The organism is Bradyrhizobium sp. USDA 326 (genome assembly GCF_049739485.1).
GTDB lineage: Bacteria > Pseudomonadota > Alphaproteobacteria > Rhizobiales > Xanthobacteraceae > Bradyrhizobium.
In genome coordinates, this window is the sequence record NZ_JBMGQA010000001.1 from 3,471,669 (window position 1) to 3,529,339 (window position 57,671).

Genomic DNA, 57,671 nt, shown 5'->3' on the forward strand with positions numbered 1-57,671 from the left:
ATGGCCTGGATATTGCATCTTTGACGAAATCGATGCGCTTCGCTGGCGCACGACCCTCGTGCGCATGTTGCTGCGACTCCTGATGGCTAACGTCGTGTGACGGGGAGCCTACCCATCAAATCTGTCAGCTGCCATGTGGAACCGGTTTCGAAGATCCATTTAGAAAGACTCTCATACGGCATTGGCGCAACCGCAATAAGCATATGGCCAGGTACGATCGTCTGCCGAATTTTGTCTCAGATGAAGGACGCGCATACGTAGCGAATTCTGCGAAATGCCTTCAGGTTCTGACATTTTGATATTCCCGTGAGATGGCCGGTGTTTTCACGCGCGCTCCAATGATGCGGGGTCGGGAATCAGATGCGTTGCTACGGTGCACAAGCCAGAAGCTCATAATTGCTCCCTCGCGATAAGCGGCTTCAGGATTGGGCGCGGGGGGCAGGAGTGGTCGGCACAACGCTTCAGTTTCTCCCATGTAAGACAGCTCAACCTACCAAATCTGGCAGGTGCCTTGCGGGACGTCTCGACGATAGAAGGCAGGGCGCCCTCGGGGCAGCCGCCCCAAGGGTGCGAGGCGGCAGCGTTGCAGTACCGCGACGCTGGCGAGCGAAGTTAGTGGCGCACGTGATAGGGACAGCGCTTTCCAAGGGCCTCTCCGACGAGCGCCGAGTCACACGTCATTTAACTCCGCTGGCAGCGCGGAGTTGGTAGTTTCAGAGCTTTGAACAGCGCGGACGCCCGGCCCGCGCTGCCTCCCCTCTAATTCTAGACCTTCTGGGCCTCGGAATACTTCGACACACTAACGGGTGAGCCATGCCCGATCCTGCTCGTCGATTGCAGTTAGCCAGAACCTTGAGATGCTTTGTAGGCATACGATGAAGACCGCCCGATTGCCGCGTGCGCGCGGGCCCGGCGAGCTCTATGATGGCGTTGCGTGAAGGTCAGGCGGCCTGTTGACCGGCGGGGTTGCCGGCTTGGCCCAGCTTCCATTCCCAGGGCAGCAGTTCGTGCAGACGCGATGTGGGAAGGTCGGCGATACGGGCTAGGACGTCGGCGAGCCAGGCCTTGGGATCGACCTCGTTGAGGCGACAGGTCGTGATCATCGTCAGCATGATGGCGGCACGGTCGGCGCCGCGCTGGCTGCCGGCGAAGGTCCAGTTCCGCCGTCCCAAGGCGATGCCTCTCAATGCGCGCTCGGCACAATTATTGGTCAAGCAGATCCTACCATCGTCGAGGAAGCGGGCGAAGTCGCCCCAGCGCCTGAGCATGTAATTCATAGGCTTCAGGACCTCGGAGGAGCGCGAGAGGGTTTCGCGCTCACGCAGCAACCAGACGTGCATGTCCTCGAGAAGCGGCTTGCTCTGTTCCTGGCGCACGGCACGCCGCTCCTCGGCGCCGCGGCCGTTGATGGCGCGCTCGATCTCGAACAATGCATCCAGGCGTCTGACCGCCTCCAGTGCGATCGGAGAGACCGGTTTGCCCTTCTTACCTTGCCGAGCATTTTTCTCGATGTCGGCCAGGTCGAAGAAGCCCCGTCGTGCATGGGCATAGCAAAACGCCGGCGTAATCGGCCGCGCCTTCTTCTGCGGATCGAACAGCGGCTCGAACCCGCTGTAGCAATCGGCTTGCAGGATACCGGCGAAGGCGGCCAGATGCTTCTGGGGATGCTCGCCTCGTCGGTCGCTCGAGGCGTAATAGACCGCAGCCGGCGGCGCGGGCCCGGCGAAGGGCCGGTCATCTCGCACATAAGTCCAGATCCGTCCGGTGGTACACTTGCCCTTCGCCAGGATACGGATGGTGGTGTCATCGCCATGAAGGCGCTCGGCCGCGAGCACATGGCGTTCGATCAAATGGAAGAGCGGCATGACGGCGAAGGTGCCGTGGCCGACCTGGTCGGCCAGGGTCGACAACGACAGGTCGATCCCCTCGGCCTTGAAGCGCGCACTCTGGCGGTTGAGCGGGATATGCATGCCGAACTTGTCGAACAGGATCGTCGCCAGCAATTGTGGGCCAATGAAGCCGCGCGGCGTGGCATGGAACGGCGCGGGCGGCTGGCTGATCTTCTCGCAATCGCGGCAGGTGAACTTCTCCCGTACCGTCTCGATCAACTTGAAGCGGCGTGGGATCTCCTCCAGCGTCTTGGTCACATCCTCGCCGATCTTCGCCAGCCGCGATCCACCGCAGCAGGCGCAGCTCGTTGGAGCCTCCATGACGACGCGCTCGCGTTCGATGTCATCCGGCCATGGCTTGCGCACCGGCCGCTTGCGCGTGAAGGAACGGACGTTCTGCGTCTTTGCTGCTGCAGCCTGCGCGGCAAGCTCATCTTCGCTCGCTGTGGTAACGAGTTCCTCGAGCTCCAGCTCCAACTGCTCGAGCAGCCGTGCCGTGCGCTCGGAGCGCGGCCCGTACAGTTCGCGCTTGAGCTTCTCGATCCGCAGCTCCAGATGCGCGATCAGCGCCTCGTTGTCCGACAGCTCCGCCCGCACACTGGCAGCCACCGCCTCGGCGTGTAGCCGCGCCTCACGCTCGGCCTGCAGCGCCGCCAGGGCACTCGCAAGGTCCGATGGAAGATCGTCCGGCTTCGACATCATGAAGCCAGTGAATCAGATCAAGCCGCAGATTCAAACATAAAACGCTATCCGATCCGCGTTGGACGCTGGGTTTCTTGTGGGTTGCGCCAATCGATCCCTGACAACAGATAGCTCAACTGCGCCGGCGAGATCGTGACTGATTCACCGGCAACCGATGGCCAGATGAACCTTCCTCTCTCAAGTCTTTTGGTAAACAGGCATGCTCCCTGGCCATCGTGCCAGATCATCTTCACAAGATCGCTGCGGCGACCACGGAAGACGAACAGATGACCGTTGAGCGGGTCTTTGTGCAGCACCTCCTGCACCTGGAGTGCCAACGACGGAAAGCCTCTGCGCATATCGGTGTAGCCTGTCGCGAGCCACACTCGCGCGCTGGTCGGAACCGGGATCATCGGCGCACCAGGGCATCGACAACGCGACGCAGCGCGTCTCCATCAACCTCGCCATCGACCCGGATGCGGTGTCCGCTACCCAGATCAATCTCGATGATGCCCTGGCTCCTCCGTCGACGCGCCGGCGCCGTCGTCAACGGCACTTCGGTCAGGTCCCGCGGCGGCACAGACGGTCCGATCTCGACTGGCACGAACGGCGCCATACTCGTCTCACCGCGCTTGCAAAACTCTTTGCGCCACCTGAACAGCTGGCTCACATGAAGGCCGGCCATGCGAGCCACCTCGGAAACAGTGGCTCCGGGCGCGAGCGATGCGGCAACTAGTCGTTCCTTCTCATCTCGCGACCACCGCCGCCGCCGCTCGACGGATGTGATCACCTCTGCCCGCGAAATCGTCATAGCGCTTCTCCTAGGATTACCCCTAGGACCTGCAGCGCTCGCCTCCCTCAAACAAGGCGGCTGTCAACGGAGGCGTACGATGCTTTCGCGATCTGCTGCATAGCGGACGGACACGTTCCTTGGCAAGCGTCAGCATGAGTCGAGGCGGCTGCCCATGCCGGAGCGCCGCTGAGATCGCTTTTGTCACCATGGACGGTTTCTCTGATCTCGATCAGCGACGTCTTTTGCGCCCTCTTAGATCCGATAGGTCATAGCTTCCTTGACCTCGCTTAAGCTGCAGAGGAGGCCCAATGCTGGTGCGCCAAACGCCGCCCATTGCGGTTCGGCAGGCGAGGAATCTTTGCCGCGCGTACTAGATATCGCAGATGAGTCGAGATTTTTGGCGAGAGCGAAGAGGCAAACGCGCAAATCAGATGGTCTACCTGAGCATTGCGCAGCTACAAGGTCCTTTCCGATCGTCCTCGCCGAACAGATCATGGCAGGTCGCTCGACGACGGCGGCAGCACTTCTCTTCCGCGCGTATTTTCGCAGCCGATCCCGCACATTCACGCTTTCCAATGTTGCGAGTTGTTCCGCCGTGTCTCGGCGAAGCAAAATGGTGGCATGCCGTTGACGAACCGGCAGACGCGAATTTCAAAGCTATGCTGAGCACAGATAACATCAACGCTGATCGCCTCGCAGCCTCACAGGTTGAGGCCGCGCGAATTCTCGGGGTCCATCGCGAAGGATCCTGCGGGAATTCGGAGCCACGCGCTGACTGAAAGGCGCGACTGCATTGCGGCACGCATAGCCCGTCATGGCGTTGCTCGTGTGGTTTCATCTTTGGGAACGGGAACCCGTTTGGTCGCTCGCGAGAGAAGGAATTGACCGATGCTTAGTGAAAGAAAAGCATGCAGACGCTTGCGCCTCTCTAAAAAATCAAAGGCTCTGCCTGACATCGAGCTGTTCGCCGCGAACTTCATCGCGCAACTGCGCTCCATAAACAGCAGGAAGCCTGCCGCAGACGCTAGCCCGAGGGACAAACGCCTCGAAGCGAACGCTCGCCGCCGGAAGCCGTGGTTGCCACACCTTGGTCTCTCGCAAAGCAAGGGGCGCGTAGAGGCGCTGGGCAACGAGAAGCTCGCCAGAATGGCGAACAGCGCCGGGAGCTATATCGGCCCGACAAAGGCCGCGGCGTAGTGAGGGAGCTCCAGTGCTTATCCGCAGAGACGCTCTGGATAACGGCGTTACGGAGCGGCCGATACCGCCGAACCCGGCGCGAAGCGTGCTGCCTTCATGCAAGGTGGTTCAACGTGGTGTGCTTGCCCATTTGCGCCGCCGTGCTGTGCATGACTACCAATGCTGGTAGGTCACCCGAGGCCGCTCTCTCGCTAAAGTCCCACTGTACCCTGAGGCGGCGGGCCTCACGGGAAAGCCGGGCGGGTTAGCCTTGTGATCCCCGAGGCTGACTAGCGTTCCGGCGAAGCGGATGCGGCAGATAGCGCATTTATCCACCTCCCCGGTGGACATCGGCGCCGAGTCGCATCCGCGCTGCTTTCTCTCGAACTCGCTAATTGCGTCTAGTTTTCGCGCATTACTGGGAGATAGGCTGATCGAGCTCATTAAGCATTTTGACGAATCGGAGCCCAATCGTCCTCCCCACGCGAACCCAGCGTGGAGCACGAGCCGGTAAGCGGCGCGACGTATTCAAATTCGAGAGCAACTGATGCGCAATCCGAATGGCCAATCCTGCATGGTCGAAGAGCCCACGAGCCAGGGGGCGTGAGGTCATACGGCCGATCAGTCATCAAACGTGCAGTGGATTGGCTGAGTGTCAATCCGGCGCGTAGTCTCAATGCGGGTGCCGCTGATCGCAAGCGCGCCGAATGACTGTTATCTGAGGCGTAAACGGCGATATCGCTGCCAACGGCAAGCGGCCCGCCCACATGGGTCGCCTTTCGTTTTGTAAATTGTGCAGGTCTGTCAGCTTTCGGTAAGCCAGCCCCGATAAAGAATCGTTGGGTTTAACGGGGGCGTGGCGGGGACAGCGCATGAGCTGAAGGACCACCATGTGCCGAGTCACGCTTCCGTTAAGCTCATTGCACTGCGGATGCGGCAGGATAGTGCCTCATGATGCCCCAGGCGCCGAGCGCGCCCGCAATGCTTCCAACTCGCGGGTTAGTTCTCCTTCTGCCGATTTTGCTCGTTCTGCAAGCAATCAGCTTCTTGCGCCGCTTGAAGCTCAGTTTGGAGCAGTTAGCTGGGTGGCAGGGAAAGCGCTCCCCCTGTGTATGCGTCGGGGAAAAGCGCTGATTGAAGTTCTGCTAAGTTCAACTGGCAGTGCGGGCGGGGTAGGGACAGCGTCTGCTCCAGCGCAACCAAGCGGCGCCGAGTCGCGCCCGCACTGCTTCCGATCAATCTTCGCCAACACTCAGGAAGGGAAAGGAGATTGCCTGGCTAAATCCAGTCCGCTGTTGTCTTGATGCAATTGTGTCTGCCGTGTGTGGCGACGACGATGCCGACAGCGTCGTCCGATTCTTCAACGCGGTGCTCCCCGTCGCGGCTTTCAAGGTCTCGGATAATCTTCTCAATGGACTGATTCTATCGCGCTTCGTCTGGACTTACTCTGCCAACATTCTTGCGCCTCTCATGTGCGTTTGGCCTGTCATTGTTTTTTATGCACGGTTTTCTAGGAACGCCCACGTGTCGGGTCATGCTGGTGTCTCCAATTGGTTCAAGGTAAAGACCCAGCTTAAAGAATCGCCGATGAGATGGGACCGATCTATTTTGGTAGGTGCCCTTCGTTGCTTCTCGAAGATATAACTAGGTCGCCCTTGAGAATTTGAGCCTCATGGGAGCAAAGGTGGCCAGCCCCAGTCTTTGTGACCGGGTTGGCCACCAGCGCTTGCGACACCATGCCCATAGGGCAGCTACAGGGCAAAAATGCACATATTCGAGCAGCATATCACGTCCCTGCGGTCGCAAGCGCTTGCGGTGCTTGTAGCCAATCAGGTCCGTGCCGCCGATAAGTCTCTGGGACTATCAGATCGCAAGCTCGCCACATTGAACATGGATGAAGTTCAGGCAATGCTAGCCATACTCGATTGCATAAAACCCGACCTGCGGCCGAAGGAAGCACGGCAGATCGCTGCGCGCATACGCGCGCTTTTAGAGGGGGCGCATGGGTGTCAGCCGGTTCGGGTAGCATGTCTGTGAGACCACTAGTGTGAGCTTTCGGTAAGTGGTCCAACCTCTCGTGAACGAGGAAGCTGAACTTGGCGAAGCTTTAGCCCGCTCGTGGAGGATCGATAGGCACCCATAAGGACGCGGCTCTGACGCCGAAAGATCGGGAAGCCATGGTGCCGAGGGGGGTCGTAGTGGCCTGACAAAGGCCAGCCGCGCTGCAATTCAATAGCTCGGCCAAGACCGTCACCAAGTGGGTCAAGCGTTCCGCAGGGGCAGGCGTCGATGGAGCGTGATCGCTCTACAAGGCTCTTTCAACGCCAAGCTCTGCCTGCCACACGCGCCGAATTCGGAGTGCGACGGCCGCGCCACGCCGATTGCGCGGCTTGACCCGGCCGAGCCGGTGCGGCGCTATGGACGTGAACGTCCCGGTGAGCTGACACGTCGCTATCAAAAAGATGGGCAAGTCCAACCGTGTAGACCATCGATCAATGGTGGTCGGACTCGAAAGAGCAGCCTCCGGGTACGCGGCGAAGAACCTGGCCGGGATTATGTTGACGTCTGAACGAGGATGCCTCCCGAAATACGTTCAGCGAGGCGAAGCGAGTGGCAGGGCTGCGCCGCGGCCCTCCTCAAGGCGGCGACGCCACAAGCATCGGCGTCAAGGTCAGCAGGTCACGACCGACAACGGACCCTGCTACGAACCTCTGCTTCCCGCAAAGCGTGCGAACGCCTGGGCCTCGAGCAAATCGGCACCAAGCTTCATAGGGGCTCTTTAGCGATCGAGATCTGCTGCTGCGCTGGCTTGGAAACACGATCTTAGTCACGCCGCAGTATTGCGTCACCTCGGCGGACCTCAAGGAATTCTACACTGCACATCGTCGATCCAGCCGATGAGCTGCTCTAGACCGGACCGGATAGGTCGCCGACCGCGGCAGCCGGTCGGCGAATCGGCGGAGGCCGACCCACGCCCGCATACCCAACAGACAACCCAAGTAAGTCTCCCGGCGATGATGGCGCAACCAAAGGGATTTTCATCCATCCGCGGGCCATTTTTGAGCCGTCGATTTCTTTTTCTCTTCCGCAAGTTGACAATTTTCCTCCACGCTCCGTAAGGAAGTACCGTGTGTGCGGAAGGCTGAACGTTCTTCAAATGAGAACAGTATACGCTGCTAAGCATTTCTCAGCGTAGGCGCTCGCGTTGCTGTGCTCTCAACGCTGCTGTTGCGCGGATCTGCCAATCCCGTGACCAACTCATTGTTTGCTGTTCTCCTTCTTGGATGAGCAGCAAATTAGTTGAGTTGAAGCGGAAGAGGTTCACTTGCGTTTCGCAGCAACCAGACTACTGATCGCCCGGCATATTCGATCATTTCGAACGGTGTGGGTAGCTATGACTTCCAAATCGTCGGCGAGTTAAGCGGAGTTCAAGCTTTGCCACATTCGCACCGCAAAATCGAACTGAGGTCCAAATGAGCCACGTTTCCGAGCAGCCGATCGATCGCATCACAATTCCCATGCTGCAGCAGTGGAAGCAGGACGCTCGGCGTCTCGTCATGACGACTGCCTACGACGCGGTTGCGGCGCGTATCGCGGATCCGTCCGTCGACATCATTCTCGTCGGCGACAGTGTGGGTAACGTTTGCCTTGGATTCGAAAATACGCTTCCAGTGAGCGTTGCGATGATGAACCATCATCTGGAAGCCGTGGTACGCAGCAAGCCTCGTGCTTTACTTGTCGCCGATATGCCATTTCTTAGCTTCCACGTCAGCGTCGAGGAAACCATACGCAATGCCGGCGGATTCCTGCAGCGAGGCGCAGCTGCGGTGAAACTCGAGGGCGGTGGCAAGAGAATCGAGATGGTACGGGCCCTCGTCGATTGCGAGATTCCTGTGATGGGTCATCTCGGTCTTATGCCCCAGAGCGTCAACGTCATGGGGGGCTTTAAAGTGCAGGGTCGGACAGCGGATGAAGCGTTGCGTTTGCTCGATGACGCTCACCGTCTGCAGGAGGCCGGCTGTTTCGCTTTGGTATTGGAGGGCATTCCGGCCGAGCTTGCTGCTCGAGTAACCAAATCCTTGACAATACCGACGATCGGGATCGGCGCCGGCCCGGACTGTTCAGGCCAGGTACTCGTGTTTCACGACGTGCTGGGCCTCACTGGAGGTCATCGCCCCAAATTCGTTCGCGCCTATGCAGAAGGCTTTCAGCAGTTGCATGATGCGCTTTCGCGCTGGGCCGCGGATGTCCGCGGTGGTGCATTCCCGGGACCGCAAGAGTCCTATAGGCTTCCCGAAGGCGTCGAAGAAGCAATTACCAACTGGGCGCCCTCCAACCCAACTTGATATAGAGCTCCACATGCAAACAATCACGAGGGTCGCTGAACTTCGCCGTACTCTCGCAAAATCCCGCGGTGCCGATCAACGGGTCGGATTGGTGCCGACAATGGGCTATCTCCACGATGGCCACTTGGCGCTGATCGCGGCGAGCCAGGCGCAATGCGACGTCACCGTCGTCAGCATCTTCGTCAACCCCACTCAGTTCGGACCAAACGAGGATCTCAGTAGCTATCCGCGCGACTTTTTACGTGATGAGGGACTGTGCCGTGATGGCGGTGTTGCGATCCTCTTCGCGCCGGATACACAGGAGGTCTATACGAGCCATTTCGAAACCTTCGTTGAACCGGGCGACCTCGCCAAACCTCTGTGCGGAGTCTTCAGGCCTGGACATTTTCGCGGTGTCGCGACCGTCGTATGCAAGTTGTTCAACATGGTGCAGCCCGATGTCGCGTTTTTTGGGCAGAAGGATTTTCAGCAATGCGCAGTCGTGCGTCGCATGGTAATTGATCTCAATCTCCCGATCGAGATGGTCACTGTACGAACCGTTCGCGAACAGGATGGGCTCGCAATGAGCAGTCGCAACCGCTATCTGAGCAAAGAAGAGCGTCAGCGGGCCCTTGCGATCAATCGTGGACTATCCGCGGCGCTCGACGAATTTCGCTCGGGAGAGCGCAACGTAGAAAAGCGATTGCGGTCGCCAAGGGGCATTTAGAGGCGGTTGACAGACTGCAGTATCTTGAACTTGTCGACGGTGACACGCTCAAAACTGCCGATAGTCCACTGCGGCGCCCCGCGGCGCTTTGTGCGGCAGCCTACGTTGGCTCAACGCGGCTGATCGACAACGTCCTACTGGGGTTGCCAACTCGGTAGCGCAATGCGTGGCTAAACGGTTCGCAGCATATTGAGCGGCAAGAAATGCTCAAAGCATCTCCGAAAGGCGCGTCGAGCTGGTAGCGGAGGGCCGACTCCGAGGCGATCTTGTTCAGCGACTTAGCGAAGCGATAGGTAGCAGGTGCGTACGGAATATTGTGGGACCTAAACTTTGTGTCCGGCAACATCACGAGTTTTGCTCTACGGCGATCAGCGATCAATTCGACAAACCTTGGTATAGTGCTTTACAGCCCAGACTATATCACCCATTTACCTTTGTAGAGTTGAGCACCCGTCAGGTCGTCTGTACTTTCGACGTCGAACCTCGATCATTTGGTCTGCGGGTCAGTGCGAAACCTGAGCTGCTGCCTCGCTATAATTCGTTGAGTGCCAATCAGGTGTTGCGACGAGTCTTGAGTCCGGACCTTCGGCCGATTGCACTTAAGAAGACGAGGGGCTTTATAGCAGGTGCCCATCACTGAGATGGGGATCAGCCATCAGAGCGCATTCACTCGAGCGACGAACATGGAAGCGAAGGATAGGGCGTCCGCATCCGCGAGCACGTGAGATCTTAGAGTAGCCGATAGCGCGTCCCTCATACCGGGGGCTCTAGCACAGCCGCAGCATTGGTGATCATTGCCGCTTTATAAGTTGCGGCGAATTTGCATCCCACTCTTGAAACATGAGTCGATATGGCATTTACCGAGCTTTTCATCAAACGTCCGGTATTATCTATCGTCGTCAGTTCCTTGATCTTGCTGATCGGCTTGCGCGCGGCCACCGTACTGCCGATCCGGCAATATCCCAAGCTATCTAATACGGTCGTCAATATTACGACTTCCTATCCTGGCGCTTCGGCCGACATGATCCAGGGGTTCATCACCTCTCCCCTGGAGCAGGCAGTCGCGTCCGCCGAGGGCGTTGACTACATTAGTTCCTCGTCTGTGCTTGGTGCTTCGACCATCAAAGTCTACATCAAGCTCAATTTCGATCCCAACGAAGCGCTCACGGAGGTGCTCTCCAAGGTCAACTCAGTCAAATACCTGATCCCGAAGGAATCAAACGATCCAGTCGTCACGAAGTCGACGGGTCAGAAGACTGCTGTCATGTACATCGCCTTCTCCAGCGAGGAACTGGCGGCAAGTGCGATCTCCGACTATCTCTCACGCGTCGTGCAACCGGTTATTTCAACGGTCGACGGCGTTGCTGCGGCAGACATTCTGGGCGGCCAGAGTTTTGCGATGCGGCTATGGCTCGATACTGCGAAAATGGCTGGGCACGGCGTGTCGCCGGCTGAAGTTTCGGCTGCAATCGCCGCTAACAACTTCCAGGCCGCGGCGGGCCAGATCAAGGGCCATTTCACTATCTCCGATGTCACGGCAAATACGGATCTGCGGAGTGTTGAAGATTTCAAGCGCATGATCGTGAAGGCCAATGACGGTGGCTTTGTGCGCATGGAGGACATTGCGGTAGTGGAGCTTGCCGCGCAGACTGCTGACATTAGTGTCGCGATGAACGGCGAGCACGCGGTCTTTGTCGGCGTGCAGGCGAGCCCGCAAGGAAATCCTCTAAACATAGCGCGAGGCGTTCGAGGGCTGTTTCCGGAAATCGAGCGTAACCTGCCGCCGTCACTGAGGATGAAAGTAGCCTACGACTCCACCAAATTTATTCAATCATCGATCGATGAAGTTGAGAAGACGCTCATTGAGGCCGTCGTGGTCGTTGTGCTAGTGATCTTCCTGTTCCTGGCCTCGCTGCGCTCGGTCATCATTCCTATTATCACTATTCCGTTGTCGCTCGTTGGTGTCTGCAGCATGATGCTGTTGCTGGGGTTTTCATTCAATCTCTTGACCCTCCTTGCAATGGTTCTCGCTATCGGTCTCGTAGTCGACGACGCGATTGTGGTGGTGGAGAACATTCACCGCCATTTAGAAGAAGGTGCAACGCCCCGAAAGGCTGCCACAGCGGGAGCGCGCGAGATCGTCGGCCCCGTTGTTTCCATGACGATTACTTTGGCTGCGGTATATGCCCCAATCGGATTTCTGGGCGGCCTCACCGGTGCGCTGTTCCGCGAGTTCGCGTTTACGCTAGCGGGAGCGGTGATCGTCTCGGGCGTGATCGCTTTGACGCTATCGCCGATGATGTGCTCGCTCCTCCTGAAGCGCGCCGAGGGGGGACGGTTTGCAAGATTTGTGAACCGTGGGTTCGGCGCCATGACACAGTGGTATGGCCGCAAGCTCGACCGCTCGCTTGACTATCGACCGGTTACGGGCCTGTTTGCGCTAACCATGCTTGGCCTCGTCGGCTTTCTCTATATGCACACTTCCAAAGAACTCGCCCCCGAGGAGGATCAAGGGATCGTATTCGCTTTAACGAAGGCGCCGAAATACGCCAATATCGACTACCTCGACTATTACGGCACCAAGCTCGAAAACGCGTTCCAGAAATTTCCAGAGACTGACTTGAGCTTCGTGCTCAATGGCGTTAGCGGCCAGCAGAGTGGCCTAGCCGGCATGTTGCTCAAGCCGTGGGACGAGCGCAAGCGATCATCGATTGTACTGAAGTCCCTTGTCCAGGCCGAGCTGTCAAAAATCGAAGGCATCAACGCGTTTGCCTTTAGCTTGCCTCCGCTTCCGGGCGGTTCGGACGGGCTACCAGTGCAGATGGTGATCAATTCGACCCTTGGCTTCCAATCCATCTACGAGCAGATGTCAAAGCTGAAGGATGCCGCGCGTAAGAGCGGCCTGTTCATGGTGAGCGACTCCGACCTCGAGTTCAACCAGCCGGTGGTACGAATCAAGGTTGATCGATCTAAGGCTAACGAGCTTGGCATCACCATGCAGACTATAGGCAATGCGCTTGCCACCTTGCTTGGGGGAAACTATGTCAACCGCTTCAATTTGCAGGGCCGCTCTTACCAGGTGATCCCGCAGGTTCCCCGAGGGGAACGCCTGGTGCCGCAGGCAATCGGGAGCTATTACGTAAAGACCGCGACCGGCTCAATGCTTCCGCTGTCTACCGTGGTCTCCGTCGAGACCGCCACCGATCCGAACGCGCTCACCCACTACAACCAGCTCAACTGCGCGACTTTTCAGGCCGTGCCGATGCCCGGCGTCACGATCGAACAGGCTGTGGATTTCCTGGAAGCCCAGGCGAAGAAACTGCCCGCAGGCTTCAGCCACGACTTCCTGGCCGACGCGCGCCAGTATGTGCAAGAGGGTAATCAACTCGCCATTACATTTGCATTTGCACTCATCATCATATTCTTGGTGCTTTCGGCGCAGTTCGAAAGTCTGCGCGATCCGCTCATCATCATGATCAGCGTGCCGATGGCAATGGTCGGCGCGTTGATTCCGCCATTCTTCGGCTGGGCGACCATGAACATCTACACCCAGATTGGACTGTTGACCCTTGTTGGGTTGATTTCTAAGCACGGCATCCTAATGGTTGAGTTCGCCAATGAGCTGCAGCTCAAGGAGAGATTTGACCGTCGCTCGGCTATAGAGTTGGCGGCACGCGTCCGATTGCGCCCAATCTTGATGACCACGGCGGCGATGGTCACGGGCTTCATACCCTTGTTGACTGCAACGGGAGCTGGCGCGGCGAGCCGCTTCTCGATCGGGCTCGTCCTCGCCGCCGGCATGTCTGTGGGCACTCTGATCACGCTATTCGTGCTTCCAGCGCTCTATGTCGCGATCGCGTCCGATCACCGTGGCGACGCGAGCGCCGACTGCGCGAACCTCGCCGAGCTCGACCTCACCGGCGCTGCTGATGCCGAGATGGCCAGGCAATGACACATCAAATCAATCCGGGTTTGCTCCGTGGGGCGCGCGAAGGAGCCTAGGACCGCTTCACGTTTCCTGGCGCATCGAGATCTTCGCGCACTTGGTGCCGAGCTGGGCGCCTCATCTGGTCTGAGAAGAACACGTCGGTGGTCCGCTGCTGGCTGCTCAGGCGAAGCGGCGCCGCAAATTCACGGCTTCGGAACCAAGCTCGACCTCGGGGAGGGGGCAAAACACAATGGTGCTCTCTTGATAAAAAGGTAGACTTACCAATCATCGCGAAGGGCTCGGCCTGCCATTCGGACCGTTGGTGGGGATCCTCTAATCCGTGATGCAGGCTTCCTTTTCGAGAACAAGCCGATCACTCTTGTGCCGTCAATCGCTCTCAGCGCGAAAGGCCCGGTATGCCAGCTGAATGCCGTCCTTGAGCGAGGTGGTGGCGCGCCAGCCGAGCCCGGACAGCCGACTGACGTCGAGCAGCTTGCGCGGCGTTCCGTCCGGGCGCGACGTGTCGAAGCTGATCTCTCCGCGAAAGCCGACGGCGGCCGCAACCATGAGTGATAACTCGGCGATGCTGATGTCCTCCCCGGTGCCGATATTGACCGGTTCTGGCGAGGAATAGGTCTTCATCAAATGGATGCAGGCGTCAGCGAGATCGTCGACGTAGAGAAATTCGCGGCGCGGCTTGCCGGTACCCCACACCACGACGTTGCTGCGGCCCGCAATCTTGGCCTCGTGGAAGCGGCGGATCAGCGCGGCCATGACGTGGCTGTATTGTGGGTGATAATTGTCGCCTGGGCCGTATAGATTGGTCGGCATCACGCTGATGAAATCGGCGCCGTACTGGCTGCGATAGGCCTCGGCCATCTTGATGCCCGCGATCTTGGCGATTGCATAGGGCTCGTTGGTCGGTTCCAGGGGGCCGGTCAGCATCGAATCCTCTCGCAGCGGCTGCGGCGCCAAGCGTGGATAGATGCAGGAGGAGCCGAAGAACATCAGCTTCTCGCATCTGTTGGCATGGGCCGCCTGGATCACGTTGCTCGATATTGCGAGGTTGTCGTGGAGAAACTCGGCGCGCAGCGTGTTGTTGGCGACGATGCCGCCGACCTTGGCAGCGGCGAGGAACACGGCCTGCGGCCTCTTCGCTCCAAACCAGGCAGTCACCGCGGCTTGGTCGCGCAGGTCAACCTCGCTTCGCGACACCGTCAAGAGATGGACGTGCTCGCGTGCCAGCCGGCGCATCAGCGCTGCGCCGACCATGCCGCGATGGCCGCCGACGAAAACCGTCTTGCCTTTCAGCTCAAACGCCGCGCTTGCCATTTGCTGCGTCCTGTCTGGCTTGGACGAGATCGCTGGCGACCATTTCCTTCACCATTTGCGAGAACGACGTTTTCGGCGCCCAGCCGAGTTTCGCGCGCGCCTTGCTGGCGTCCCCGATCAGGAGATCGACCTCGGTCGGACGGAAATAGGTCGGATCGACCTGTACCAGGGTCTTGCCAGAAGCCTTATCGACGCCGACCTCCTCGACGCCCTTGCCATGCCATTCGATGCTGCGCCCGACCTCGGCAAACGCCAGCTCGACGAACTCGCGGACAGACCGCGTCTGGCCGGTCGCAAGCACGAAGTCACCGGGCTCGTCCACCTGCAGGATCCTGTGCATGCCTTCGACGTAGTCGCGGGCATGGCCCCAGTCGCGCTTGGCGTCGAGATTTCCGAGATAGAGCTTGTTCTCGAGGCCGACCTCGATGCCGGCGACTGCGCGGGTGATCTTGCGGGTCACGAAAGTCTCGCCGCGGATGGGACTCTCATGGTTGAACAGGATGCCGTTGCTCGCGAACATACCGTAGGCCTCACGGTAGTTCACCGTAATCCAGTAGCCATAGAGCTTGGCGACGCCATAGGGCGAACGCGGATAAAATGGCGTGGTTTCCTTCTGTGGCACCTCTTGCACGAGGCCGTAAAGCTCGGAGGTTGAGGCTTGGTAGAAGCGCGTCTCCTTTTCCATGCCGAGGATGCGGATAGCTTCCAACAGGCGCAGCACACCGATCGCGTCGGCATTGGCGGTGTATTCCGGGCACTCGAAACCGACCTGGACGTGGCTCTGTGCGGCCAGATTATAGATTTCGGTCGGCCGAATTTGCTGCACAAGCCGGATCAGGTTGGACGAATCGGTCATGTCTCCATAGTGCATTAGGAACGGCACATCGGCGGCGTGCGGGTCCTTGTAGAGATGATCGACGCGCGCGGTGTTGAAGGAGGACGACCGGCGCTTGACCCCATGCACGGTGTAGCCGAGACCTAGCAAATGCTGGGCGAGATATGCGCCATCTTGCCCGGTGACGCCGGTGATCATCGCCACGCGCCGGTTTGGATTGTGAGCCGCCATGATCTCGCTTCGTTGCGCCGGAAAGAGTTCGCTCTGAAGAACCGTTGCCTAGTCGCTTCCCGAAAATCGAGATGCGCACGCGCGCTACAATCTTAACTAAAGGAGCGCGATCGTTAGCCCCTGTCATACACCTCATGAAGAAATACACACCATATACATTGATTTATAGGTGGACTGACTTATTCCGACACATCGATCTTAAGAGATGAAAATCAGGCCACGTCGCAACGGCGATGATCCGAGGCAGGTGAGATGAATTGTAAGCGCCGGTACGCCCGCCCGGGCGCGCTTGCCGCCTGGCTATGTCGCCAACGAGACAGATGCCGTCCATCTGTGAGCCTTATCGATCCTCACGAGCATGTATGGATCCGCGCGCTCTCATCGGGGCGCAGAGGAGCGGCGGGGTTGCGGCTTCCGAATAGAAGAACCCGTCTTATCTGTCGGCATAAAATTATAATCCACGCCGTTCCCTAATATCAGGTTTGCAGTAGGCGATGCACAGCCGACGCAAGACAAAGGACTGGCAAACGTTGGTATAGACCGTCGAACGTTTCGATATCGAAAGTTTACGTTAGTACAATGGAGCTTCGACGCCGATCTTTTAATCTTGACCGAACGTAAGTTGCCTCAGTCCGAGTATGACAAGTCTCTTAAAGTCCGCGCCGGAAATTTGTTCCCGGGAGAACTGGATAATTCAAGCTAGAGCCGCTGCGCAGGTATATCACCAGCGGACCATGTAGAGGATGTGGGCAGCGTTCTTTTTTCTGCCTGAAATGGAGAGAAGCCGAGACGAAACGTGACCCCTATCGAGGAGTCGATCCTGAGCATCGACGCAGTTGTTGCCGGATCAACTTCATCCGGTAGGCCAGTATCGCTGCTCATTTCTTTTTGGAGACTTAGAAGTGAGAGTCGTGAGATGGCTCATCAGTAAGGGGGAGGCTGTTTGTGCCAAGCTGGATGTCGCCCTGCATGCGCAACTGCACGTTTGGCTCTCGTCGAGGCGGTCACGGTGTTGGCGATCCCGTCGCAGCGTCATTCGACTAGATAGCCAAAGGGTGGAATGAAGCCGACGAACAATGATGGCTGAAAGAGATCTAAATCACGCGGGCGAATGGGGATGCGATAAAGACGGCCGCGGAAGATTCCGAACAACCCGTTGTTATCGGGCAAGCGAGTTCTATCACGGGCTCCTATAGCGCGGACGCCGGACTCCTCGAACTTGGGCTGCATGGATTAATATGTGTGGAATTATTGGCATTTTGGGACGTGGTCCGGTCGTTGGGCAGTTAGTTGCGTCGCTCAGGCGACTGGAATATCGAGGCTACGACTCAGCGGGTCTCGCGACTCTAGAAGGTCTCCGTATCGAGCGCCGCCGCGCTCAAGGTAAGCTGAGAAACCTTGAGGAGCAGTTGAGCTACAGTCCCCCTGCAGGTCAAAGCGGCATCGGTCACACCCGCTGGGCGACTCATGGAAAGCCGACCGAGAGCAATGCTCATCCGCATGCGACGGAAAATGTCGCGGTCGTGCATAACGGGATCATTGAGAATTTCCGCGAGCTGCGAGCGGAGCTGGAACGAAATGGAGCCGAGTTTTACTCAGAGACGGACACCGAGGTTGTGGTGCATCTCGTCGAATTCTACCTCAAAAATGGCTACTCACCGCAGGATGCGGTGCAGGCGTCGTTGCCGCGCTTGCGCGGTGCCTTCGCGTTGGCATTCCTTTTCAAGGGGCACGACGACCTTTTGATCGGTGCGTGCAAAGGGTCGCCCCTTGCGATCGGACATGGTAACGGTGAAGTGTACTTAGGATCTGATGCGCTCGCGCTCGCGCCTTTGACCGATACCATTACTTATCTTGAGGACGGTGACTGGGTCGTGCTTACACGCGCGACGTGCGTGATCTATGGTACAGACGGCTCTGTCGTCCCACGAGAAACATCAAAGTCTGATGTATCGTCTCTCCTTGCGGACAAGGCGAATTATCGCCACTTCATGGCTAAGGAAATCCACGAGCAGCCGACAGTTGTCGGCAAGACATTGGCGCATTATCTCGATCTGGCGGCCAAACGGGTAGCGCTGCCGTTCGCGTTGCCGTTCGACTTCAATTCCATTGAGCGCATTTCAATTACTGCGTGCGGCACGGCAAGCTACGCCGGCCACATCGCGAAATACTGGTTCGAGCGGCTGTCGCGTTTGTCTGTCGAGATAGATGTAGCCTCTGAGTTCCGCTACCGGGAGGCGCCTCTGCGCCGGGGCGATCTTGCGATCGTCATCTCGCAATCGGGCGAGACCGCCGACACACTAGCTGCGTTGCGATACGCCAAGGGCCAGGGCCTGCACACGATATCTGTCGTTAATGTCCCGACGTCGACGATTGCGCGCGAGAGCGAATCCGTTCTGCCGACGCTGGCGGGGGCAGAAATCGGCGTCGCTTCCACCAAGGCATTCCTCTGCCAGCTGATGGTACTGGCGGTGCTTGCCATCGCAGCAGGGAGAGAGCGAGGCAAGCTGTCTGAAATCGATGAATCGAAGCTCGTGCAAGAGCTCATCGAGATGCCGCGGTTGATTGCTGCGGCCTTGTTGGTCGAGCCGCAGATTGAGAAGCTCGCGCGCTATATCGCCGGCGCTAGGGCCGCACTCTACCTCGGTCGTGGCACATCGGCGCCTCTGGCGTTGGAGGGCGCGCTCAAGCTGAAGGAAATTTCCTACATCCACTCAGAAGGTTATGCCGCCGGCGAGCTCAAGCACGGGCCGATCGCACTCGTCGATGAGGCTATGCCTGTGGTGGTGATCGCGCCTTACGACGGCGTTTTCGAGAAGACCATTTCGAACATGCAAGAAGTGGCGGCTCGGGGCGGCAAGATCATCCTGATCACCGATGCGAAGGGCGCTTCGGAAGCGACGGTGGACACGCTCGTGACCATCGTTCTGCCGACAATGGTCGCAAGCTTTACGCCGATGGTCTATGCCATTCCGGTCCAGCTCTTGGCTTACCATACCGGCGTCGTAAGCGGCGCGGACGTCGATCAGCCGCGTAATCTCGCAAAATCGGTCACTGTGGAATGAGGCTGCAGTGTTGGGTATCGAGATGGATCTCGACGAGTTCCCAATCCGAAGTCGCTGGTAGCTGCCGTGCGGTCGTGCAACCTCAACCGATACTACCGTCAGCCCGCCTTGGTGTAGTAGGACTGGTCACCCTAGCGGCGGCGCGGGATGCCTCTGGGCTTGCAATGTGCTGGCGAAGCCGTTCAGGAGGCGTTGCAATCCGCCACAGGATGCCAAGAGTTCCAGGCTTGTTGGCCTAATGATGCTCCAAGCCGTATCTGGGATTGAACGGTCGCGATGCAGTCGTCATGAAGCACGCGCTCTACAATGCCGTTCTGCATAGTATCGCGATCTATGGGAAGGATCTGATTGGCGTCCGCAGGTGAATGGTCAATCGACCGTTCCCAATGGAGGCGGATCCTCGCACTGCTCGCTTCTCATCCGACCTAGTGAATGGCAGTGGGCGAGCGCGCCGCCGTTCCATTAGAAGCAGGTCCTGTGTCCGCTAACGTGAGGGCGGCCAACAGCATCACGTCAGGTTTTGGTAAGCCCGAGTCCCTATCTGCGCCGCATGGCCTAGCAAGCCTGAACTAGACGTGGAAACTGCATGTCCGACCGGAGTACCAATTGCCATGTATAATCGGATCAATGGCTCGTCTTATTTCACATCCTCTCCCCTTGACGAGGCTGATGAGCAAAACGACGCAGACACTTTCGCGGATGCGTTTCGGCAACTGCGCTTAGCCCCGCCAAACTCCAGCGGTACTTCGACTTCGGCAGCACGGCCCTATTGGCTTGATTCAAGCCCGCCTGTCGTAGAGATCGATAAGAGGTCGTTCAGAAAAGCAGCAGAGGGCTATCACAGCGACGAAATCAGGAAAATCGCCGATAACCCACAAGAATATTCGGACTTCGTCTCTCAGAAAGCGGCGCGAACTGCAGAGGTTGCTGAGGAGTATGGAACAACTCAAGATTCTGTAAATGCGCGATACTTCAGCTATCAATTAGGAAACAAGAGTGTCGGTCTTCTTCGAATGGAAGGGGGCGACAGCATGACGAATTTTGACGTGGAAAAGTGGCAGGAGCTGTTTCCCGGGCGACCTGGGACGACCGCCACTGTAGATCTCCAGGTCGTTCATCCTCTTGTCGAGAACGCCGGCGATATTCTGCTCGAGCATCAACTTGGAATGGCCGGTGAACGGCCACTGCTGAATTTGCGTCCGGCTAATCCGGAGGCAAGAGCCCGTGCTGCAAAGATGGGGTTCGTCGAGGTTGACGCCGATAACATGGTTCTCGACCCAGTGAAGTCAGACAAGTGGGTGAGGAATGGCGACGGCAAGTGGCAGCGAGAAGGCACCGCTTCGCGGTATCTTCGCAAAGCTGACGACAGCCAAGACCGTAAAGTCGAGATGCCAGCGAGTGCTTCAACATACGATTATGAGGATGATTTCATGTGACCATGGAATTGCCGGCATTTGGCCTCGTGGAAGAAATCGATGGCGCGCGCGGTTGCGGCCCAATACGCCAACGTGACGCCGGTCGAGCACGTCTATCCGCTGGTGCGCAGTCAGAAGCAGCTCGACCGCGTGCTCGATGAGATCGAGGAAGCGCCCGGGATCGTGCTGTTCACCCTGCTCGAGAAGGATCTGGTCGCGAGACTCGAGGATAAGTGCAAGCAGATCAACGTTCTGAGCCTGTCGATCATCGGTCCGGTGATGCAGCTGTTTGAAGCCTATCTGGGCGCGGCGACCACCGGCCGAGTCGGTGCCCAGCACGTGCTCAATGCGGAATATTTCAAGCGCATCGACGCCTTGAACTACACGATGATTCACGACGATGGTCAGCACGTCGAAGGTCTCGACGAGGCCGACGTGGTGCTGGTCGGCGTGTCCCGCACCTCTCTAGCCTGCTCCGCACTTCTCTGCGGCGGCGGCGGCGTTTAGCTCAGAGTTCCTCGTTTGACTCAGAATGCTCTCTCCTCAGTTCTCCTTTGGCTTAGCAGTTGCTGATTGTTCGCGCCTGGGAAGTAGGGCTTCTTGTACAAGCCTATTGCTGAGAATGCTCGCCTGCGGCGACGACCTGTTGTGACCCCGGGGCCGGCCGTTTGGCCGGCACGTGTGGCGCCGAGCACGTTGGACGGCTGGGACCACAACTCTTCCGCAGATGAAGCTCGCGAAGAAATAACGGCGTGGGCGCCTGACGATAGTCAGTCGCAACAATGTACAGCGAAGCGGCCGCCCAACGGACAAGCCGGGCCCCGCAAGCGTCAACGGACGTAACGATGCGGTGAGCACGAGCATAGTGCAGAACGCTCTCACCAGAAAAGGGATGCCCAATACATGGGGGGGCTGCTGAGCGAAGCTCCGTTGTCATCGTCACCGCTGTGGGGCTGCACAGCCAATCTCGTGCTTGCCGGGCCATCTCGGCACTCTGCAATGGAATATATAGCCTCGCTCCAGATGGAGCTAAGAAGTGCTTTAGCGCAACGACGGCTCTGGGTCAGCCTTACGATGAGCGTTGGCGTGGAATCAGTCGAGTTGGCGTGCCAGCGTCTCTCGCAGGATAGACTGTTCTGCAGCCTCCCATGTCCGTAAAGCGTGGACGGGCAAGAAATTGCTGGCCGCTAGCATATTTATAGTAAGCCCGGGTTCGGACTGCGAAGACGTTGCCAGGTGGCGTGATTGTCGCCCACGAGCGTTTAGATCGGACATGAACTCAAGCTGCAGGTTGGAATCAGATATCGCCTCGGGCGCCAGATGCCTTCAGTGCGCTGTCGAGGCACTTAAGTAACTCTTGTCCGCCAAATGGTTTGGCGAGGAAGCCAATTGCTCCCGCGTCCAGGGCTGACGTGCGCACACGCTCGCTGGGGAAAGCGGTAATGAAAATGAAAGGTGCTTCGTAACCACGCGTCCGCATCTGTTCCAGCAGCTCCAGCCCGCTCATAGTCGACATCTGCACATCGGTAATGACACAGGATATCTCGTTCAACTGCGGCGACTGCAGGAGCGCCTCGGCCGAAGCAAATATCTGCACGACGTAGCCACGCGATTTTAAGAGGTTCCCTGTCGCCGCACGGACTGAGGCGTCGTCGTCAACGACGGAAATCAAAGGCGTGGACAAGATGAGCCCTCCTGACGCGGGAACAGCGGCTGCCAAAGCACTAGCCACCTTCGGCGAAAGATGGGCTGGAGAGATGAAGCTGTAAAATCATACTTGCGTTTGTTCGGGACGATTTGCGCGGAGCCCCAGCGTCTCGCTCATTCTGATCAGCTCGGCGAGCGACCGGGCACGCATCTTTTTCATGACGTGACCCCGGTAGATCTTGACGGTAATCTCGGCGAGCCCAAGTTCGGCGGCTACCTGCTTGTTCATCAGGCCGGCCGTGACCAGTTTCATCACCGCCTGCTCTCGCGGGCTTAAGGTCTCAAATAAAGACTGCAGGTTCGCGACGGTCCGCTGAGCTTCCCGTCTTTTGCGATCGCGTTCGGTCGCCGCAACCACAGCATCAAGCAGTTCCTGATCGCGGAAGGGCTTGCTGAGAAAATCGACCGCACCTCCCTTCATGGCCCTGACGGTCATGGGAATGTCGCCATGACCGGTGATGAAAATGATGGGGATTTGTATGTTCAACCTGGCCAGCTCGGTCTGGTAGTCAAGGCCGCTCAGGCCCGGCAGCCGGACATCAAGAACTAGACAGCTTGGGACGTCCGGAATTGTGCTCTGCAGCATTTCCCGGGCCGATCCGAACGCAACGGCCTCCAATCCTACCTGTTTAAAGAGATTAGTAAGCGAGCGGCGCACTGAGATGTCATCCTCAACGACAAAGACGATCGCCTTCGTCGAGGCCTCGGCACTGCTACCCTCACTTGGCGAGTCAAATGGTCCTGTCACTGGATGGCCTCCTTATGCACGGGCAGGACAAACTGGAAGGTCGCGCCCGGTTCATCTTTCTGAAGAAACGATAGCCGCCCTCCGTGAGCTTCCACGATAGAACGGCAGATCGAAAGTCCCATTCCAAGGCCACTCGACTTGGTGGTGAAGAAGGGATCCAAGACGTGGTCAGCGTCCTTCTCAGCGATCCCGACGCCGCAATCGGCCACGGCAAGCTGCACGCGCCCCAGATCGTCCTTGGATGATTTAATCAGAAGTTCGCGCGGCCGGTCTGTAATTGCGTCCATCGCCTCGATTCCGTTCATTACCAGATTGATGATCACCTGTTGTAGCTGAATTCGATCACCCAGGATCCTAGGCAGCACGGCCGTCAACTCGGTTCGCAACGTCACCCGGTGGCTCACCAGCTCTCGTGTTATCAGCGCAATGACGTCCCTGACGACATCATTAATGTCGAGCGGCACCATCTCAATCTCGCCTTTCTTCGCGAGTGCGCGAACACTACGGATCACCTCGCTTGCCCGGATCGCGTCTTCGATGATCCATTCCACTGAAGAGCGCGCTTCGGCAAGATCAGGAGCTTCGCGAGCCATCCATCCGATGCACGCATCGGCGTTGGTGAGAATAGCGGCGAGTGGCTGGTTTATCTCGTGCGCGATGGAGGTTGTCAGTTCTCCTAACGTCGTTACGCGCGTCACATGGGCAAGCTCCGCCTGTGCCTTTCGCAGGTCTTGTTCGGCCTGATCGGCGCGAATAATGGCCGTGATGTCAGTGCTGACGCCACGGTAACCCAGAAAATTGCCGTTTCCGTCGAAGAAAGGTTTGCCACTCGTGCGCACGTAGATCGGAGATCCCGTCCTATTCACCGTGCGGTAGACCAGATCCCGAAACGGCTGATGCGCCTGCAACGTCGCCCGGTGCTGCCGCCACTTTTCGGGCTCGTCTTCGACGTCGCACGCAATCTCCCAGCGAAGCAGGTCTATCAATCCTGTGGCCAAAATTCCTGCAGTGCTGGTGTGCTCGGATAAGCGAGTGACCCGATGATCTGGACCGGTCTCCCAGAGCCAGTCGGAAGCTGTCTCGGCGTAGTCGCGAAAGCGCTGTTCGCTTTCGCGCAGCGCGACAAGTGTGTTTTCCAGGCGTTCCCTAGCTGCGTGTTGATCGGTGACATCCATATGTGTTCCAATCAGCTCGCTGACCTTACCATCGCTAGCGACGACAACATGCGCAACGGAGTGTATACGCCGTATCCCGCCATCTGGCAGAAGAACACGGAAATCATACTCGAACCGCTCCTGCTCCTTTTCTCTCGCCTGGCGCTGCACCTCCTGTAACCGCGGCAAGTCTTCCGGATGGATGCGCGAGCGAATGGTCTCTATCGATACCGGCTCTTGCGGGTTAAAGCCAAACAGTCGATCAACTTCCGCGGAGCGATAAACGAAATCTAGACCGTGGACGTCCCAAGACCAGCTGCCTGTGTGGGTGAGATGCTGGGCCTCGGCCAGATAGGCCTCGCTGCGACGCAACTGCTGTTCTGCTCTCCTCGCTGCCGTAATATCGGTAGCTGCCCCAACAAACTCGATTTCACCAGAAGCGGTTCTCGTAAGCCGTGCCTTCGCATGGATGTGCTTCACAGAGCCGTCTGGTAGCCGCAATCGATATTCGTGCTCGAAATCGCTCAACTCCCGCATCGCTCCATCGATAACCTGTTTAACCGAAGCCCGATCATCTGGGTGAGTGCGATCAACGACAAGCTGCGGCGAGGGAGTCGTTTGAGGATCCAATTGGAAAATCCGAAATGTTTCCTTTGACCAGAACGCCTCGCCAGTGGTGGCGTTCCAGCTGAAGCTGCCTGTATGACTCAACTCCTGCGCTTGAGCCAAATGCGCTTCGCTCCGCTGCAGGGCAAGTTCGGTCTGCTTTCGCTCCGTGACATCTTCGCAGGCGATAAGGACAATAGGCCGGTCGTCGGCCCAAAGCATGGCCTTGGCGTTTTCACGTACCCACAATACGGAGCCGTCCTTCCTGACTTTCTGGACGTCCCACATGCGCGATTGTCCAATATCCTCAAGGCACGCCCGAATGCATTTGTGAACGAATGCGCGATCCTCCTCAAGAAATATGCAGAGCACGGAGTGGCCGATCAGTTCTGCAGGAGCATAGCCGAGTTGGGTCGCGCCGAATGTATTGACGTTAAGGACAGTGCCGGCTTCGTCGACCATGAAGTACATGGCCGGATTGTGCTCGAAGATTGCTCGCCACCGTTTTTCACGATCCTCCAAATCCGCCGCACTCCGCTGAAGCTTGACCGCAGCCACACGCGCAGCCTCTCTTTCCTGGCGGAGCTTTCCGATCAAGTACGTTCCTACGATTGACACAATAAAGAATGCGACAACCACTGGAAGATCGCGGGGGTCATCGATTTGTAGGCTGAACGCCGGCGGCGCAAAGTAGTATGCGAGAGCAGCGATTGCCATGATGCAAAGCGCGGATGACGCGATGAAGCTGCCCATCAACGAAAATAGCAAGACTACTAACAAATAGGCGAACGCCGTCGCGGCGAAATGGGCATTAAGGTACACGCAACTCAGTGTAACAGCGGCTAAGGTTATGCCGCCGAAGGTCAACTGAGGGGCTGAACGTTTAAGACTGCTGATCTGGATAGACATTTTGAGACCGTCCGGCCTGTTCTCCGGCGGGAGAGCTATAGCATTTTAGGCAAAAATGGGGCAATCCTCGACGCTTGGATCGAGCGTGTCCGAGATTGATCACCTGCGGCCGAACTCAGCACGCGCGGGGAAAAAACGCATCATAAACGTACGTATAGTTGTCCTAAATCTTTCGATGAGGCGTCGCTGACCCTGCGGCAGTCGAAGCTGAAACCTCTGCTTTGCTCCCCTGCCGATAGCCTTGCCGGCAGTCGCTCGAGCCTGCGAGCCGATGCACCCCCTTTACGCCCGCGGACGAGGACAGCGGTTTTTGTTCAGCCGAGAGGTTGAAGCGAAACGATCAGGCGGGTCTCCGGACCGGCAACGAACAGAAACAAGCGGGCGAACCACTCATCTCGCCGGCACAGTCGGTTCTGCGGAGGAAAGCGCAACGTTCATGTGCCGAGACAGGAAGGCCAAGTTGCGCGAACCACCTGGCGATTAGGCCATCACGCCTAGCTGCGGAGGAGTCGTCTCCAATTGGTTTCGGTGGAATCGAGCGCCGACATGACACCGAACCGACGGTGTGGACGACTCGCCGCATTCAGATGGACGGTAGCCGTGACCACCCAAGGAGGCGCCTTGAAGAAGCCCCTAGTTCTTTGATCGCGTGCTTTTCAGGGGCAGCTGCCTGGCGGCGACGCGGAGCAAGAGCTGTGCACTGGAGAGCGCACGAGACAGTGCCGGCTCGCCTTAAGTCGGCTTGGCCGATTCGAAGTACGAGAAATGTGTCTCTTGCATTCAATTCGTGTTCGGATGGTGGCGGTTAAGATCCGGGACCTACTTCATTGTGCTTGTAGGGTCGATAGTGGTCGAAACTGTGGGCTGGTTGAGCCGAGCCTGCAGCGTTCCGTGCTCTAGCTCGTCTTCCCACCAGGATACGAACACGGCTGCGATGCCATTGCCGATGATGTTCGTCAGGGCGCGCACCTCGCTCATGAACTTGTCGATCGAAAATACGATTGCCATGCCCGGCACAAGCGCTGGGTTTACCACCGACAATGTCGCAGCGAGGGTGATGAAGCCAGCGCCGGTGACGCCGCTCGCTCCCTTCGACGTTAGCATTGCCACGAGCAAGATCGTGAGCTGCTGGTTAAAGGAGAGATCGACCCCGAGTGCCTGGGCAATGAACAAGGTTGCAAGTGTCATGTAGATGTTGGTGCCGTCGAGGTTGAAGGAATAGCCAGTTGGCACCACCAGTCCGACGACCGTCTTCGAGCAGCCCAGCCGCTCGAGCTTCTCCATCAATTGCGGCAGCGCGCTTTCGGAGGATGACGTACCGAGCACGATCAGAATCTCGTCTTTGATATAGACAAGAAACTTGAAAATCGAAAAACCGACGAGGCGCGCGATCAGGCCGAGCACCACCACAACAAACAGCGCGGCTGTTGCGTAAAACAGCGCGATCAGACCGATCAAATTACCGAGTGCTGCCGGCCCAAACTTGCCGACCGTGAACGCCATGGCGCCGAAGGCGCCGACCGGGGCCGCTTTCATTACAATAGCGATTACGCCGAACACTGCGTGCGCGACGTCGTCAATCATGCCGCGCAGCCGCTCCCCACGTTTTCCCAGAGCCATCAGAGAAAAGCCGAAAAGGATCGCGAACAGTAGAACCTGCAGAACATCCCCGCGAGCGAAGGCGCCGACCACGCTATCGGGAATGATGTTGAGAAAAAAGTCGACGGTCTTCGAAGCTTCCGCCTGCTTGACGTAATTGGCGACCGCCGCAGCATCCGGCTTGACCGCAAGGCCATGGCCGATTTGGACGAGATTGCCCATAACAAGGCCCAACAGCAAGGCAAAGCTGGACACGATCTCGAAATAGAACAGCGCCTTCACGCCGACGCACCCCACTTTCTTCGCATCCTGAATATGCGCAATACCAGATGTGACGGTGCAGAAAATAATCGGCGCGATCACCATCTTGATGAGCTTGATGAACCCGTCACCGAGGGCCTTAATCCAGTCGTTGGTGGCTAGAGATGGCCAGAGGCAGCCGACCACGGCGCCCATAAAGATCGCGATCAGCACCTGAACGTAGAGTATCTTATACCAAGCTTGCGACGCGCGTGCAGGCGCCGCAGTTGCCATGGTGGTCATGACGCTTCCTTCCCGAATATACTCGAATGTGAGCCGCCGCGCTTCAGAGGCGGCAGCGTCATACGAGACTCATCATTTTAGCCGTGTCCGATTGAAGACGGTTCCGGGAGCCGGCGCGTCCTTCCAAAGGCAGGCGTGTAGTTACGTTGTCCATTCTCGTTAAGCAAGATATGCACCAGATGCCTAAGCGGCGGCCGATTGATCAGTCGTGGACAAGTCGTCTGCCTGGGCGGGATTGGCTGAGTCGAGCGCGGACCGCATTCGCAAGGTCGAAAAAATAATTGCAGCGTAGCGCGCATTGGCGGAGTTACGTCTCGACTGGGAGCCTTAGCGTGCTCGATATGCACACAGTGCTGAGATCGATGCAACAACACGTGGCATCGGTAAAATCGATAGTTTGGATTGCACGCATTTGCCGGATGGAAGCGCGGCTTGGAAAACAAGATTGTTCGTAAAAGCCATTGATGTAGGAACTACCGGCAAAGCTCGATGTGCACGGGGGCGTTTGTCTCCAGGCCTGTGCTGACGATCCGCATTGGCCAGGGCGGTCACGAGGCCGGCTTCGCTCACGGCCCCTCGCGCCTTTTGCGCCGTCGCAGAAGCAGCTTACAACGAGTTATCGGCTACCCGTTCCTGTTGCTGCCAAACGACGGGCTTCCTGCGGTCCGCTCCACTACCGGCGCGGCGAGCCGTCGACCAACCACACAGGGATCTCTTCGGCTGACAATTTCTAACGCTTCCTTGCAGGGCCGTCGCTGTCTGCTCGGAAACAAAGGTGCCGGAAACCTAACAGAGTGTTAGGTCCACTCCAAAGTGACGTCGCCGTCCACGCGAATTTCTCTCGCTGAGCATAGAGCTGCCACTGTTCGTACCCGGCACAGGAATTGCTGATGACAAATGAGAAGTTGCCGCCGTCATATGAACCGAAGCGGACCTGCCACAGGAGTTGTCGATGAGGCTTGCAATGCCGCTCTTGCTTGCACAAACGAAGCGCGTGAATTTGGCGGCCGCCACGAGCTGCCGCGCGACCAACGGGCGATTCGCGCCACCGCGCCGCGTGAGCCGCACGTGCAGGCCATCACTGTCAGGATACGTCGGCCCGCGCTCCCTGGCGGGCTGACGCAGATGGATGTGGTTTGGGCAGAGATTTCGCAATCCCTTGCGCTCACGATTGAGCTCGCCAGCTTGACGACCGTGATCCTTCTCTTGATTGGTGTGCCCCTGGCTTGGTGGCTAGCGCGCTCAAAGACCTTTGCGAGCGAGGCGGTGGCCACGTTGATCGCCCTGCCGCTGGTGCTGCCGCCAACGGCTCTCGGCTTTTGCGTCCTCGTTTTGCTCGGCCCCCACGGACCGGGTGGCGTTCTCGCCTCTTTCTGGGGCGAGCGCACGCTGGCCTTTACTTTCGCCGGAATCGTGGTCGGATCGGTCCTCTCGGCGCTGCCGTTAGTCGTGTAGCCGATCCGTAACGCCTTTGTTGCGATAGGCGATTTCCCCTTGGAGACGACCGGGCGCGTTTCGCCGTTGTATGCCTTCATCCCCATCACCGCGCCACTGGCGCGATTGGAATTTGTTAAAGCCGCCGTGGTTGGCTTTTCTCATACGATCGGCACATTCGGCGTCGTGATGATGATCGGCGGCAATATTCCTGGGCGCACTAAGGTGTTGTCGGCCTACGTCGTAGACTACGTCCAAGCGTCGCGCTGGCGTGAGGCAAGTGTGATTGCTGGTGGTATGGTGATGTTCGCCTTTACGACAATCTTCACTTTAGCGCTCATCGACAGACACTGTGCCAGGAGGGGCACCTAATCGTCTTAGGACTGCCGCCCGACATCCTAATGCGGGCGGCAGTCTTGCAAACTGGGCCCATCCATCCTTCCGAGGGTACAATGAACAAGCTTGCTATAGCCACGGCAGCTGCTGCATTCGCTCTCAATTCGGTGCACTCCGCGCCTCTGCCCGAAGCAGCGGCCGATGAGGTCGGCGTTTCTCAGCAGCGCCTTGCCAAGCTAGACGAGTTCTTCGCTCGCGAGATTGCAAGCAAACGCGTGCCGGGCGCGGTGATTGCAATCGCGAGAGACGGCAAGCTGATTCACTACAAAGCGTACGGCCAACTCGACCCCGTAAAAGGAAGCCCGATGCGGCTCGATGCGCTCTTCGCGCTTGCTTCTATGACCAAACCGATGGTGGCCGTTGCTGGGCTCATCCTTATGGAGGAAGGTCGCCTTCCTCTACACGCCAAGCTTACGGATTACTACCCGGAATTCGCAAACATGAAGGTGGCAGTGCCACAGCATGACGGATCATTAATATTTCAAACGCAGAGTTCTGCGATCTACATCCACGATCTTTATCGCCACACAACCGGACTCACCTACGGTGCGCCCGACAGCTCAGACCAAGTGGCGCGTCTCTATCCCGGTTTCGCCGACCCGCCCCTAAGGGGCGATAAGCAGGCTTTCATCGAAGCGATTACCAAGCTGCCGCTAGCGCACCAACCGGGGACGGAATTCGAATACGGCTTCTCGACCGATGTGCTGGGAGCTGTCATTGAACAGGGTCAGCGAACAGCGATTGGGCGACTATCTCATCCGCAATCTATGGAAGCCCATCAAAATACAAGATGCCACTTTCCGTTTGTCGGAATGGCAACGCGAGCGCCTCGCGCGTCCATTTTTCGGAGGACCCGCTGACGGGAAAGCCGCAAGACATCGAACTCCTCGAAAGCCAGACGAAGTTTGACCGCGGGGGAGCATGCGCATTTGCGACAGTCGGTGACTACGTGCGCTTTGGACAAATGCTGCTCAACGGCGGGGAGCTCGATGGGCAGCGGATTCTTGGTCCGAGGACGGTGCGCCACATGATCTCCAACCACCTCGGGCCAGGAATCAAAATAAAGTCGCCAATGTGGAAGCGCACCGTGCCGGCTTCGGGTTCGGGCTTGGAGTGGCTGTACGGCTAGCCGGGGGGCTTTCAGCGGTTCCGGGCAATCCAGGAGAGTTCACCTGGACCGGCGCCTACGGCACACAATTTTTCTGCGACCCAAAAGAGCGTCTGGTCGTGGTGGTCGGAACGGCGGCGCCCGGGGAAATCCGGAAGTACTACCGCGAACAAGTCCAGTATATCGTCTATGCCGCGATACTCCGATGATTTCACTTTCCCTCGAAAAGCTCGATGATCCGTTTTGGGTAGCAGACAGGCAGTGTTGCTAATACGGATCGATGTCGACTGAATGTAGGCGCCGTTGCCTTCTATCCGCGTCGGATGGATCGCACCAATGCTTCAAGACACGATCGCCTCCGCTGTCGCGAAGAAGCTCCTGCAAGCGGGTGAGTGTCGCGATGCGCCGCGACGTCGCGCCTTGCCACCGATTGGCTTGTGCGATGAACGCTCCTAGATGATATTAAACGTCCGGTCTCTTGCCCACAGCGCCGTTGCGATGAGGTGCGAGGAGGCGCTTTTACCAAAATCAGATCGAGTTGACCAGCTCCCAAAGCAACGTCAGCGGGGCGCATCGCGGCTCGGTCCATTGCGGCCTCTCTTCCTCGCTCGACGGCCGCTTTTGGACGGGCTGCCTGTGCAGTCGCGATCATGAGAGCTTGAACGCCTCGTTGGTCAGCAATCGGCAGGCCTGATTGGGAGCGGGCAGTGCGGTGCCCGTCCACTGCGCCAATTCTATTCGACAATCGGGCTGACGAGTGTCGCGATTGTAGGTTAGTCCCCGTGCAGTGGTGAACCTTCCTGCTGATTTGTTCAAGTGCTCACATCTTCAAAACTGAACACCATCAGCATGACAGATCCATGGCAAAGGGGCTGGCACGTGGCCGGGTTCACAATTGCGCAAATTTCGGCGGTCGCTTGATGTCTTAAGTGTTTCGCTTCGCTGGCCTGGTTCTTGCTAAACGTCAGTAATTCGTAACGGCCACGACTACTCACTTGGAAGGTTTCATGGATGATGCAACGGAAACGTTCTACAGCGTGATCAGACGTCAGGGTATCACGCGCCGTAGTTTCCACAAATTCTGTAGTGTGACGGCCGCGAGCTTGGGACTTGGTTCGCTCACCGCAAGCAATATTGCCCATGCCCTCGAAACCAAACCGCGTGTGCCCGTCATCTGGTTGCACGGGCTCGAGTGTACCTGTTGCTCGGAAAGCTTTATCCGCTCGGCCCATCCCTTGATTAAAGACGCGCTGCTGTCGATGATTTCGCTCGACTATGACGATACGATCATGGCGGCGGCTGGACACCAGGCTGAGGCCATCCTGGAAGAAACCCGTGCCAAGTACAAAGGCAGGTATGTGCTCGCAGTCGAAGGCAATCCGCCGTTGAAGGAGGGTGGCATGTTCTGCATTGACGGCGGCAAACCGTTCGTTGAGAAGCTCAGGTGGATGGCAGAAGGGGCCATGGCAATCATCGCTTGGGGCACGTGTGCGTCCTGGGGATGCGTGCAAGCGGCCAAGCCCAATCCGACTGGCGCGGCGCCAATCGATAAGGTGATCACCGACAAGCCCATCATCAAGGTGCCCGGGTGTCCTCCTATCGCAGAGATCATGAGTGGTCTCGTGACGTTCATCGTCACGTTCGGAAAGCTTCCGGAGCTCGATCGCCAAGGACGTCCAAGTATGTTTTATTCCGAGCGCATTCACGACAAGTGCTATCGGCGTTCCCATTTCGACGCTGGCCAATTCGTCGAAGAGTGGGACGATAGGTACGCCCGCAAGGGCTATTGCCTGTACAAGATGGGCTGCAAGGGGCCAACCACCTACAATGCCTGTTCGGCCGTTCGGTGGAACGGCGGCGTTTCATTTCCCGTTCAATCCGGTCACGGCTGCCTCGGCTGTTCTGAGGACGGCTTCTGGGACAAAGGGTCATTTTACGACCGACTTACAACCATCAAGCAGTTCGGCATTGAGGAGAACGCCGACAAGATCGGCATGGCCGCTGCCGGGGTGCTCGGGCTAACGGTTGCTGCCCATGCGGCGGTCACCGCCGTGAAGCGGTTGACCCACAAGCCGGATCGCGCGGCCGGTAAAGGCAAACCGAGTTGAGGAGATACGACGGTGGCCGTCCAGACGCCGAACGGGTTCAGTCTCGATCGTTCCGGCAGGCGAATCGTCATCGATCCGCTGACGCGGATCGAAGGCCACCTGCGCGTCGAAGCCAATCTCGATTCCGACAATGTAATCCGCAATGCGGTCTCAAGCGGGACAATGTGGCGTGGCATCGAAGTCATCCTGCGCGGGCGCGATCCGCGCGACGCCTGGGCGTTCACCGAGCGGATCTGCGGGGTCTGCACCGGCACCCATGCGCTCGCCTCCGTGCGCGCGGTTGAAAATGCACTAGGAATCGTGATTCCGGAGAATGCCAATTCGATCCGTAACATCATGCAGTTGTGCTTGCTCGTGCATGATCACCTCGTACATTTCTATCACTTGCATGCGTTGGATTGGGTCGACGTGGTTTCCGCGCTCAACGCCGATCCCAAGTCGACCTCCGCACTGGCGCAGTCTATCTCGCCTTGGCCGCTGTCATCCCCCGGCTATTTCAGAGATTTTCAGATCCGGCTCAACAAATTCTTCGGGTCAGGGCAACTCGGTCCGTTCAAGAATGGCTATTGGGGGCATCCGGCCTACAAGCTACCACCGGAAGCAAACCTGATGGCGGTAGCTCATTATATGGAAGCGCTCGACTTCCAGAAGGAGATTGTCAAGATCCAAGCTATCTATGGTGGCAAGAACCCGCATCCGAACTGGCTGGTCGGCGGCGTACCCTGCGCGATCAACATCGACAGAATCGGTGCGGTGGGCGCGATCAATATGGAACGACTGAATATCGTGTCCTCGATCATCGCCCGCTCGATCGAGTTTGTCGAGCAGGTCTATCTACCCGACATTGCTGCAATCTGCTCGTTCTATAAGGACTGGCTCCACGGCGGTGGTCTTTCGAGCAAAAGCGTGATGTCCTATGGCGACATCCCCGAAAACGCCAATGACTGTTCTGCGAAAAGTCTCAAGCTGCCGCGCGGGGTCATTCTTAATGGCAATCTCAAGGAGATACTGCCGATCGACCATGGTGATCCCGAGCAGATCCAGGAATTCGTCGCGCATTCATGGTATAAATACCCCAGCGATTGCGGTGGGCTGCATCCCTGGGACGGCATTACCGAGCCGAGTTTTAAACTGGGGCCAGAATTCAAAGGCAGCAAGACAGATATCAAGGAACTCGACGAAGGCGGCAAGTATTCCTGGATCAAAGCGCCGCGCTGGCGCGGCCACGCCGTCGAGGTCGGGCCGTTGGCGCGATACATCATTGGTTATGCGCAAGGGAAAGCCGAGTTCAAGGATCCCGCCGAGAGACTGCTCAAGCGGCTCAATCTGCCTCTGACTGCGCTGTTCTCGACCCTTGGCCGTACAGCGGCGCGGGCGCTCGAATGCCAGTGGGCGGCGCATCAGATGCGTTATTTTCAGGATAAGCTCGTAGTCCAGCTCAAGGCAGGCAATACGGCAACTGCCGACGTTAGCAGGTGGCGCCCGGAAAGCTGGCGTAAGGAGGCCAAGGGTTACGGGTTCACTGAGGCGCCTCGCGGTGCACTCGGCCACTGGATCAAGATCAAGGACGCTAAGATCGACAATTATCAATGTGTCGTTCCGACGACGTGGAACGGTTCTCCTCGGGATTCCAAAGGCAATATTGGCGCTTTTGAAGCTTCGCTGATCGGTACCCCGATGGCCGATCCGCAGCGGCCCCTGGAGATCTTGCGCACGATCCATTCCTTTGACCCGTGCTTGGCTTGCTCGACCCACGTGATGAGTCCTGAGGGCCAAGAAATGGCTTCAGTTAAAGTGCGTTAGGTCCATGCTGGATAGGGGGAAGCTCCTCACCGCCGACGATGCGGCACCGACTGATCGCAGCATTGGCGGTGGCGTCGCCCACGTTTATGCGCCGGTGCGACTGTGGCATTGGGCTAACGCGGCGGCCATTCTGGTACTAAGTTTAACCGGCTACCTTATTGGGACCGGCACACCAGCGATGAAGGGAGAGGCAAGCGGCAATTTCCTGTTCGGCTATATCCGCTTTGCCCATTTCGCGGCGGGATATGTGGCCAGCGTTGGCTTTCTTCTGCGCATCTACTGGGCCTTGATGGGAAATGCGCATGCCATCCAGATCTTTTGCGTGCCGCTCTGGCGCGGGTGCTTCTGGCGGGAGGTGTATCAGGAGATACTCTGGTATGCGTTCCTTACAGGGGATCCTGACAGGCGCCCCGGGCACGATCGCCTTGCTCAGCTCGCAATGTTCTTCATGTTTACACAGACGATCACGTTCATGGTCGTCACTGGCTTTGCACTTTATGGGCAAGGTGCCGGTACTGACAGCTGGCAGTACAAGGTGTTCGGCTGGCTGTTTTCAATCTGGCCGAACAGTCAGGACGTCCACACCTTGCATCATCTCGGCCTGTGGGTCATCGTGATGTTTGCGCTGGTCCACATCTACGCGGTGATCCGGGAAGACATCATATCGCGGCGCAGCTTCTTTTCCAAAAAGATCGGCTGAGCGCGGGTTTGGCGATTGACCGGGAAGCGAATGCTCAATCCGAAAGACAAAAAACGAATCCTCGTGCTCGGCATCGGCAATATCTTGTGGGCCGATGAGGGCTTCGGCGTGCGAGTGGTCGAAGAGCTTCATAGCCGCTACGCCGTCGATAATAATGTCACCGTCCTCGATGGCGGCACCCAGGGACTCTACCTCGTCAGTTTTCTTGAACAGGCCGATTGCGTGGTCGTGTTCGATGCCATCGACTATGGATTGCCGCCCGGCCAGTTGGAGCTTGTACGAGATGACGAAGTGCCAAAGTTTACTGGTGCCAAGAAAGTGAGCCTGCATCAGACCGGTTTTCAGGAGGTCTTGAGCGCGGCCGATTTTCTTGGCCGCCGCCCGCGAGAGCTCGCTCTCATCGGCTGTCAGCCACTGGACCTGGAGACTTGGGGCGGTCCTCTGACCGCGCCGGTGCGCTTTCAGATTGGGCCTGCGATTGAACTGGCTTGTAAGCTCCTAGCGCAGTGGGGCTCGCCGGCAAAACCGCGGGGCGCGCCGCTGCCTGCATCAGAACGGCTGTTGGCGAACAATATTGACCATGCGAATTATGAGATGAGGGCGCAGCCCGTCTAGCGGCCTGAGACTGACAATGTGCCTTGGCTTGCCAATGACGATTGCCGAGACCGACGGTATCACGGCGCTGTGCGAGTATGGCAATGAACAGCGGCGCGTCTCGGTCATGCTGCTCGCCGATGTACCGGTCGGCGCCAAGGTGCTCGTTCATATCGACAGCGCGGTGCGGGTTTTGGACGACAATGAAGCAAGGCTGATCTCGGAAGCACTTGACGGGCTTGAGGCCAGCCTCAACGGCCAGGACATCGATCGATTCTTTGCGGACTTGATCGGTCACGAGCCACAATTGCCGGAGCACTTACGCTAGCCGTTCCGCTCACTTGCGCCGACTGAAGGGATCTCACAATTCGAATTCCAATCGCACGTAACGTTTGCCTGGAAAATATCAGGCGTTTCGCCGTTGCTCCGAGCGCGAGTTGCGGCCAGAGCATGATTGGCATGCGCCTTGCTAACCGCCTGCTAGCAGAAGCGAACAATATGAGAAAGGCGTCTGATGAAATTGCAGCCGGAGCAGCATGGTTCAGCGCGACCCCCTCCGTTCGACGTGGAGGGCGTCAGCGTCGATGCGCGCCTAGCCGTGCACGCTCAAGCGACGGTGACTGTGATGCCGCTGTCCGCGGCCGAACTCCGGATCATCCAGCTCGCGTTCTTCCTTCCTAAAGTTGTCAAGAAGTTTCGACAAGGCACGCAAGGCGCAGTGGTGTCCCGCATCGTTAATGGCACACGAGTCGGCAGGCTCGGCCGACGTAGACCGTCGACGCCGAGCCTATGCGCTAGGCACGATGAACTCTGCCTGGTCGGCAAGAGATCGGGCCGTTTGCTCGCGATCAACCGCATCTCCGTACCGATCATTCGGGCACACGCCGCCAGCACTTGGGTCGGCAAGTGCATTGCCTCTCGGTACAGGCAGTGGAACATCGCATCATGAAAACGGCGATCCCCACTGTATCCGGCGGCGCTGAGCGGGCGACGAGCGACCTCGCCACTGGCCCTGCGAGTCTCGATGTATTCCATACCGGCCCCATGAGTGTGCTCGCCCGCCGCGCCTGGGGCGATGCGGACGAGCGTGGAAGGAACTATCCGAACGCCACCTTGCTGTTAGCAAACGCCGCTGCTGCCGTTCGCGGTCAGAGAAGCGGTGCTCGGACACAACTTTACGGGCTCGCAAATCTCAGCGATGGCGAACGCAAGTTGATTGACGAATTGCTCGGAGAAGGTGAGGTGGCCGGCGTGGTTGCGCTGCCAGATGGCTCTTTGGCGCAAATCCGGGAGTCCGTGCTCGCGGGAATCTGGCGCGTGCGCATCGGCGCGGAGCCTGCGCATGAATATGTTGAGGTCGGGTCGATTCCGCAGATTGTGCGGCGTGCCGCAACTGACTTGACGTCCGCCGATCTTGTGATCCGCACGCCGCCGAATGGCGCGATGAACGTTCAACCGGTGCTGGCCGAAATACGCGAGCGGGCGAGGGTCTGGCGATTAGGCATGCACGCCTATGTCATCAATCTGACGTCACTGCCAATGAGCATTATCGACTTGGCATTCCTACAGCAAAGCTTCGGCAATGGACCGGTCCAACTCATGTTGCACGGCTACAGCACCTGCCGAGTGCAGGCGACCGGGATCAGGAATGTCTGGTCCGTGCAGTTCTTCAATTCTACGGACGACATCATCCTTGATACGCTGGAGGTCGGCGGCGTGCCGATTGTTGCGTTGGCTGCTGATGAGGATTTCCAGGACTCAGCCGAGCGCATGCAGGAAATTATCGAGGCGTATTTCACATGAAGACGTCGGCGCATCGGGTGCGATCCCGCAGACGGCGCATGCGCATGGACTATAGCTTGCGCGGGACGATGGCGGAGTGTTGCGCATGAGCCTTGTTGCCCGCAACAAAATCGATGTACGCATATTGCTAGCTGCCGACGTAGTCGCCTCGGTCGAGATCCTGCCGCGAGTCCGGCCGCCGCTGGCGCGCGCGTTCGCCGGAAAGGAGCCCTCGACAGTGCTCAACGTGCTGCCGCGGCTTTTCGCGTTGTGTGTCGCTGCGCAGCAAACTGCATTATTGTCTGCCATCGAGACGGCCCGCGACGAAGTGATCACCCGCGCAACAAGGCAGCAGCGTATTGCACTTATCGTTACTGAGCGCATCGCGGATTTGGCACGGAGCCTTTTTGTCGGACATCTTACGTTAGATGTCGCCAGTGCGGCGGCAATCCGCTCCCTGATGTCGGAATTGTCAGCGTTTGTCCGCTCCGCACAGCCAACCTGGAGCTCCGCTCAACGCGAAGCGACCGCGCGGATTGTCGCTGCGCTGGCCGCGCTCGGTCTATATGAGGGGGAGGCGCTGAGGTCTGGTAGCCCGCTGGCGCTTCGCGTTACGGCGCTTAATGACGTCGACGTGAAGTCAATTCCGGCGGGGCACTCATTCTTGTCTGTTGCTGACGACCCCAACATCACGAAACGGCTGCTCGGGGATGACTCGACGTTCTGCTATTCTCCCGATGTTGACGGACATGTGCCCGAGACGGGTCCATGGGCGCGCCAGATCAGCCGGGATGGGGTCCCGCTGGGACCCTTCGGTGCGGCCGAGCGGCTGATGGCCAGACTTAATGAAATCCTGCGGCTATGTGCCTGGCTCAAGGCCGGCGCTCAGATTGGAGCCGCGGAGCATGGGATTATCGAAAGATATAAGCTAGGGCCGCGCCGTGCAGCGGCCGCGGTCGAATGCGCCAGGGGCCGTCTCTACCACGCGGTTGAACTCGATGCTCAGGGCAGAATATCCCGCTTCGAATTCCTTGCGCCGACGGAGTGGAATTTCCACCGGCGCGGACCGCTTGTTCGGAACCTGCAAGGCGCGGTGCTGACGGCTCGAAGACGCGAAGATGCAGTCCATGCGGTGATTGCATCGCTCGATCCGTGCGTCGCGTTCACCCTCAACCTTAGCGAAGTTCGCGATGCATGAAATGGCGATTTGTCTTGGCATCATTCAGATCGTCGAGGAGAAGGTACACGAGCGATCCTCTTCGCGGGTGCGGAGCATCTGTCTGGAGATGGGAGCGCTGAGTCATGCGGCGCCTGAAGCGATCAGGTTCTGCTTTGCTGCCGCTGCAACGCGGACCGTTGCCGAGGGCGCGGCTCTTAATATCGTCGAACTGCCCGGCGTTGCCTGGTGCATGAGCTGTTCGAAGAGCGTCGAAATTGCTCGGCGCGGTGAGTGCTGCCCTTGCTGCGGCAGCTATCACTTGCAGGTGACCGCGGGCGAACAGATGCGCGTGAAAGAGTTGGAGATCGATTGATGTGTACCATTTGCGGCTGCCACCAAGGGACGCCGTCCACAAAACGCGCCGAGGCGAATGATGCGGAGAGCCATGAGCGATCCCTTCAGGACGATCGCGATTGCCATTCTGCCCTTCCGCCGGGCGACCGACGGCCGCCGCAGTCAAACCACGCTGGTGATCGCTATAAGCGCTGTCCTCGCTCAGCCAATCACCAGGCGCATAACGCGCAGGCGCTTCCGAGCGGCGTCGATCCGCCTGATTTGAGGGGCTGTGGCATGACCAGAACGCGGCTCGTTGAGATTGAGCGCGATATCCTGGACAAGAATAATGGAATTGCGGCGAACAATCGCGCGCTCTTCATAGCCGATGACCTGCTTGTATTTAATCTTTTGTCCAGCCCCGGTGCCGGTAAAACGACACTGCTCGTCCGCGCGGTGTCCGAGCTCAAGTGCAGCCGGTGGGTCGGGGTCATCGAAGGGGACCAGCAGACCTCGAACGATGCCAAACGTATTCAGGCCGCCGGCGTGCCAGCCGTTCAAATCAATACCGGCAAGAATTGTCATCTCGACGCTGCAATGATTGGCGACGCTTATCGCCGCCTGCCGCTGCTCTCGGGCGGTATTCTCTTCATCGAGAACGTGGGTAATCTGATCTGTCCCGCTGCCTTCGATCTTGGCGAAACCTGCAAGATCGTAGTGTTCTCGATTACTGAAGGTGAAGACAAGCCGCTCAAATATCCTGATGTGTTTGCCGCTTCGTCGCTCATGGTGATTAACAAGATTGATCTAGCGTCGCTGCTCGAATTCGACGTGGGCAAGGCCATCGAATACGCCAGACGGGTCAACCCAAAGATCGACGTGATTGTAGTTTCGGCTCGGACTGGCGAAGGCTTTGCCGCGCTCTACGCCTGGATCGATAGACAGGCGGGCCGTCAGAGGCGCGCCTTCGAGGACAAAGGGCGATGAGCGCCGCAGCCACCTGCGACCGAACACGGCTGCGCGTGGTCGTGAGTGGGGCAGTGCAAGGGGTCGGCTTTCGTCCTTACGTCTATGGACTTGCCGTTCGGTACGGATTGGCGGGGTTTGTCATCAATGGCCCTGAGGGCGTCATCATCGAGGTTGAGGGCCACCGTGCCTCGGAGTTTGTCGCCACGTTGCCGCTCGAGGCGCCTCCATTGGCACGCATAGTCGACATCTGCGTTCGCGAGACTACGGCGCTCGCGGCGAAGGGCTTTTCGATCGGGACGAGCGAAGCCGGCAAATTGTCAACGCAGATCGTCGCTGACGCCGCGGTCTGCCAGCAATGCCTCAAAGAGCTATTCGATCCAGAAAATCGGCATTACCTTTATCCCTTCATCAGTTGCTGCCATTGCGGTCCACGCTACACCATCGCCGAACGGCTTCCGTACGATCGCCGCAACACTGTGATGAGGGCTTTTAGTTTGTGCGCCGCGTGCGCGGCTGACTATGCCGATCCGGCAAGCCGCAGGTTTCACGCGGAGGCGATCGCGTGCCCAGCATGCGGTCCTCGGCTTAGCCATGGGATCAGCGATATTGTCGCGGCAATCGCGCGGGGGCAGATCGTGGCGATAAAGGGGCTGGGCGGATACCAGCTTCTTTGCGATGCGCGTAATCAGGACGCCGTGCAGCGTTTGCGCAGGAGAAAGCACCGCCTTCAGAAGCCGTTCGCGGTTTTGGTCGATTCCGTCGAGCGCGTCAGCGAGATCGCGGCGGCGAACGCGCCCGAGCTAGCGCTGCTAGAATCCGTAGCACGTCCGATCGTCCTCCTGCCATCACGCAACAATCTGGCGCCCGCCATAGCACCTGGTTTATCGCGAGTGGGTGTCATGCTGCCCGTACTGCCGCTGCATCACCTCATCTTCCATGCGCTTCGCTCGCCAGGTACACGTGCGGGGTCTAGCCCCGTCATCGTGGCCACCAGTGCCAATATTTGCGGCGAACCGCTGCTGATTGATAACGCGCAGGCATTGCGGCGGCTCAACGGAATCGCCGATCTTGTCGTGACCCATGATCGCGATATCTTGACGCGTGCTGATGATTCCGTGGTTTCGGTGGTGGCTGGCCGGCCGCAATTCCTTCGTCGTGCCCGTGGCTATGTTCCCGAGCCGATCCGCCTTGCGAGAGCCGTCCCGCCCGTGCTCGCCGTTGGCGGCGAACTGAAATCGACCGTCACCATCACCCGGGACAACCAAGCGTTCGTCTCTCAGCATATTGGCGATCTAAATACGGCCGAAGGCATCCGTGCGTTTGAGAGGACGATCCGACACCTAACATCGAGCCTTGACGTGGAACCTGTCGCTTTCGCCCATGATCTGCATCCCGATATGGCTTCTACCCGCTTTGCGCAAGAAAATGCTCGCGCGCTGATCGCGGTCCAGCATCACCACGCACACGCTGCCGCAGTGATCGCCGAGCATGGCCATGTGGGACCAGCGCTTGCCCTGGTGCTCGATGGCCATGGCTTCGGCTCCGACGGCGGTAACTGGGGTGGCGAACTATTGTTGTGCGAAGGGACGCGGTCCCGACGCATCGGGCACTTAGCGCCCATGCAGATGCCTGGTGGAGATCGTGCAGCCCGCGAGCCGTGGCGCATGGCGGGCGCAGTATTACACGGGCTCGGCAGGGGTAACGAAATCGGGCAGCGCTTTGCGGCGCAACGGCAAGCCGGGTGTGTGTCGGACTTGCTCGATCAGCCGGGCGGGACCACCACGACCAGTGCGGGACGGTTGTTCGACGCAGCAGCGGCGCTGCTGGGGATTGCGCATTTGCAGAGCTATGACGGCGAAGCAGCGATGAAGCTCGAAGCGCTGGTGCGGCGGGCAGCGATTCTCGAAGCCGGCTGGACGATCGATGGCGGCGTGCTGTCGCTTCGTCCGCTATTTTCGCGGTTGATTGCTGATGACATCGATGCCGCAGGCGGAGCTGGGCTGTTTCATGGCACTTTCGTCGCCGCCTGCGTCGACTGGGTCACGCGCGCCGCGCGGACAACCGGCGTCAATACCGTCGTTCTGAGCGGCGGCTGCTTCCTGAACGCGGTGCTGGCGGACGAGATCCCGCGCGGTTGCAGCGCTGCCGGTCTTTCACCGTTGGTGCCGCGGCGGCTGCCGCCCAGTGATGGCGGTTTGAGCCTTGGTCAAGCCTGGATTGCCGCTCTACAGATTGCTCAACAGTCGTCCGCCAGGGGAGGAACTGCCTGACATGTGTCTTTCGGTTCCGGCGAAGATCGCGAAAATTCTACCCGACGACATGGCTCTCGTGTCGATCGATGGCCTCAGCCTGGAGATATCGATTGCCCTCGTCGACGAGCTCGATGTCGGCGATTACGTCCTCGTCCATGTCGGCTACGCGCTCGCCAAGATCGATCCGACAGAAGCCAAACGCACGCTGGAGCTCCTGCAGGAGCTGGGCAGCGCCGCGCAGGAATGCCGGTCATGAAATATTCTGATGAATTTCGCGACAAGATCATCGCGCAGGGACTTGCGCGTGCGATTGACGCTGAGGTCAGTTCGCAAAGAGCCTATCGGTTCATGGAATTTTGCGGCGGACACACTCATGCGATCTCCCGCTATGGCCTCGAGGATCTGCTGCCCGCGAACGTCCGGATGATCCACGGCCCCGGTTGTCCCGTCTGCGTTCTGCCCGCAAGCCGAATCGACATGGCGATCCGGCTCGTCGACCGACCAGAGGTCACTCTCTGCGTCTACGGCGACTTGATGCGCGCGCCCGGGTCGCAAGGACAGTCCCTGTTGCGAGCCAAAGCGCTGGGCGCTGACATTCGGATGGTCTACTCGACGCTCGACGCTATCCGGCTCGCCGAACAGATGCCGGGCCGCGAGGTGGTCTTCTTTGCCATCGGATTTGAGACCACGACACCCCCAACGGCGAACATGATCCGGATTGCCGAGAGCAAGCGGATGGAGGGCCTGAGCGTGTTCTGCAATCACGTGCTTACACCCTCTGCGATGCACAGCATTCTCGAGAACCCGAAGATCCGCAACACCGGCGGCGTCCCAATTGACGGCTTCATCGGGCCTGCACATGTCAGCACCATTATCGGTACGCAGCCTTACGAGCCGCTGGCAGAACAGTTCGAGAAGCCGATCGTGGTTGCGGGATTTGAACCCCTCGACGTGCTGCAAGCTATATTGATGCTGGTGCGGCAAGTGAATCAACACCGCTATGAGGTAGAAAACCAATACAGCCGTGCAGTGACACGCGAAGGCAATCGGCGCGCCAAGGGCGAGGTGTCGCAGGTATTCGAACTGCGTGATCAGTTTGAATGGCGGGGGCTTGGACTCGTACCCAACAGCGGACTGAAGCTGAAGCGGTCGTATGCAAAATTCGACGCCGAGACGCGTTTTGCGATCCACGACATGCCTGTCGCAGACAATCCGGCGTGCGAGTGCTGTGCGATCCTGCGTGGCGCCAAACGGCCGGTCGATTGCAAGTTGTTTGGAAACATCTGCACTCCGGAAACGCCCATAGGGGCCTGCATGGTGTCATCAGAAGGGGCTTGCGCGGCGTACTGGACCTATGGCCGAGTTCGCGATGAACGGGTGAGGCAGAGGTCATGAGCGTGAAAGCCTATCCACGCAAGCTCGACGTAAAGAACGGGCGCGTTGAACTTTCCCACGGATCTGGGGGCCGTGCCATGGCACAGCTGATCTCCGACCTTTTTCACCAAGCCTTCGGTAATGAATGGCTCGCCCGCTGCAATGATCAGTCGGCGTTTGACGTTTCGGCAGGCAGAATGGTGATGACGACCGACGGCTATGTGGTTACACCACTGTTCTTTCCCGGCGGTAATATCGGGTCATTGGCTGTGCACGGCACGATTAATGATGTGGCGATGTCCGGTGCGCGTCCCCTCTATCTGTCAGCCAGCTTTATCATCGAGGAGGGTTTCCGGTTTTCGGATCTGAAGACGATCGCGGATTCGATGGGCGCGGCAGCACGCGGGGCCGGCGTTTACATCATTGCCGGGGACACCAAGGTCGTCGAGCGCGGCAAGGCAGACGGTCTGTTCATCTCCGTGGCCGGGATCGGGCTTGTGGCCGATGGGCTGGATCTGTCCGCCGACAAGGTAAGGGTCGGGGATCGTGTGCTGGTGTCCGGAAGCCTCGGCGACCATGGGGTGGCGATCATGTCAAAACGTCAGAACGTCGCTTTTCAGACCGAAATCGTCTCGGACTCAGCAGCGTTGCATAATCTCGTAGCGGTCATGATTGCCGCCGGCGGTGGCGGCATCCGGGTGATGCGCGACCCCACGCGCGGCGGGCTAGCTGCGGCTCTCAATGAGATTGCACATCAATCCGACCTTGGGTTCCATCTGCAGGAATCAACCATTCCTGTGAAGCCTGCGGTTGCGGCTACTTGCGAGCTGCTTGGACTCGAGCCGATCCATGTCGCCAACGAGGGCAAGCTGGTTGCGATCGTCGCGCCTGATTCGGCCGATGCCGTGCTTGCTGCCATGAAAGCGCACCCGCTCGCGACCGATGCAGCTGATATTGGTGAGGCGGTGGCTGACGATCACAAGTTTGTGCAGATGACCACCGGTTTCGGCGGTCGACGCGTCGTCGACTGGCTGTGGGGCGAACAATTGCCTCGGATCTGTTGAACAGGGTACGCAGTGTCGATTTTCTGGAAGCCATCAGTGGTCATTGGCCATCAACTCCTGGAGCGCTATCGCTTGATAGGCAATCCTGCCAAACACGCGAAACGCCATCTTTACTGCTTTCGAACTTCGGCAGGCTGTGATTTCGGTCGTTAGCTTCTCTGCGAGCCGAGACCGCAATTCGGAACTATTTATCGCCTATCGCTCAGTGTCGACGGTTAAGCTCAGCGAGCAAGGTCACACGATCCGCTCGGCACGCGTGGGTTTGAAATCCTGCGAAGCCTGTCAAATATCGCTGAATTCCTGCGCCATTTCGGTCGGTTGCGTCGCGATATCGCTGCTCGCTTCCGATAAGAAAGGCCGCGTCAGGCAGGGAGTTATCAAATGAAGGTCGGAGTCCCAAAAGAAATCAAGGCGCATGAATATCGCGTGGGCCTTACTCCTGGAGCTGCCCGCGAATACGTGGCAGCGGGCCACAGCGTGATGATCGAGACCGATGCGGGCGCTGGCATTGGTGCAACCGATGACGATTATCGCAATGCTGGCGCAACGATTCTAACTTCCGCCGTTGAGGTATTCGCCTTGACCGAGATGATCGTAAAGGTCAAGGAGCCTCAGCCGTCCGAATGGTCTCAGCTGCGTGAGAATCACATCCTCTTCACTTATCTGCATCTGGCTCCCGACCTGGACCAGGCTACCGGCCTCCTGGAATCAGGATGCACTGCGATCGCCTATGAGACTGTAACTGATGCGCATGGTGGTCTTCCACTGCTGGCGCCGATGAGCGAGGTCGCGGGTAGGCTTGCGATCGAAGCGGCGGGTAGCGCCCTAAAGCGGAGTACAGGCGGACGAGGCTGCTGATCGGTGGGGTGCCCGGTGTTCAGCCTGCCCGAATCGTGGTGATCGGAGGTGGCGTCGTCGGTACGCACGCGGCACGCATGGCGGTCGGTCTGGGCGCAGAAGTGACCATCATCGATCGTTCGATAATCCGGCTCCGCGAGCTGGACGAGCTATTCGAAGGACGCGTTCGCACCAGATTTTCAACTCGAGTCTGTAGAGGAAGAGGTATTTGCGGCGGATGTGGTGATTGGTGCCGTGCTCGTTCCAGGTGCGAGCGCGCCGAAGCTGGTCCGCCGGAGCATGCTGAGCTCGATGCGCAAGAGGGCGGTACTCGTGGACGTCGCTATCGATCAGGGCGGCTGCTTTGAGACATCACACCCAACCACTCACGCGGATCAAACTTACGAAGTAGATGGCATCATTCATTAGTGTGGCCAATATGCCCGGCGCCGTTCCGCTGACCTCGAGTCAAGCACTGAATAACGCAACTCTGCCGTTTGGTTTGGCTCTGGCCAACAAGGGTTTTTCCGCCGTGCTCGAAAATCCCCATTTGCGCGCAGGCCTCAACGTCCATCGGGGCCGGCTAACTTACAAAGCGGTGGCCGAAAGCCTCGGGCTGCCCTTCTCACCGATCGAACAGGCTGCGGCCTGATCCCAAAGGCCCTCATGGGCGTTTCCTCCGTGACTAAGCCACCCTTTGGGGTGGCTTTTTTTCGGCTACACCCATCGACTGACGCCGCCGGCATCTATTTTGAGCGCGGAGCGTAGGTAGGATCACCAAACGAACACCTGGCTTCAGTCGCCCGCACGAGGGGGAGACAGTGTACTTTTGCCCCATACAGCGGATGTGAATGCCGGTTCTGCCCGCAATACGGGGCAACTGAAAATGCGTTCCGCGGGCCCTGAGAGGGACGCGCATCACGGGTGTGACTGTATCTGGAGCGACCGCCGTGACCTTCTGACTGGCTGTGGCGAGGCGGACTGGTGAGGACCTGCCGGTTGCTGCCCGTGATGCTGTCGCGTAAGCCGCGGCTGTCCCGGTGAGTGGAATTAACAAGATGCGCTCTGGTTTGGACCCGCGGAGAACTTCGTGATGCCGCGCGACGCATCGATCTTAGCCGCGGCACGAAGGCGTTGGGGAGGATCTCAGATCGTCCCCCCTGAGTCTGGAGAAGGTGGTTCACCTGATCTGACTGCTGTGAATCAACCATGCGCAAATCAAAGCATCGAGATCAAGCCGCCACGCCCCTTGTAGGATTTGCGACAGCGTGTCGAGGCGGCGATTTGCGTTATCGAAATTACTCCAGACGAATCAAGCTCAAACTGTCTGGCACAAGACTTGATAGCAAGAAACTGTCCCGCACCTTGCTTATGGAATCGCAGTGATGGCTTACAAGATAATCGCATCCCAGTGCACCGTCTGCGGTGCGTGTGAGTTCGAGTGTCCCAATGCTGCGATCAGCCTGAAGAACGACATATATGTGATCAATCCGTCCCAGTGTACCCAATGTGAAGGGCATTTTGACGCGCCACAATGCGCGGTCGTTTGCCCGGTGCCCGATACCTGCGTGCCGGCAAAGGTAGGGTAGCCGACGAGAGGAGCTCCCGCACGAACATAATGAACACGCTCTCGACACCGCCGCCTTTCCTAACCGTCTCCTGTTTTTCTCACTTGCTAGCCGCGAGCTCGTGGTGACTCACGCGAGCCGCTCGCAGAGCTTGCGGCGGAACGAGCGCACCGCCCCGAGACCCCGGCAAAGGGACAGGAGTGAGCTTTAGTTTTTCTAAATTTTTCTGGCAAAATTTCATCACGACTAAATACAGCAGTCACCGCATTGCTGAAATGCGTCAGCTTTTTACCTTGACTGAAGCCGCGGGCTCGATGCCCGAGGCTGAGATGATGCATGGGAGAGCGACATGGATGGTCGCGGCGATAGCAACGGCCCCAAGGACGCTTCCACGATCGAAGCTGACGATGCGGTCGACCAGCGCCTGGGTGAAACCGTGCGGCTGCTGCGGCAGCGCGCCGGCCTTTCGATCCAGGACGTCGCCAACAAGACCGGCCTGTCGACCGGCATGATCAGCCAGCTCGAACGCGCACGCGCGATGCCCTCGATCCGCACCCTGCGCCTGCTCGGCATCGCGCTCGATGTCCCCATCTCCTATTTCTTCGAAAGCAGCGATCCCGCCGACGGGCAGCGCTACATCGTGCGCAAGACCAACCGGCGGCTGCTGCGGCTCACCGCCAGCGGCGTCGTCAAGGAAGCGTTGACCCCGGAAGGCAAGGGCCAGCTCGAGCTCTACGAGCTCACGCTCAATCCCGGCGCCTCCTCCGGCACCGACTTCCTGCAGCACACCGGCGAGAAGGCGGGCTACATCCTCTCGGGCGGCCTGCGGCTGTGGCTCGACAACCAGGCCCATGTGCTGGAAGCCGGCGACAGCTTTCGTTTTCCGAGCGTCGTGCCGCACATGTTCGACAACCCGACCCAGCAGGTGGCGCGCGTGATCTGGGTGACGACGCTGCGCCAGACCGATTCGCCTGCGGTTTGAGGCGCGCCAAGGGGTGTTCCGTATCCCGTTGAGTTTCCGGCGTGACTACAATGAACTTCCTGCGGGCCGCACTGAACGCCCGACGCAAGGCGCGCGGCGAGCAGGAATTCTACACCCGCGAATTTCTGAAATGAGACGGTTGGCTTAACTTCGCCCAGGACATGCTCAAGCGCGGCTTCAATGTCGGCTTCTTCGGTCGCGAGAAGAAGCGCAACGAAGTTTTGCAGATGGCGCTGTTCGAGCCGAGCCTGTGCGGCCTGGACGAGATCGATGCTGGCCTCGACATCGACGCGCTGCGTATCGTCGCCAACGCAATCAACGGCTTGCGTTCGCCGGGTCGACGGCTCGCAAGGAATGCGTCCATCTGAACGCCGACTTCTGCGAGATCAATTGCGATTTCTAAGTCATGACGGGTCACAAACTGTACAGTCCGACTGGGGTCGGGGTACTTTACGGCAAGTCTGAGCACTGGCCTCGATGTCGCCCTTCAACCGGAAGATGATTCGCGAGGTTGCGTTCCAGTGTCATTTACGGCGATCCGCCACACCAGGTCAAAGCGGGTACGCCGCCGATCGTCGAAGCCCATCGGTTTAGGCGCCGCTGTCGATTACATCAATTCAATAGGCAAGGTGCAGAACCACACGCACGAGAAAATACTGCTCGGTTACCCGGAGGAGTCTCAGGCCATCAACTTCGTGCGCATGATCGGGACTCCGGCCGAGAAGGGCCGATCATTTCGTTTGAAGTGAAGGGAACACATGCGCATGATATTACCGCCATGCTCGACCGCGCCGGTGTAGCCGTTCGGACGGGGGCGCACTGTGCGATGCCGCTGCTCAAGTGTTTCAGCCTGCTGGCGACGTGCCGTGTGTCCCTTGGACTTTACAATACACCGCGACTGCAGTGCTCTGCGATTGAAGGCGGAAGTCGGCCGCAAGCGGGCTGGCCGACATCACCTGCTGCGATGATGATGACGTGCACGATCCCATGCTGCAGAGCTCAACGCGAGCTGCGTCGCCTCGTTTACGCTCGCCAGGTCACGCGAGCAGTTGCCACGGCCTGATAAGGGCACGCACGGGCACATCGATCTCTTCGCAGCATCTGTAGGTTTCAGTAAGTATAGAAGCATTGGCAAGCCTGTCAGAACTGGGCAGGAATTTCAGGCAGAGCCCGCCTTGTTCCATTTCGAACGGGGCCACACCAAGAGTTCTCTGCGAAAGCGGGATGTCGGATTCGCAACAACGCCCGTGTCACCGCACGAGGCGCGCTAAGTAGCTTTGATTGTTACGGTCTTGGTGCTCACGAGACGCTGGCATGCTGGTTGCAAAAGTCTTGGTCAAGAAGCCGCCCTCGCAACAGCTAACCTTGAAGGACATCAGATGAGCCTCGCCACGACCCAGAGCATCGCAGAAATCAGGGCTCGCAACAAAGAGCTGATCGAGGAGGTGCTGAAGGTCTATCCGGAGAAAACCGCGAAACGGCGTGCCAAGCACCTCAATGTTCACCAGGCCGGAAAGTCAGACTGCGGCGTGAAGTCCAACATCAAATCCATACCTGGCGTGATGACGATCAGAGGCTGCGCCTATGCAGGCTCAAAGGGGGTGGTCTGGGGACCAATCAAGGACATGGTTCATATCAGCCATGGCCCCGTCGGCTGCGGTCAGTATTCGTGGGGTTCGCGTCGCAACTATTACGTTGGCACCACAGGTATCGATAGCTTCGTGACCCTGCAGTTCACCTCCGACTTCCAGGAAAAGGACATCGTATTCGGCGGCGACAAAAAACTGGTCAAAATTCTTGATGAAATCCAAGAGCTGTTTCCACTCAACAACGGCATCACGATCCAATCGGAATGCCCGATCGGATTGATCGGTGACGATATCGAAGCCGTCTCACGAGCGAAATCCAAGGAATATGGCGGCAAGACCATCGTGCCGGTCCGTTGTGAGGGCTTCCGGGGCGTGTCGCAGTCACTGGGCCATCACATTGCGAACGATGCGGTGCGAGATTGGATTTTCGGGCATCTCGAGGGCGATGGCAAACCCAAGTTCGAGCCGACGCCGTACGATGTTGCGATTATCGGAGACTACAATATCGGGGGCGACGCCTGGTCATCACGAATTCTGCTGGAGGAGATGGGCCTGCGGGTAATCGCGCAGTGGTCCGGCGATGGCTCACTGGCTGAGCTCGAAGCAACGCCGAAGGCAAAGCTCAACATTCTGCATTGCTACCGTTCGATGAACTATATCTCACGCCACATGGAAGAGAAGTTCGGTATCCCGTGGTGCGAGTACAATTTCTTCGGACCATTAAAGATCGCAGAGTCCTTGCGCAAGATTGCGGGTTATTTCGACGACAAGATCAAGGAAGGGGCCGAGCGGGTAATCGAGAAGTATCAGCCGCTCGTGAACGCGGTGATCGCAAAATATCGGCCTCGCTTGGAGGGCAAGACGGTGATGCTGTACGTCGGCGGGCTCCGTCCGCGTCATGTGATTGGCGCATATGAGGACCTGGGGATGGAAGTCATTGGCACCGGATACGAGTTCGGTCACAACGATGACTATCAGCGGACAGCTCAGCACTACGTGAAGGACAGCACGCTTATCTACGATGACGTCAATGGCTACGAGTTCGAGCGCTTCGTCGAAAAGCTCCAGCCTGACCTTGTCGGGTCAGGTATCAAGGAAAAGTACGTTTTTCAAAAGATGGGTGTGCCGTTCCGGCAGATGCACTCTTGGGACTATTCGGGTCCATATCACGGCTATGACGGATTCGCGATCTTTGCGCGCGACATGGACATGGCTATCAACTCGCCGATTTGGAAGAAAACGAAGGCCCCCTGGAAGGAAGCTTCGAGGGCCAAGCTCCAGGCTGCGGAATAAAGCAACTCATCTCGCTTGGGAAAGCCGGGCGATACCAATCTCGACGATAGTGAAGGATTTCACCAATGGCGCAGAGTGCCGAGCACGTGATCGATCATGTCGAACTGTTCCGCGGTCCAGAATACCAGCAGATGCTGGCCAAGAAGAAGATATTCGAGAACCCTCGCGATCCCGCCGAGGTCGAACGTATCAAGGAATGGACGAAAACCGCCGAATATCGCGAAAAAAACTTCGCGCGGGAGGCGCTAGCGGTAAATCCGGCCAAGGCGTGCCAGCCGCTTGGCGCCGTATTCGCCTCTGTTGGCTTTGAGCGCACGTTGCCCTTCGTCCACGGCTCGCAAGGCTGTGTGGCCTATTACCGCAGTCATTTGTCGCGGCACTTCAAGGAGCCTAGCTCCTGTGTCTCTTCGTCAATGACGGAAGACGCTGCCGTATTCGGCGGTCTGAACAACATGACCGACGGGCTGGCGAACAGCTACAACATGTACAAGCCCAAGATGATTGCGGTTTCCACAACCTGCATGGCCGAGGTGATCGGCGATGACCTCAACGCCTTCATCAAGACTTCGAAAGAAAAAGGCTCGGTTCCGGCGGATTTCGACGTGCCGTTCGCCCACACGCCGGCGTTCGTCGGCAGCCACGTCACCGGCTATGACAATGCGCTCAAGGGCATTCTGGAGCATTTTTGGGACGGCAAGGCCGGAACAGCGCCGAAGCTTGAGCGCAAACCGAATGGGGCGATCAACATCATTGGCGGATTCGATGGCTATACCGTTGGGAACCTTCGCGAGATCAAGCGCATCTTGGAATTGATGGGCATCCAGCATACGGTTCTCGCCGACAATTCTGAAGTGTTCGATACTCCGACCGACGGCGAATTCCGGATGTATGATGGTGGTACGACGCTGGAGGATGCGGCGAACGCGATTCATGCCAAGGCGACTATCTCCATGCAACAGTGGTGCACGGAAAAGACGCTGGCATTCGTGGCGGAGCATGGCCAGGACGTCGTATCCTTCAACTACCCGGTGGGCTTATCTGCAACGGATGACTTCATCGTCGCGCTGTCACGCCTCAGCGGCAAGGAGATTCCCGAGCAACTTGCGCGAGAACGTGGCCGCCTGGTGGACGCCATCGCCGACTCCAGCGCGCATGTTCATGGCAAGAAGTTCGCGATCTATGGCGATCCGGATCTTTGCTATGGGTTGGCTGCGTTTCTGCTCGAACTTGGCGCCGAACCGACCCATGTGCTGTCTACCAACGGCAACAAGGCATGGCAGGAAAAAATGCAGGCGCTGCTTGCAAGCTCGCCATTTGGACAGGGCTGCCAAGCCTATCCCGGCCGAGACCTCTGGCACATGCGCTCACTTCTGTTTACTGAGCCCGTCGATTTTCTGATTGGCAACACCTACGGGAAGTACCTGGAGCGTGATACCGGAACGCCACTGATCCGCATCGGCTTTCCGATTTTTGATCGGCATCACCATCACCGCTCCCCCCTATGGGGCTATCAGGGCGGCCTGAATGTGCTGGTGAAGATCCTGGACAAGATCTTCGACGAGATCGACAAAAACACCAACGTTCTTGGCAAAACGGACTACAGCTTCGACATCATTCGCTGATGAGCGACTGCGCGTGCCATCGCCCAGGCAATGGGCGATGGCACGAGCACATGGTCATTGAGTTTGCAATTTGTTCGCCCTGAGAGGAAACAGGATGAGTTCACTAGCGGCCACGGTCCAGAATATCTTCGACGAGCCAGGCTGCGCCAAGAATGGCAGTAAGTCAGAGGCTGAACGCAGGAACGGCTGCACCAAACAGCTGCAGCCGGGTAGTGCTGCCGGCGGCTGTGCTTTCGATGGCGCCAAGGTTGCGTTGCAGCCGTTCACCGACGTGGCTCACTTGGTACATGGTCCGATCGCGTGCGAGGGCAATTCCTGGGACAATCGGGGTGCGGTGTCGTCCGGCTCGGATCTGTGGCGCACCGCATTCACAACCGATTTGAGCGAAACCGATATTGTATTCGGAGGCGAGAAGCGGCTTTGCAAAGCGATCAAGGAGATCATCGACAAGTACGATCCGTGCGCCATCTTCGTTTATCAAACCTGCATCCCAGCGATGATCGGCGACGACATCAACGCAGTCTGCAAGGCGGCATCTCGAAGATTTCTAAAGCCGGTGATCCCGATCAATTCTCCGGGCTTCGTCGGTTCGAAGAATCTCGGCAACAAGCTGGCCGGCGAGGCCTTGCTTGACTATGTGATCGGTACACGAGAACCGGACTACACCACCCCGTACGACATCAATCTCATCGGAGAATACAACCTTTCGGGCGAGCTCTGGCAAGTGAAGCCATTACTAGACGAGCTTGGAGTACGAATTCTCTGCTGCATCTCAGGCGACGGCAAATATCGCGAAGTCGCTTCATCTCATCGCGCACGGGCGGCTATGTTGGTGTGCTCAAAGTCCATGATCAACGTCGCACGCAAAATGGAGCAACGCTACGGGATTCCATTCTTCGAGGGTTCTTTCTACGGTATTCAAGATTCGAGCGAATCGCTACGGCAGATTGCCCGCTTATTGGTTGAACGCGGCGCCCCGACAGATCTGCTCGGGCGCACCGAAGCGTTGATCGCGCGCGAGGAAGCGTGGGCCTGGGGTGCGATCGAGCCGTATAAGCCACGGTTCGGAGGCAAAAAGGCCTTGTTAATGACCGGGGGCGTCAAGTCATGGTCGGTCGTTGCGGCACTCCAGGAAGCCGGGCTTGAGTTAGTCGGCACCAGCGTAAAGAAATCGACCAAGGAAGATAAGGAGCGCATTAAGGAGCTCATGGGGCATGATGCCAACATGATCGAGAATATGACGCCGCGCGAAATGTACGAGATGCTGAAGGGCGCAAAAGCGGACATCATGCTATCGGGCGGCAAGTCGCAGTTCGTCGCGCTGAAAGCGGCGGTGCCTTGGCTCGATATCAACCAGGAGCGTTGCCACGCCTATATGGGCTATGTCGGAATGGTCAAGCTGGTGGAGGAGATCGATAAGTCGCTCTCCAGTCCGATGTGGGAGCAGCTACGTCGACCTGCGCCATGGGAGGCGTTGGCTAAGGCGATGGAGCAGATGCAATCGCCCGCGACCGCGCTCGCCGACCCGGCGCTCGCCGAAAAGTCGCGCCGCGCCAGGAAGATCTGCATCTGCAACAGGGTCGATCTGGGCACGATCGAGGATGCAATCTACGCGCATCGCCTGAGGAGCGTCGAAGCGGTCAGGGAGCATACCAATGCGGTCGGTGGCTGCTGTCAAAGACGTATCGACGAGATCTTGGTGTCCGAGCCATCTGCCATGCGACAGGCCGCAGAGTAGGGAGGCGTCATGGCCATCGTCACGACGCCGACAAAAGCCTGCGCTGTCAACCCGCTGAAGATGAGCCAGCCGATCGGCGGCGCATTCGCCTTCATGGGGCTGGGCGGGGCGATGCCGCTTCTGCACGGCTCCCAGGGGTGCACATCCTTCGGGCTCACGCTCTTTGTCCGGCATTTCAAAGAGGCTGTACCGCTGCAGACCACCGCGATGAGTGAGGTCACGACTGTACTGGGTGGTTATGAGAATCTCGAGCAGGCGATACTGAACATCTACAAGCGAGCTAAGCCAAAGATCATCGGAATCTGCTCGACTGGCGTCACCGAGACCAACGGCGACGATGTGGATGCCTACCTCAAGCTGATCCGGAGCAAGCATCCGCAACTCGCAAAGTTGCCGCTCGTTTACGTCTCGACACCTGATTTCAAGGGTGCGTTCCAGGACGGCTGGGAGAAGGCTGTCGCGCGCATTGTGGAGGTGCTGGTGGATGGGCCAAATGCCAGTCGCCTGAGGGATCCATCGAGGGTGAATGTTCTGCCGGGATGTCACCTCACGCCCGGCGATCTTGATGAACTCCGTGTCATACTGGAGGATTTCGGGTTGTCTCCGTCCTTCCTCCCTGACCTGGCGGGATCGCTCGATGGGCATATCCCCGATGAGTTTACGCCAACGACCGTCGGCGGCATCGACGTCGGCGAAATTGCGAATATGGGCCGCGCCGGGTGGACGATTGCAATCGGCGCGCAGATGCGGCGAGCTGCAGAGGTCATGCAGGCAAAGACCGGCGTGCCTTTTCGTGTCTTCGAGCGGCTGTGTGGCCTTTGTCCGAATGATGAGTTCATGACGTTTTTGAGCGAGATCAGCGGCCGCCCGATACCCTTGAAATATCGACGCCAGCGCAGTCAGCTCGCAGATGCTATGCTGGATGCGCACTTCCATATTGGCGGTCGCAAACTTGCAATCGGTGCCGAGCCAGATCTTCTGCTCGATTTGTCCGGCATGCTGAGCGACATGGGCACGCAGGTGACCGTTGCCGTGACGACGACTCAGTCGGAGGTGATCGAGCGGATCAAGACCAATGAAGTGATCATTGGCGATCTCGCAGATCTGGAAGACCTTGCCAAAGAGAGGCATTGTGACCTGCTGATCACGCATTCGCATGGAAGGCAAGCGGCGGCGCGGCTGAAGGTGCCGTTCTATCGCGCAGGTTTTCCGATATTCGATCGACTTGGCGCGGGACACCAGCTATCGGTAGGCTACCGTGGTACGCGGAATGTGATCTTCGAAATCGCGAATCTCGTGATTGCGCATCGCGACGAGAACGATCAGCCTACGCCCGATAAGTGGCGGACTGGGCGCGTACTGCCACGATGCGCGGGCCATCGCAGCTCCACCGTCGCGACTGAGAGGTCGGTTGCATGAAAGTTGCGTTTGCCACTCAGGACCTGAGACGCGTCGATGCTCATTTTGGTTGGGCAAAGAATATCGCAATCTACGATGTCGCTCCTGGCGGGCACGTGTTTGTTAAAGCGATCGAGTTTGATGGCGATCTTAAGGAAGACGGCAGCGATGATAAGTTGGCGCCAAAGATCGAGGCTATCAAGGATTGCGCAATCCTTTACGTCGCTGCCATTGGTGGTGCAGCGGCTGCGCGAGTGGTGGCCAACAAAATCCATCCTATCAAGGTGAGCAAACCGGAAAACATTCTAGTGCTCCTAGAAAAACTCGAGCGGGTGCTGAAGGGCACACCACCTCCCTGGCTGCGCAAGGTCATGGCAAAGGACCAGGGGAGAACGTTCGAGTTTGATGAATGAGGTGATATGACCGAAAAAATAGAGCAGCAGGCCAGCCCGGTCGACGCGCCATTCCTCATCGATTTGGTCAAGATTTGGCGTGCTCAGGATACTAACGGAGCCTGGGAAGGGAAGAGCGATCGTGATCTGCTCGAACCCTATATCCTGAACATGGAGAAGCGGCGCGCATTGCCGATTATTGGTGATCCCGATGCCAAGACACTGTGGCGGCTTGAGCTGTTCTTCAATGCAGTTGCGCTGTCAGTAGAGAGGGAGACCGGCGTTATGATTCAGCCGATTCTGAAGCTGCATCATGAAGGCTTCGGGCGCATAGTGCTCATCGCAGGGCGGTTGGTCGCCGTAAACAAGCAGCTGCGCGACGTGCATCGCTTCGGTTTCGACAGTTTCGTCAAGCTGGCTCAGGAGGGGGATAAATATGTCACGGATGGAGTTGACCTGATTCGGAAATTCCCCGACGTGGCGAACTATTGAGGATGCACACTCATGAGCGATCGTGAAACACTGAAGGCCGAACTTAGGAAAGTGTCTGCCAAGGCGATACAGGCCAAGATGGATCTGCACGACCTTTCGGAAGAACTGCCCATCAACTGGACCTCGATCATGGTGGTCGCGCAGAAGGCGTACGATGCTTATGCCGAACTTGAGCGCAAGAGCCTCGCCTTAAAGGCGCTGGAGAATACCTAGAGGGGCAATGCATGTCGTTTCAAACACGAGACGGACGCGACTGGACGCCACAATACTTGATCACGATCGATGCAAAGAAATGCATCGGCTGTGGCCGCTGTTTCAAGGTGTGCGGTCGAGATGTCATGACCTTGAAAGGAATCAACGAGGAAGGCGAACTTATCGAGCTCGACAATGACGACGACGAGGAGATCGAGAAGAAGATCATGGTCCTGGACGATCAGGGTGCCTGCATCGGCTGCGGTGCGTGCGCCAGGGTTTGCCCGGCCGACTGCCAGACCCACGTTTCAGCTGCAGCCGAAACTGCATGAGCGAAGGCAGCTCTCCGCGGCCTTTAAGAGCAGCAGGTCCGGCTCGGTTTAAAGGAGAGCATCTTCAGGAACAGCTGGGCTGCAACGATATCACGTTTGTGGTAGGTCTTCAGGTGCTCATCCGCGTCGAGAACGCGGGCGATATCTTCCTGGAACATCAAATGCGAGAGGACGGCGATCATCCGTTGGTCTTGTCACGTCCTGCCAGGAGAGGCATGGAGCCCGTCTAGCGGAAATGGGTGTTGTCCACGTGGGCCGCAACCATTTAGTGCTTGATCCTAACCAGCACCCCGAAGTGTGGACGAGGAACGAGAACGACAAGTGGAAGCGGGTCGAAAGGCCCACGAGGTAGTCGTCCGTTCTTTTCGCAGGCACGGTGTCAACCCCGATAGTAAACGTGATCCACTGCCGGGTTCATGGTTCTTTCCGCGGTCGTCTCCACAGGGAGCCGCCGCATGATCGCGTTCAAGAGGTCTGCATCTCGACGTGAAGCGTGC

The 57,671-nt window shown here is 58.3% G+C and carries 41 protein-coding genes and 6 pseudogenes; 37 read left to right on the plus strand and 10 right to left on the minus strand.

Annotation, left to right across the window (positions count from 1 at the left end; translation table 11 throughout):
• Positions 1–941: 941 nt before the first annotated feature.
• From tnpC to tnpA, 3 genes are read right to left on the minus strand one after another with little or no spacing between them, the layout of a single operon-like run.
• Positions 942–2,591, minus strand: a complete 1,650-nt coding sequence (tnpC, locus tag ABIG06_RS16535; RefSeq protein WP_424578129.1) for an IS66 family transposase — start codon at positions 2,589–2,591, stop codon at positions 942–944.
• Between the two features lie 44 nt (positions 2,592–2,635).
• A complete protein-coding gene (tnpB, locus tag ABIG06_RS16540; RefSeq protein WP_424578130.1) occupies positions 2,636–2,983 on the minus strand; it encodes an IS66 family insertion sequence element accessory protein TnpB in 348 nt (115 codons plus the stop codon).
• Positions 2,980–3,381, minus strand: coding sequence for an IS66-like element accessory protein TnpA (gene tnpA, locus ABIG06_RS16545; protein ID WP_424578131.1), 402 nt, complete (start codon positions 3,379–3,381; stop codon positions 2,980–2,982). The genes tnpB and tnpA overlap by 4 nt, the downstream gene beginning before the upstream one ends.
• Before the next feature lie 870 nt (positions 3,382–4,251).
• Between tnpA and ABIG06_RS16550 the strand changes: the two genes are divergently transcribed.
• The 4 genes and pseudogenes from ABIG06_RS16550 to ABIG06_RS16565 all read left to right on the plus strand — a co-directional run bounded on the left by ABIG06_RS16550 (position 4,252) and on the right by ABIG06_RS16565 (position 13,543).
• Positions 4,252–4,560 (plus strand): hypothetical protein, encoded by a 309-nt coding sequence (locus tag ABIG06_RS16550; protein ID WP_124163218.1) that lies wholly within the window; start codon positions 4,252–4,254, stop codon positions 4,558–4,560.
• 3,452 nt (positions 4,561–8,012) lie between these two features.
• Entirely contained in the window at positions 8,013–8,885 is an 873-nt protein-coding gene (gene panB, locus ABIG06_RS16555; protein ID WP_124163216.1) for a 3-methyl-2-oxobutanoate hydroxymethyltransferase, read from the plus strand.
• A 13-nt stretch (positions 8,886–8,898) separates the two neighbouring features.
• Positions 8,899–9,749, plus strand: a pseudogene (gene panC / locus ABIG06_RS16560) (pantoate--beta-alanine ligase).
• Positions 9,750–10,441: 692 nt separating this feature from the next.
• Positions 10,442–13,543, plus strand: coding sequence for an efflux RND transporter permease subunit (locus ABIG06_RS16565; protein WP_124163214.1), 3,102 nt, complete (start codon positions 10,442–10,444; stop codon positions 13,541–13,543).
• A gap of 363 nt (positions 13,544–13,906) precedes the next feature.
• Here ABIG06_RS16565 and ABIG06_RS16570 read toward each other — a convergent pair whose 3' ends face one another.
• Positions 13,907–14,851 (minus strand): GDP-L-fucose synthase family protein, encoded by a 945-nt coding sequence (locus ABIG06_RS16570; RefSeq protein WP_124163586.1) that lies wholly within the window; start codon positions 14,849–14,851, stop codon positions 13,907–13,909.
• Positions 14,832–15,917 carry a GDP-mannose 4,6-dehydratase gene (gene gmd / locus ABIG06_RS16575; RefSeq protein WP_124163587.1) on the minus strand — a complete coding sequence of 362 codons (1,086 nt, stop codon included), beginning with the start codon at positions 15,915–15,917 and terminating at the stop codon, positions 14,832–14,834. The genes ABIG06_RS16570 and gmd overlap by 20 nt, the downstream gene beginning before the upstream one ends.
• Before the next feature lie 1,238 nt (positions 15,918–17,155).
• On the opposite strand from gmd, the gene glmS reads away from it, so the two are divergent.
• The 3 genes and pseudogenes from glmS to ABIG06_RS16590 all read left to right on the plus strand — a co-directional run.
• A complete protein-coding gene (glmS, locus tag ABIG06_RS16580; RefSeq protein ID WP_124163588.1) occupies positions 17,156–18,982 on the plus strand; it encodes a glutamine--fructose-6-phosphate transaminase (isomerizing) in 1,827 nt (608 codons plus the stop codon).
• 611 nt (positions 18,983–19,593) lie between these two features.
• Positions 19,594–20,418, plus strand: coding sequence for an Effector protein NopP (locus tag ABIG06_RS16585; protein ID WP_124163589.1), 825 nt, complete (start codon positions 19,594–19,596; stop codon positions 20,416–20,418).
• A gap of 36 nt (positions 20,419–20,454) precedes the next feature.
• Positions 20,455–20,901, plus strand: a pseudogene (locus ABIG06_RS16590) (kinase/pyrophosphorylase); the annotation flags it as partial.
• 793 nt (positions 20,902–21,694) lie between these two features.
• On the opposite strand, the gene ABIG06_RS16595 reads toward ABIG06_RS16590, so the two are convergent.
• The 4 genes from ABIG06_RS16595 to dctA form a co-directional block, all read right to left on the minus strand.
• Positions 21,695–22,081, minus strand: coding sequence for a response regulator transcription factor (locus tag ABIG06_RS16595; protein ID WP_199752367.1), 387 nt, complete (start codon positions 22,079–22,081; stop codon positions 21,695–21,697).
• Between the two features lie 87 nt (positions 22,082–22,168).
• Positions 22,169–22,852: a response regulator transcription factor gene (locus ABIG06_RS16600; protein WP_124163590.1), complete on the minus strand. Its 684-nt coding sequence runs from the start codon at positions 22,850–22,852 to the stop codon at positions 22,169–22,171.
• A complete protein-coding gene (locus ABIG06_RS16605) occupies positions 22,849–25,521 on the minus strand; it encodes a PAS domain S-box protein (protein WP_124163591.1) in 2,673 nt (890 codons plus the stop codon). The genes ABIG06_RS16600 and ABIG06_RS16605 overlap by 4 nt, the downstream gene beginning before the upstream one ends.
• A gap of 819 nt (positions 25,522–26,340) precedes the next feature.
• Positions 26,341–27,663 (minus strand): C4-dicarboxylate transporter DctA, encoded by a 1,323-nt coding sequence (gene dctA / locus ABIG06_RS16610; protein ID WP_050996256.1) that lies wholly within the window; start codon positions 27,661–27,663, stop codon positions 26,341–26,343.
• Positions 27,664–28,788: 1,125 nt separating this feature from the next.
• Here dctA and ABIG06_RS16615 point away from each other — a divergent pair.
• The 30 genes and pseudogenes from ABIG06_RS16615 (at position 28,789) to fdxB (ending at position 57,174) form a co-directional block, all read left to right on the plus strand.
• Positions 28,789–29,469 (plus strand): annotated as a pseudogene (locus ABIG06_RS16615) (molybdate ABC transporter permease subunit).
• Between the two features lie 80 nt (positions 29,470–29,549).
• Positions 29,550–30,810: pseudogene (locus ABIG06_RS16620) on the plus strand (serine hydrolase domain-containing protein).
• A 798-nt stretch (positions 30,811–31,608) separates the two neighbouring features.
• Positions 31,609–32,709, plus strand: a complete 1,101-nt coding sequence (locus ABIG06_RS16625; RefSeq protein WP_124163592.1) for a hydrogenase small subunit — start codon at positions 31,609–31,611, stop codon at positions 32,707–32,709.
• Between the two features lie 12 nt (positions 32,710–32,721).
• Positions 32,722–34,512, plus strand: a complete 1,791-nt coding sequence (locus tag ABIG06_RS16630; RefSeq protein ID WP_124163593.1) for a nickel-dependent hydrogenase large subunit — start codon at positions 32,722–32,724, stop codon at positions 34,510–34,512.
• Positions 34,513–34,516: 4 nt separating this feature from the next.
• On the plus strand, positions 34,517–35,212 hold the full coding sequence (gene cybH / locus ABIG06_RS16635; RefSeq protein WP_199752369.1) for a Ni/Fe-hydrogenase, b-type cytochrome subunit: 696 nt from the start codon (positions 34,517–34,519) through the stop codon (positions 35,210–35,212).
• Positions 35,213–35,242: 30 nt separating this feature from the next.
• Positions 35,243–35,827 (plus strand): HyaD/HybD family hydrogenase maturation endopeptidase, encoded by a 585-nt coding sequence (locus tag ABIG06_RS16640; RefSeq protein ID WP_124163595.1) that lies wholly within the window; start codon positions 35,243–35,245, stop codon positions 35,825–35,827.
• Positions 35,828–35,843: 16 nt separating this feature from the next.
• Entirely contained in the window at positions 35,844–36,134 is a 291-nt protein-coding gene (locus ABIG06_RS16645; protein ID WP_036031272.1) for a HypC/HybG/HupF family hydrogenase formation chaperone, read from the plus strand.
• A gap of 186 nt (positions 36,135–36,320) precedes the next feature.
• Positions 36,321–36,755 (plus strand): hypothetical protein, encoded by a 435-nt coding sequence (locus ABIG06_RS16650; protein ID WP_036031275.1) that lies wholly within the window; start codon positions 36,321–36,323, stop codon positions 36,753–36,755.
• Positions 36,752–37,609: a hydrogenase expression/formation protein gene (locus ABIG06_RS16655; protein WP_199752371.1), complete on the plus strand. Its 858-nt coding sequence runs from the start codon at positions 36,752–36,754 to the stop codon at positions 37,607–37,609. Before ABIG06_RS16650 ends, ABIG06_RS16655 begins: the two co-directional genes overlap by 4 nt.
• A gap of 85 nt (positions 37,610–37,694) precedes the next feature.
• Positions 37,695–38,786: a hypothetical protein gene (locus ABIG06_RS16660; protein WP_158626802.1), complete on the plus strand. Its 1,092-nt coding sequence runs from the start codon at positions 37,695–37,697 to the stop codon at positions 38,784–38,786.
• Complete coding sequence (gene hypA, locus ABIG06_RS16665) at positions 38,779–39,120, plus strand: hydrogenase maturation nickel metallochaperone HypA (protein WP_036031281.1); 342 nt, start codon at positions 38,779–38,781, stop codon at positions 39,118–39,120. The genes ABIG06_RS16660 and hypA overlap by 8 nt, the downstream gene beginning before the upstream one ends.
• Complete coding sequence (gene hypB / locus ABIG06_RS16670) at positions 39,120–40,067, plus strand: hydrogenase nickel incorporation protein HypB (RefSeq protein ID WP_245454655.1); 948 nt, start codon at positions 39,120–39,122, stop codon at positions 40,065–40,067. Before hypA ends, hypB begins: the two co-directional genes overlap by 1 nt.
• Positions 40,064–42,319, plus strand: a complete 2,256-nt coding sequence (hypF, locus tag ABIG06_RS16675) for a carbamoyltransferase HypF (protein WP_370137854.1) — start codon at positions 40,064–40,066, stop codon at positions 42,317–42,319. Before hypB ends, hypF begins: the two co-directional genes overlap by 4 nt.
• 1 nt (position 42,320) lies before the next feature.
• Positions 42,321–42,557 (plus strand): HypC/HybG/HupF family hydrogenase formation chaperone, encoded by a 237-nt coding sequence (locus ABIG06_RS16680; protein WP_074448267.1) that lies wholly within the window; start codon positions 42,321–42,323, stop codon positions 42,555–42,557.
• The gene (gene hypD, locus ABIG06_RS16685) at positions 42,554–43,696 is read left to right on the plus strand and encodes a hydrogenase formation protein HypD (RefSeq protein ID WP_199752373.1); all 1,143 of its coding nucleotides are present in this window, start codon (positions 42,554–42,556) and stop codon (positions 43,694–43,696) included. Before ABIG06_RS16680 ends, hypD begins: the two co-directional genes overlap by 4 nt.
• Complete coding sequence (gene hypE, locus ABIG06_RS16690; protein WP_124163599.1) at positions 43,693–44,739, plus strand: hydrogenase expression/formation protein HypE; 1,047 nt, start codon at positions 43,693–43,695, stop codon at positions 44,737–44,739. Before hypD ends, hypE begins: the two co-directional genes overlap by 4 nt.
• A gap of 381 nt (positions 44,740–45,120) precedes the next feature.
• Positions 45,121–46,228 (plus strand): annotated as a pseudogene (gene ald, locus ABIG06_RS16695) (alanine dehydrogenase).
• Positions 46,229–46,961: 733 nt separating this feature from the next.
• A complete protein-coding gene (locus tag ABIG06_RS16700) occupies positions 46,962–47,165 on the plus strand; it encodes a 4Fe-4S binding protein (RefSeq protein ID WP_036014930.1) in 204 nt (67 codons plus the stop codon).
• A 328-nt stretch (positions 47,166–47,493) separates the two neighbouring features.
• Complete coding sequence (locus tag ABIG06_RS16705) at positions 47,494–48,126, plus strand: cupin domain-containing protein (RefSeq protein ID WP_124163600.1); 633 nt, start codon at positions 47,494–47,496, stop codon at positions 48,124–48,126.
• 32 nt (positions 48,127–48,158) lie between these two features.
• A pseudogene (gene sufC, locus ABIG06_RS16710) lies at positions 48,159–48,473 on the plus strand (Fe-S cluster assembly ATPase SufC); the annotation flags it as partial.
• A gap of 59 nt (positions 48,474–48,532) precedes the next feature.
• Entirely contained in the window at positions 48,533–48,628 is a 96-nt protein-coding gene (locus tag ABIG06_RS16715; RefSeq protein WP_074448265.1) for an aminotransferase class V-fold PLP-dependent enzyme, read from the plus strand.
• A 9-nt stretch (positions 48,629–48,637) separates the two neighbouring features.
• Complete coding sequence (locus tag ABIG06_RS16720; RefSeq protein ID WP_370137856.1) at positions 48,638–49,189, plus strand: aminotransferase class V-fold PLP-dependent enzyme; 552 nt, start codon at positions 48,638–48,640, stop codon at positions 49,187–49,189.
• 316 nt (positions 49,190–49,505) lie between these two features.
• Entirely contained in the window at positions 49,506–51,008 is a 1,503-nt protein-coding gene (gene nifD / locus ABIG06_RS16725) for a nitrogenase molybdenum-iron protein alpha chain (RefSeq protein WP_124163601.1), read from the plus strand.
• Positions 51,009–51,073: 65 nt separating this feature from the next.
• Positions 51,074–52,630 carry a nitrogenase molybdenum-iron protein subunit beta gene (gene nifK / locus ABIG06_RS16730; RefSeq protein WP_124163602.1) on the plus strand — a complete coding sequence of 519 codons (1,557 nt, stop codon included), beginning with the start codon at positions 51,074–51,076 and terminating at the stop codon, positions 52,628–52,630.
• Positions 52,631–52,724: 94 nt separating this feature from the next.
• Complete coding sequence (gene nifE, locus ABIG06_RS16735; RefSeq protein WP_124163603.1) at positions 52,725–54,368, plus strand: nitrogenase iron-molybdenum cofactor biosynthesis protein NifE; 1,644 nt, start codon at positions 52,725–52,727, stop codon at positions 54,366–54,368.
• Between the two features lie 9 nt (positions 54,369–54,377).
• On the plus strand, positions 54,378–55,787 hold the full coding sequence (nifN, locus tag ABIG06_RS16740) for a nitrogenase iron-molybdenum cofactor biosynthesis protein NifN (RefSeq protein WP_124163604.1): 1,410 nt from the start codon (positions 54,378–54,380) through the stop codon (positions 55,785–55,787).
• A complete protein-coding gene (gene nifX / locus ABIG06_RS16745) occupies positions 55,784–56,179 on the plus strand; it encodes a nitrogen fixation protein NifX (RefSeq protein WP_036014919.1) in 396 nt (131 codons plus the stop codon). Before nifN ends, nifX begins: the two co-directional genes overlap by 4 nt.
• A 6-nt stretch (positions 56,180–56,185) precedes the next feature.
• Positions 56,186–56,650, plus strand: a complete 465-nt coding sequence (locus ABIG06_RS16750) for a NifX-associated nitrogen fixation protein (RefSeq protein ID WP_036032024.1) — start codon at positions 56,186–56,188, stop codon at positions 56,648–56,650.
• Positions 56,651–56,662: 12 nt separating this feature from the next.
• Positions 56,663–56,863 (plus strand): CCE_0567 family metalloprotein, encoded by a 201-nt coding sequence (locus ABIG06_RS16755; RefSeq protein ID WP_036014914.1) that lies wholly within the window; start codon positions 56,663–56,665, stop codon positions 56,861–56,863.
• 11 nt (positions 56,864–56,874) lie between these two features.
• The gene (gene fdxB, locus ABIG06_RS16760) at positions 56,875–57,174 is read left to right on the plus strand and encodes a ferredoxin III, nif-specific (protein ID WP_124163606.1); all 300 of its coding nucleotides are present in this window, start codon (positions 56,875–56,877) and stop codon (positions 57,172–57,174) included.
• 23 nt (positions 57,175–57,197) lie between these two features.
• On the opposite strand, the gene ABIG06_RS16765 is transcribed toward fdxB, so the two are convergent.
• Positions 57,198–57,356 (minus strand): hypothetical protein, encoded by a 159-nt coding sequence (locus tag ABIG06_RS16765; protein ID WP_157786094.1) that lies wholly within the window; start codon positions 57,354–57,356, stop codon positions 57,198–57,200.
• Between the last annotated feature and the right edge of the window lie 315 nt (positions 57,357–57,671).

What these genes read in the sequence shown, in the direction of transcription:
- tnpC (WP_424578129.1), bottom strand. Translation starts at nt 2,591, where the DNA reads ATGATGTCGAAGCCGGACGATCTTCCATCGGACCTTGCGAGTGCCCTG.
- tnpB (WP_424578130.1), bottom strand. Translation starts at nt 2,983, where the DNA reads ATGATCCCGGTTCCGACCAGCGCGCGAGTGTGGCTCGCGACAGGCTAC.
- tnpA (WP_424578131.1), bottom strand. Translation starts at nt 3,381, where the DNA reads ATGACGATTTCGCGGGCAGAGGTGATCACATCCGTCGAGCGGCGGCGG.
- ABIG06_RS16550 (WP_124163218.1), top strand. Translation starts at nt 4,252, where the DNA reads ATGCTTAGTGAAAGAAAAGCATGCAGACGCTTGCGCCTCTCTAAAAAA.
- panB (WP_124163216.1), top strand. Translation starts at nt 8,013, where the DNA reads ATGAGCCACGTTTCCGAGCAGCCGATCGATCGCATCACAATTCCCATG.
- ABIG06_RS16565 (WP_124163214.1), top strand. Translation starts at nt 10,442, where the DNA reads ATGGCATTTACCGAGCTTTTCATCAAACGTCCGGTATTATCTATCGTC.
- ABIG06_RS16570 (WP_124163586.1), bottom strand. Translation starts at nt 14,851, where the DNA reads ATGGCAAGCGCGGCGTTTGAGCTGAAAGGCAAGACGGTTTTCGTCGGC.
- gmd (WP_124163587.1), bottom strand. Translation starts at nt 15,917, where the DNA reads ATGGCGGCTCACAATCCAAACCGGCGCGTGGCGATGATCACCGGCGTC.
- glmS (WP_124163588.1), top strand. Translation starts at nt 17,156, where the DNA reads ATGTGTGGAATTATTGGCATTTTGGGACGTGGTCCGGTCGTTGGGCAG.
- ABIG06_RS16585 (WP_124163589.1), top strand. Translation starts at nt 19,594, where the DNA reads ATGTATAATCGGATCAATGGCTCGTCTTATTTCACATCCTCTCCCCTT.
- ABIG06_RS16605 (WP_124163591.1), bottom strand. Translation starts at nt 25,521, where the DNA reads ATGTCTATCCAGATCAGCAGTCTTAAACGTTCAGCCCCTCAGTTGACC.
- dctA (WP_050996256.1), bottom strand. Translation starts at nt 27,663, where the DNA reads ATGACCACCATGGCAACTGCGGCGCCTGCACGCGCGTCGCAAGCTTGG.
- ABIG06_RS16625 (WP_124163592.1), top strand. Translation starts at nt 31,609, where the DNA reads ATGGATGATGCAACGGAAACGTTCTACAGCGTGATCAGACGTCAGGGT.
- cybH (WP_199752369.1), top strand. Translation starts at nt 34,517, where the DNA reads ATGCTGGATAGGGGGAAGCTCCTCACCGCCGACGATGCGGCACCGACT.
- ABIG06_RS16640 (WP_124163595.1), top strand. Translation starts at nt 35,243, where the DNA reads ATGCTCAATCCGAAAGACAAAAAACGAATCCTCGTGCTCGGCATCGGC.
- ABIG06_RS16645 (WP_036031272.1), top strand. Translation starts at nt 35,844, where the DNA reads ATGTGCCTTGGCTTGCCAATGACGATTGCCGAGACCGACGGTATCACG.
- ABIG06_RS16650 (WP_036031275.1), top strand. Translation starts at nt 36,321, where the DNA reads ATGAAATTGCAGCCGGAGCAGCATGGTTCAGCGCGACCCCCTCCGTTC.
- ABIG06_RS16655 (WP_199752371.1), top strand. Translation starts at nt 36,752, where the DNA reads ATGAAAACGGCGATCCCCACTGTATCCGGCGGCGCTGAGCGGGCGACG.
- ABIG06_RS16660 (WP_158626802.1), top strand. Translation starts at nt 37,695, where the DNA reads ATGAGCCTTGTTGCCCGCAACAAAATCGATGTACGCATATTGCTAGCT.
- hypA (WP_036031281.1), top strand. Translation starts at nt 38,779, where the DNA reads ATGCATGAAATGGCGATTTGTCTTGGCATCATTCAGATCGTCGAGGAG.
- hypB (WP_245454655.1), top strand. Translation starts at nt 39,120, where the DNA reads ATGTGTACCATTTGCGGCTGCCACCAAGGGACGCCGTCCACAAAACGC.
- hypF (WP_370137854.1), top strand. Translation starts at nt 40,064, where the DNA reads ATGAGCGCCGCAGCCACCTGCGACCGAACACGGCTGCGCGTGGTCGTG.
- ABIG06_RS16680 (WP_074448267.1), top strand. Translation starts at nt 42,321, where the DNA reads ATGTGTCTTTCGGTTCCGGCGAAGATCGCGAAAATTCTACCCGACGAC.
- hypD (WP_199752373.1), top strand. Translation starts at nt 42,554, where the DNA reads ATGAAATATTCTGATGAATTTCGCGACAAGATCATCGCGCAGGGACTT.
- hypE (WP_124163599.1), top strand. Translation starts at nt 43,693, where the DNA reads ATGAGCGTGAAAGCCTATCCACGCAAGCTCGACGTAAAGAACGGGCGC.
- ABIG06_RS16700 (WP_036014930.1), top strand. Translation starts at nt 46,962, where the DNA reads ATGGCTTACAAGATAATCGCATCCCAGTGCACCGTCTGCGGTGCGTGT.
- ABIG06_RS16705 (WP_124163600.1), top strand. Translation starts at nt 47,494, where the DNA reads ATGGATGGTCGCGGCGATAGCAACGGCCCCAAGGACGCTTCCACGATC.
- ABIG06_RS16715 (WP_074448265.1), top strand. Translation starts at nt 48,533, where the DNA reads ATGACGGGTCACAAACTGTACAGTCCGACTGGGGTCGGGGTACTTTAC.
- nifD (WP_124163601.1), top strand. Translation starts at nt 49,506, where the DNA reads ATGAGCCTCGCCACGACCCAGAGCATCGCAGAAATCAGGGCTCGCAAC.
- nifK (WP_124163602.1), top strand. Translation starts at nt 51,074, where the DNA reads ATGGCGCAGAGTGCCGAGCACGTGATCGATCATGTCGAACTGTTCCGC.
- nifE (WP_124163603.1), top strand. Translation starts at nt 52,725, where the DNA reads ATGAGTTCACTAGCGGCCACGGTCCAGAATATCTTCGACGAGCCAGGC.
- nifN (WP_124163604.1), top strand. Translation starts at nt 54,378, where the DNA reads ATGGCCATCGTCACGACGCCGACAAAAGCCTGCGCTGTCAACCCGCTG.
- nifX (WP_036014919.1), top strand. Translation starts at nt 55,784, where the DNA reads ATGAAAGTTGCGTTTGCCACTCAGGACCTGAGACGCGTCGATGCTCAT.
- ABIG06_RS16750 (WP_036032024.1), top strand. Translation starts at nt 56,186, where the DNA reads ATGACCGAAAAAATAGAGCAGCAGGCCAGCCCGGTCGACGCGCCATTC.
- ABIG06_RS16755 (WP_036014914.1), top strand. Translation starts at nt 56,663, where the DNA reads ATGAGCGATCGTGAAACACTGAAGGCCGAACTTAGGAAAGTGTCTGCC.
- fdxB (WP_124163606.1), top strand. Translation starts at nt 56,875, where the DNA reads ATGTCGTTTCAAACACGAGACGGACGCGACTGGACGCCACAATACTTG.
- ABIG06_RS16765 (WP_157786094.1), bottom strand. Translation starts at nt 57,356, where the DNA reads ATGATCGCCGTCCTCTCGCATTTGATGTTCCAGGAAGATATCGCCCGC.